Here is a 57671-nt window from a genome sequence, read left to right as displayed (position 1 = left end):
CCGCCATCTCCGGCAGCGCGTAGCGCTGGATCAAGGCACACCTCTTCCCGTAGCCCGGGGGCGCGCCGTGCCGTCGGCCGGCGACCCGTTTCCACCCTCCGTACGGTAATAGATGCTAGGCCATTTTGGCTATTACCGAATGGGGGCGGGAGGAGGTGACGCTCCAGGACCGCCGCCACGCCGTCCTCGTCGTTGCCGGCGGTGATCTCGTCGGCGACCGCCATGCTCGCCAAGGTGCGGCGCCTGGTGCTGATCGTCAGCGGCGCCGCCAAGGCGGAAGCCCTCGCCGGCATGCCCGAGCGCGAGATCTCGACCGACTTCCCGGCCGCGACCTTGCGCACGAACCCCAACCTCGTCGTCGTCGCCGACCAGGAGGCGGTTTCGAGGCTGGGCTGACCCGGCGAGGGGCGGATCCCGGGCTCCTTTAGAACCAGGTGAGGGTGAGGGGGAAGGTGGTGGTGGCCTTGGCTCCGGTGGTGTCGGTGGCGGTGGCGGTGATCTGGATGGTTCCGGTGGCCCAGGGTTTGCCGGTGATGCGGCCGGTGGCGGCATCGAGGGTGAGGCCCCAGGGGAGTCCGGTGGCGGTGTAGCGGACGGGGGGTTTGCCGCCGGTGGTGGTGAGCTGGATGGTGCAGTTCTGGTTGAACTTGCAGCTCTGCGGGCCGGGGTTGGCCAGCTTCAGCTCGGCCGAGGTCGGGGTCGGGGTGGGCGTGGGTGTCGGGGTGGGTGTGGGTGTCGGGGTCGGGGTGGGCGTCGGGGTGGGTGTCGGCGTCGGGGTGCCGCCGCAGCCCGGGGTGGCCTCCGGGGGGAGGGGGATGCGCCAGATCTGGGTGTCGTTCTCCGAGCCGACGAGCAGGCTGGTGCAGTCGGCGTAGGTCACCGTCTCGCCCTGCGACTGGGCGGGCAGGGCCACGTCCGCGAGCTTGGTGCCCGAGGTGTCGTACACCGAGGCCGTATTGGCCCCCAGCGGTCCGCCGCTGCGCAGGGTGTACGAGGCCCCCGACGGGGAGAACGCGCCGTCGGTGGCGAAGACCGGACCCGGCCGGACGGCGGTCAGGGTGTTCAGCTGACCCGGTACCGGCGCCGGCGGAGCCTGGTACAACTGGCCTGCCGCGCCGATGAGTTTGCTCGCGATGTGGATGCGGCCGGTGACGGGGTCGGCGAGCAGGGATTCGGCGTCGTGCTTCCCGTCGGCGTAGGCGAAGCGGTAACTCACCGGCGTCACCGAGGCGTTGGCGAGCTGGTCGGGCTCGGTGAAGGAGTGCACGGTGATCTCGGCGCGGCTGCCGAAGTTGTCGCCGATGTCGCCGACCAGGATCGCGGGGCGGCCCGCGGAGTCCTTGCCGATGGCCAGTCCCTCCCAGTCGGTGTTGCCGACCCCTGAGACCGTGTACGTGGCCTTGAGTAGGCCGGTGGCGCCACTGCAGTCGATGGCGAAGACCTGGTTGGTGTTCCCGCTGTCGTTGACGGCGTAGAAGACGCCGGGGTGTTTTCGGCTCATGGCGAGCCCGCTGATCTCGGCCATGCCTCCGGGGAGGGTGCACTGGCGCTCGGGAGCCGCGGCGGCGCCGACAGTGCCGGACAGGGGTGCGGACGCGGGCGTCAGCGTGGACGCGTCGGCGGGCCCGGCGGCGGGTCCGGTCAGCCAGGCCGCGGCCGGCAGGGCCGTGGCGAGGGCCGCGGTGGCGAGGGCGGCGGCCCGCGGGGGTGTGAGGAGTAGTCGTAACATGCCCACCATGTGAGGGGGTGTCAGGTAAGGGCGCCAGAGTCAATCGCCGTCCGTTTGAGCATCGTTCAATGCCGGGTGGGCATGTTCAGGCCGTCGGGAGGGGCTCCTCCGGTCGGCACGCCCGGGGCGCGCGGTGCCCGCGGCCCGTGCGGTCAGCGCGGTCAGCGCGAGGGCTCGCGTACGGGTGCCTTGTGCCGGGCGTGTGCGATGAAGGCGCGGGCGGCCCGGCTGAGCGGCCGGCGGGCGTGCGCGATGCCCACCGGGCGCAGCAGGGGCGGGGTGAAGGAACGTATCTCCGCCCTGCTGCCGAAGGCCCTGGCGACCACGTCGCGGTACCAGATGAGGGAGCCGCGGCCGTCGGTCACCCCGGTCACCCAGCCGAGACGTTCGTCGACCTCCAGACAGGGCACCGGACGCACGCCCAGGCAGCTGAACATGGCTTCCATCTCGGTGCGTCGGCCGGTCCCGGGAGTGGGCAGCACCATCGGCAGCCCGTCGAGTGCGCGGAACGGGAGCGGGTCGGGCAGTGCGGACCCGACGGGTGAGATGAGCACCACCTCGCGCTCCTGGATGTGGTGGGTGGAGAGCTCCCCGTCGAGGGGGAGGTCCACGAGTGCCAACTCGGCGCGCCCCTGGGTCAGTTCCTGGACCACGGCCTCGCGGCTGTCGTACTGGTGGAGTCTGACGTCGAGGCCGGGATGCCGCTCCGTGAAGGTATGTACCAGCTCAGAGGCCAGATCGAGGGCCAGGGTGGGGGTGGTGACCATGGACAGGGCGGCCCTGGCGCCCAGTCCGTGGGGGGTGCCGATGTCGTCTATGGCCTCCACCGCGTCGAGCACGGTGCGGGCCAGCCGGACGACCCGGGCCCCTTCCGGTGTGAGATCCACCCCCCTTCCCCGGCGGGCGAGGAGATCGACGCCGAGGTCGCGCTCCATGGCTTGGACGGCCCGCGACAGGGCGGACTGGGCGACGAACACGGAGGCTGCCGCGCCGGTGATGGAACGGCAGTCGGCGACGGCGACGAGGTAGCGGAGCTGGGCGAGGGTGGGGGTCATGACCGGACGGTAACCGGGCGGGGGTGTACCTGTAAGACCGCGTCAGGTGAACAACCGTCAAGCTTCGCAAAGGTGTTCATGCCGGACCGGTGACAACTCATACCGATGCGGCATGAGCCCGAGCGGCCGAGGTGCGTCGACCGGTGGGCCGGGGACGGGGCGTCCGGGTGCAACACCGCAGGCCATGGCATTGACGGGAGCGCGCCGGAGGCATGGGTAGGAGGCCGCCAGGGTGGCCGGAAGCCGCCCGGGGTGCGAAGTGAACGACTCCGGATGGCCGTTGACAGTGCAGGGCCGTCACCGCACGATGCATCCCGGCAACAGGGAATTTGACCACCGCTCAACCCTGCCCCGCCTCACCGCCCGGCCGTTTCGCGCGCCTCCCGCCCCGGATCCGCAGCGGGAGGGCGTCTCGTCCGCCGCCCTTCGCCCACGCCTTCCCCGGTCTTCCGTCCCACACTGCGCCATGTCACACAGCACTGGAAGAGGAGCGTCCGTGTCCCCCCAGCCCGAGCCGTCCCCCCAGCCCTCGCGTGCCCTTCCGCCCCAGCAGCCCCCGCCGACTCCGCGCCCTGCACGGCCGTCACCCACGCCGCGGCCTCCGCGATCCGGTCGGCCCGCACAGCCCGCGCAGCCCGCACGAACCGAGACGGCCGGGCGATCGGGGGAGAAGCCTGCACCGCTGGGGGAGCGGACCGCGCCGGCGGGCTCCGAGCCGGCGGGCTCCGGGCGGGCCGAGCCGTCGGGCTCCGAGTGGACCGGGCCCTCGGGCTCCGCCCAGGCCGGGCCGGCGGCCTCCGCCCAGGCCGGGCGTGCGGCGTCCGCCGGGCGGCTCCGCGCCGCTGACCGTGACCTGGTCGTCGCCGTCAGCCCGTTCGAGGAGCCCAACCCGCGGATCGTCATCGCCGCCGAGCGCTCCGGCGGCCTGGGCCTGCTCGACCTCGGCCGGGACGCCGGGGCCGCGCGGGGCGGCATGGCCGAGATCGCCCGCCGCCTCGGATCCGGCCGCTACGGGGTGCGGGTGCCCGCGGGCTGCCCGATCGGGCCCGGGGAGCTGCCGGCCGAGGTGGACACCGTGCTGCTCGCCGACCCCGCGGGCCACACCCCGGACGGGGTGGCCGGCTGGGCGGCCGCCGCCGGGCGGCCCCGGGTGTGGGCCGAGGTCACCGGTTCGGCAGAGGCCGCGGCGGCCGTGGCCGCAGGGGCGGAGGCGCTCGTGGCCAAGGGGCACGAGGCGGGCGGCCGGGTGGGCGGGACCACCACCTTCGTCCTCCTCCAACAGCTGCTCTCCGAAGCCGGGTTCGGGCTGCCGGTACGGGCCCACGGCGGGATCGGGCCGCACACCGCGGCCGCGGCCGTCGCGGGCGGAGCCGCCGGGGTGCTGGTCGACGTACAACTGGCCCTCACGCCCGAGGGGGAGGCCGGGCTGCCCGCCGAAGTGGCCGCGGCCGTACGGGCCATGGACGGCTCCGAAACCAGGCTGGTGCAGGGCCACCGGGTGTACGCGCGCCCCGACCTGACCCCGCCGCCGGGGCCGGTCGCCACCCTGCTGGGCGCCCGGGACCTGCGGACACAGCCGCTCCCCGTCGGGCAGGACGGGGCCTCGGCGGCCCGGCTGGCCGCCCGCTACCGGACGACCGGAGGCATCCTCCGAGGCATCCGGTCGGCCGTCGCGGGACATCTGGCGGCCGTCGTACGGGCCCGGCCGCTGGGGGGCGGCCACGGCCCGGGCCGACCGCTCCCGGTGGCGCAGGGGCCGATGACCCGGGTCAGCGACCAGGCGGCCTTCGCCGAAGCGGTCGCCGCCGGGGGCGGGGTCCCCTACCTGGCGCTCGCGGTCATGGAGGGCCCACAGGTGCGCAGGCTCCTCGCCGAGACCGCCGAACGGCTCGGGGAGCGGCCCTGGGGCGTGGGGATGCTCGGCTTCGCCCCGGCCGAGCTGCGGGCCGAGCAGCTCGCGGCCGTCGCCGAGGTGCGCCCGCCCTACGCGATCATCGCGGGCGGCACCCCGGGACAGGCGGCCCCGCTGGAGGCCGCCGGGACCCGGACGCACCTCCACGTGCCCTCGCCGGGCCTGCTGGAGCGCTATCTCGCCGACGGGGCACGGCGGTTCGTGTTCGAGGGGCTGGAATGCGGGGGCCACGTCGGGCCCCGCGCCTCGTTCCCGCTGTGGGAGGAGCAGATCGAGCTGCTGCTGTCCTGCCCCGAACCCACCTCGCTGGACGTGCTGTTCGCGGGCGGGATCCACGACGCACGCTCCGCCGCGATGGCCGCCGCCGCGGCGGCGCCGCTGGCCGAACGGGGTGCGCGCGTCGGGGTGCTCATGGGCACCGCGTACCTGTTCACCGAGGAGGCGGTGGCCGCGGGCGCGGTCCTGCCCCGCTTCCAGCGGGCGGCGCTGGAGTGCGCGGACACCGTACTGCTGCACACCGCGCCCGGACACGCCACCCGCTGCGCGGTCACCCCGTACGTGGACACCTTCGAGGCCACCCGGCAGCGGCTCGCGGAAGGCGGCGCCGAACCGCGGGAGGTGTGGGAGGAGCTGGAGCGGCTCAACCTGGGCCGGCTCCGGATCGCCAGCAAGGGCCTGCGCCGCGGGGCCGACGGCTCCGGACTGGAGCCCGTCGGCGAGGAACAGCAGGACTCCGAGGGCCTGTTCATGCTCGGCCAGGTCGCCGCTCTGCGCTCCGGGACCACCACGATCTCCGCCCTGCACGCCGAAGTCACCCAGGGTGCGACCGAGTTGCTCCGCCGACGGGCCCAGGAGCTGGCCGGTCCGGACCCCGAAGCCGGTACGGCGGCCGCTGCCGACGCCGCACGGCCCGAGCCGCTGGACGTCGCCGTCGTCGGGATGGCCTGCGCCTACCCCGGCGCACCGGACCTCGCCGCCTACTGGGCCCGGATCCTGGACGGGAGCGACGCCGTGACCGAGGTCCCGGCCGAACGCTGGGACCCGGCACTCCACTTCGACCCCGACCCGGCACGGGCCGGTGAGCGCACCCCGTCCCGCTGGGGCGGCTTCCTCGGCCCGATGCCCTTCGACGCCCTCGCGCACGGCATCCCGCCCGCCTCGCTCGCCGGGATCGAGCCGGTGCAGCTGCTCGCCCTGGAGATCTCCGCACGGGCCCTGGCGGACGCCGGGTACGGCAAGGACCGGGAGTTCGACCGGTCCCGGACCTCGGTCGTGTTCGGCGCGGAAGCCGGCACCGAGCTGGCGGGCGCGTACGGGCTGCGCGCGCTGTACCCCGGCTACCTGGGCGAGATCCCTCCCGAGCTGGAAGAACAGCTCCCGCGGCTCACCGAGGACTCCTTCCCCGGCGTGCTCGCCAACGTCATCGCGGGCCGGGTCGCCAACCGCCTGGACCTCGGCGGCGCGAACTGCACGGTCGACGCCGCGTGCGCCTCCTCGCTGGCCGCACTCGACCTCGCCTGCCGCCAACTGCGCGACAAAGACAGCGACATGGTGCTGTGCGGGGGCGCCGACGTCCACAACGGCATCAACGACTACCTGCTGTTCTCCTCCGTCCGCGCACTGTCCCCGGCCGGCCGCTGCCGGCCCTTCGACTCGGCCGCCGACGGGATCGCCCTCGGCGAGGGCGTCGGGGCGCTCGTGCTGAAGCGGCTCGCCGATGCGGAACGGGACGGCGACCGGGTGTACGCCGTGATCAAGGCGGTCGGAGCCGCCAGCGACGGACGCTCCCTCGGCCTGACCGCACCCCGGCCGGAGGGGCAGCGCAGGGCCCTGGACCGCGCCTACGCACGAGCCGGGATCAACCCCGGAGAGGTCGGCCTCATCGAGGCGCACGGCACCGGTACCGTGGTCGGCGACACCACCGAACTGGCCGTACTGACAGCCCTGTTCACCGAGGCGGGCGCCGCGCCCGGAGCCTGCGCGCTGGGCTCGGTGAAATCGCAGATCGGGCACACGAAGTGCGCGGCCGGGCTCGCCGGGCTGATCAAGGCGGTCCGGGCGGTCCACTCCGGCGTACGGCCGCCGACCCTGCACCTCGACGCACCGGTCCCGGCCTGGAAGGCGGAGGCCAGCCCGTTCTCCTTCGACACCGGGGCTCGGCCATGGGCGGTGCCCGCCGAACGGCGGATCGCCGGGGTGAGCGCCTTCGGGTTCGGCGGCACCAACTACCACGCGGTGCTGACCGGTTACGCGGGGGCCGAGGAGCCCCGGCACGGACTGGAGGAGTGGCCGGCCGAACTGTTCTGCTTCCGCGGCGAGGACCGGCGCGCGGCGGGCCGGGCGATGGCCCGGCTCGCGGCCAGGCTGGAAGAGAACGACGCGGCCGGGCGTCCTTGGGCGCTGCGGGACCTCGCCGCCGAGGCCGCGGCCGCTACGGGCGCGGTACGGATCGCGGTGGTGGCCGCCGACCTGGACGAGCTGGCGGCCCGGCTGGAACTGGCGCGGGCCTTCACCCCGGGTGCGGGGGTGCACGTACGGGAGGAATCGGCGGAGCCCGGACAGGTGGCCTTCCTCTTCCCCGGCCAGGGCAGCCAACGGCCGGGCATGCTCGGTGAGTTGTTCACCGCCTTCCCGTCGCTCCGGGAGCTGCTGGACACGGCGCCGAGCGCGGTGGTCTCCGCGATGTTCCCTCCGGCGGCCTTCACCGCGCAGGGTCGGACCGCCCAGCGGGCCGCGGTCACCGACACGAGGGTGGCCCAGCCGGCCCTCGGGCTGGCGGGCTCGGCGGCGCACCTGCTGCTGGGGGAGCTGGGCGTACGGCCGGACTGCGTGGCCGGGCACTCGTACGGCGAGCTCACCGCCCTGTGGGCGGCGGGGGTGTGGGACCAGGAGAGCCTGCTGCGGCTGAGCGCGCGCCGGGCCGAGGCCATCCTCGCGGCCGCCGGCGCGGACCCGGGGTCGATGGCGGCGGTGACGGCCGCACCGGAGGAGGTGCGGGAGATCGCCGCGCGGGCCGGGTGCGTGATCGCGAACCACAACGCACCCCGCCAGTGCGTGATTTCGGGGCCGGCCGCCTCCGTCACCGAGGCGGTGGCCGCCCTGCGGGAGGCGGGCCTCTCGGCCACCCCGCTCCCCGTGGCCTGCGCGTTCCACAGCGAGGTCGTGGCGGGGGCGGCCACGGCCCTGGCCGAGGAGCTCGCCGGGACGGAACTGGCCGACGCCGCCGTCCCGGTCTGGTCGAACACGACGGCCGGCCCGTACCCGGTCACCGCCGATGCCGTACGGGACCTGGTGGCCCGTCAGGTCGCCGAGCCGGTCCGGTTCGTGGAGCAGGTGGAGCACATGTACGCGGCCGGAGTACGGACCTTCGTGGAGGCCGGACCGGGCCGCGTCCTGTCCGGCCTGGTCGGCCGCATCCTGGGCGACCGGCCGCACACGGTGGTCCCGCTGGACGTGCCGGGTGAGCACGGGCTGCTCCGCCTGGTCACGGCGCTCGCGGAACTGGCGGCGGTGGGCGTCCCGGTGGCACCCGAGGCCCTGTTCCGCGGCCGCACCTCCCGGCTCCCCGAGCGCGCTCCGCGCCGCCCGGGCTGGCTGGTCGACGGCCACCTGGTCCGCACCCGGGACGGCAAGCCCGTCCCCGGCGGCCTCCGCCCGGCCCGCCGGGTCCACGTCACGGTATCCGAAGGAAAGGGAGCCCAGCAGATGGCGCAGCCGAAGAACGGCACCGGTCAGGTGGGGAGTTCCGCCGAGCCGGGGCCCCACGCGAACGGCACCCCGGTGATCCTGCCGGCCCCTGCCGGGGGCGGGCACTGGCTACCGGCCTCCGGCCCTGCCGGGGCCGGCTCGGCCCGGGGCTCCGCCCGGGAGGCGACCCCGGCGGACGGCCGCGAGAACGGCCGCTTCGCGAGCAACGGGCACGGCGCAGCCCCTGGCGGGGGTCCGGGTGCGGGCGGTCCGGGTGGGGGCTTCGACCCGGCGGGCGGTGCGATCGCGGGGCGCGTCGAGGGTCCCTTCGCGGGGCCGGGGGGTGGGGGGCCCGTCGAGGGCGGTCCCTGGTCGCAGGGCGCGGACGCGGGTTCCGGCGCGGCCGGTCCGGGCGGCGGCTTCGCGGAGCCGGGGAGCGGCGGTCCTGCCGGGGGCGGGCACTGGTTGCCTGGTGGGGGGCCGGGTGCGGGTGGCCCGGGTGGAGGTTTCGGTCCGGCGGGAGGCCCGATGGGCGGCTACGCGGACCCGCGCACCGGCCGGGCCTGGGTTCCGGCGGCCGATGGGGCGCCGTTCCTCGCCGGGGGCGGCGGGCCGGTGGCCGGTCCGGTCGTGGGGGGCGCGGACGGCCGGCTCCTCTGGGCCGCGAACGGCGGGCCCGGTGCGGGCCTTCAGCCGCCGGCGGGCCCGACCACCTGGCCCGGGGCCCGCACCGGCGACATGGCCGAGCACCCGGCGCCTGCCCCGGCGGACCGCCGGGAGGAGGCGGTGCTGGAGTACCTGCGCGGTTCGCGCGAACTGGTCCAGGCGCAGCGGGAGGTCATGATCGGCTACCTGGCTTCGACGGTGGCACCGCCGCTCTGGAGCGGCACGGACCCGGCTCTGCCCCGGTACGCCGCCGGTACCGGCCAGGCCCTCGCCATTTCACCCTCCGCCGGCGGTGCGAGCCATGGCCCCGCGGGCCCGCAGGATGTGTGGGCGGCCCAGGGCCGCGACGCGGGACAGGAGTTCGCGACCCCGCCGGGTGCGGGGGGCGTCCCGGGGATCCTGCAGGGCGCGGTTCCGGCCGCCTTCTGGTCCGACCCCCGGCCGGACGGCCGAAGCGTGCCCGGGGGTGCCGATGGCGCGTGGCCCGGGGCCCATGGCGCGGCCCCGGTGGGCACGGAGCCCGGGGTGGGGGACTCTGGCCCGTGGCGGACGGGCGCTGTCGGCGCGGCCCCGGGCGCCGGACTGCCCGGCAGCCCGGGAGCGACCCCGGGGATGTTCGGGGACGCAGCCCCTCACGCGGCGCGGGCCGAGTTCCGTGTCGACGGTGAGGGCCTGATGGGAGGTGCCGACGCCTCTTGGTCCCTGGCCCAGGCCGGGGGCTCGGGCTCCGGAGCAGCCGGACCGTGGCGGACGGCTCCGGGTGGGCCGGCGTTCGACGGTGCCGCCCCGGGTACCGGGACGGTCGACGGTGCGGCACCGGGCTTCGGGATGCCCGGCGGCTTCGCCGCAGGTTCCGGGTCGCCCGGCGGCGTCGCCTGGGGGGCCGGGGTGCCCGGCAATGCGGTCCCGGGCTCGGGGATGCCCGGCGGGGCGGGCGTGGGTGCGGGGACCCCCGGGGGTGCGGCCCACGGGGGCGGGATACCCGGGGGTGCGGCCCACGGGAGCGGGATGCCTGGCGGTGCGGCCCCCGGTTCGGGGGTGTCCGGAGGTGTCGCCTCGGGCGGCGGGATGACCGGAGGTGTCGCTTCGGGCGGCGGGATGACCGGAGGTGTCGCTTCGGGCAGCGGGACGGCCGCCGACGCGACCCCGGGCGCCGGGATGCCCGGCAACGGGGACTCTGGGCAGGGTCTGCCCGGGGGTGACGGTCGTGGGGGTGTCGGCGGAAGCGGGGGCGCGGCGGGTGGGGGGCCGCGGTCCGCCGAGGAGGTGATGGACGTGATCGTGGAGATCGTCCACACCCGGACCGGGTATCCCCGCGACATGCTCGCTCCCGAGCTGGACCTGGAGGCGGACCTGTCCATCGACTCCATCAAGCGGGTCGAGATCATCGGGGCCCTGGCCGACCGGATCGGCCTGCCCCAGGACGCGGGCGGCTCCGCCGAGTCCGCGATCGAGGAGCTGTCCCGGATCAAGACCCTGCGCGGCATCGTGGACTGGGTCTCCGGCCACACCGCCCGCCCCGAGCCGTCGGCCGTCGAAGCGGAGGCCACGGGACCATCGGCATCGTCGGCCCCGCCCGCGCTCGGCCGGCTCCGGGTGGAGCTGCACGCGCTGCCGCCCGCGCCCGGCGACCCGGAGGTCCTGCGGGGTCTGCGGATCGGGGTCGTAGGGGAGGCCGGGGAGCTCGGAGACGGTCAGGGCGTCGTGCCCGCGGTCACCGGAGCCCTGCGTGCACACGGTGCGGATGTCAGCGAACTGGCCGAAGGACAGGCTGGGTTCGACGCCCTCCTTGACCTGTCCGCCCTGCGCCCGGGAACGGCGCCCGTCCTGCCCGAGGGCTTTCCCGGGCTGCAACGGGCCCTGACCGGCGGTGTGCACCGGCTCCTGCTGGTCACCGTCCGCGGCGAGTCCGCCGGAGCGGGAATGCACGGCTTCGCCCGCAGTGCCTCCCTCGAATACCCGGGCAGGCTGATCCGCGCCGTGGAAGTCCACTCCAAGGAGGCCCCGGAGCGGATCGCGGCGCAGCTCCTCGCCGAGCTGAGCTGCTCACCGGCTGCTCCGGCCGCTCCAGCCGAGCCGGCCGACGCCACCACGTCCGTGGACGCCCCCGCCTCCGTCGCCTACACCGCCGACGGCCTACGGGTCACCCCCCGGCCGGTACCCGCACCGCTCGCCCCCGGCGACGGGACGCCGCCCCTCGACGCCGGCTCGGTGGTCCTGCTCACCGGCGGGGCCCGCGGGATCACCGCCCGGACCGCCCTTGCGCTGGCCCGCGCCACCGGATGCCACGTAGAACTGATGGGGCGCACGCCTCAACCAGCAGCAGAGGCGGACGAGTTCGGGCACGCCACCGACCGTGTCGCCCTGCGCGCCGCACTGATCGCCACCGGCCTGCGCACCCCCGCGGAGATCGAGGCCGCGGCCTCGCGGATCCTTGCCGAGCGCGAGGTGCGGGCCACCCTGGCGGCCCTCGCCGGCGTGGCCGCGTCCGTCGGCTACCACTGCGCGGACGTCACGGACGAGCAGGCGGTACGGGGCGTCGTGGCCGCCGTACGGGCCCGTCACGGCCGGCTGGACGGGATCGTGCACGGAGCCGGGACCCTGAACGACGGACTGCTCCGGGACAAGCAACCAGCCGCCTTCGCCGAGGTGTTCACGACGAAGGTGACCGGCGCACGGCACCTCGCCGCCGCTGCGGCCGAGCACGGCGCGACGCCGGCCCCCCGTTTCCTCGCCCTGTTCGGCAGCGTCGCGGGCGTGTACGGAAACCGGGGGCAGACCGACTACGCCGCCGCCAACGACGCCCTCGACGGCCTCGCGCACCTCTGGGCGGAGGACTTCCCGGGCCGAGTGCTGTCCCTCGACTGGGGCCCCTGGGCCGCCGCGGCGGGCGGCATGGTCAGCCCCGAACTGGCGCGCGCGTACTCCCGTCGGGGTATTCCGCTCATCGACCCGGAGGCGGGCGGCGCCGCGTTCCTCGCCGAACTCGCGCACGGGACCGACGTACAGGTGGTCCTGATGGCGGCAGACGGGCACGAGGGGAGTGAGCGGCGTGACTGACCGCCGTCGACAGGGCCGGGGGCAGAGCCAAGGCCAAGTTCAGGGCCAGGGGCAGGGCTCCGGTCAGCGGAGGCATCACCGCGGGCCGCGGCCCACCGATGCGGCCATCGTCGGGATGGGCGCCGTGTTCCCGGGCGCCGCGGACCTCGCCGCGTACCGCCGCAACCTCCTGGCCGGTACGGACTGCATAGGCGACGTCCCGCCCGGGAGGTGGGACCCCGAGGTGTACTACGACCCGGGCGGCGCCACCGGACCGGTCTCCGGAGACCGGTTCTACTGCCGGCGCGGAGGCTTCGTGGACGGGCTCGCCGCCTTCGACCCGACGAGGTTCGGCATCATGCCGGCCACCGTGGAAGGGGCCGAACCGGACCAGATGCTGGCCCTGCACGCCACGGCCGAGGCCATCGCCGACGCGGGCGGCGAGAGCCGCCTGCCGGCCGACCGCTCGCGGATCGGGGTCGTGCTGGGGCGCGGCGGCTTCATGGGCGTGGCCACCGCCCGGCTCGACCAACGGGTCCGCACCGCACACCAGTTGGCTCAGACCCTGCGGGAGCTGGCGCCCGAGCTCGGCGAGCGGCGGATCGCCGCGGTGCGCTCCGCCTTCCAGGAGGCGCTGGGTCCCGAACGGCCCGACGCCTCGATCGGACTCGTACCGAGCTTCACGGCCGCCCGGACCGCCAACCGGCTCGACTTCCACGGACCGGCCTACACCCTGGACGCGGCCTGCGCCTCCTCCCTGCTGGCGGTCGACCAGGCCGTGGGGCTGCTGGCCGGCGGGCGCTGCGACGCGGTGATCGCCGGAGCCGTGCACCACTGCCACATCGCCACGCTGTGGAGCGTGTTCACGCAGCTGCGCGCCCTGAGCCCCAGCGAGCGGATCCGGCCCTTCGACCGGCGCGCCGACGGGACCCTGCTGTCCGAGGGCACCGGGGTGGTGCTGCTGAAGCGGCTGGCCGACGCGGAGCGGGACGGCGACCGCATCTACGCGGTGATCCGCGGGACCGGCGTGGCCGGGGACGGCAGGGCGGCGAGCCTGATGAGCCCGCTGGTCGCGGGCCAGGTCAGGGCGTTGGAACGGGCCTGGCGGGAGGCGGGTCTCGATCCACGGGCGCCGGGTGCCCTGGGGCTGCTGGAGGCGCACGGCACCGGGACACCGGTGGGCGACACAGCCGAACTGGACACGCTGGCCCAGGTGTTCGGAGAACGCGTCGGCGGTGGGAAGGGGGCCGACGCCGGGCTCGACGCCGGCCTGGACGCCGGCCTGGACGCCGGCCTCGACACCGGAAGCGCGATCGGCTTCGGCTCGGTGAAGTCCATGCTCGGCCACACGATGCAGGCCTCCGGCATGGCCGGGTTGATCAAGGCCGCACTCGCGGTGCACGAGGGGGTGCTGCCGCCGACCCTGCACCTGGAAGAGCCGCACCCCGGCCTGGCCCGGACCAGGATGCGGCCGGTGACGGCGGCCCGGCCGTGGGAACGCGGGCCGGCGCCGCGCCGCGCCGGGGTGAACGCCTTCGGCTTCGGCGGCATCAACGCGCACGTGGTGCTGGAGGAGGCACCCGGCGCAGCGCGCCGCACCGCGCCCTCGGGACGGGCGGCGCCTGCGCGACCGGCAGCGCCCGTACGCCGGTTCCTGCCCCTGGGCGGCCCGGCCGCGCCGGTGGGGGCGCCCGAGCGGGAGGAGGTGCTGCTGCTGGCGGCCTCCGACGCGGCGGAGCTGTCGGCCCGGCTGGCCTCCGGCTCCCCGGTGTCCGGCGGCGACGGCCCCTGCCGGCTCGCCGTCGTGGGTCTCACGCCCCAACGGCTCGCGCTCGCCGCGAAGGTGGTGGCGCGCGGCCGGGCGTGGCGGGGGCGCGGGGAGGTGTGGTTCACGCCCGAGCCGCTGGGCGGCCGGCTGGCGTTCCTGTTCCCGGGCCTGGAGCCCGAGTTCGCCCCGGCGCTGGACGACGTGGCGGACCGGCTGGGGCTGGAGCGGCCCAGGCTGACCCGGGGCGAGGAACTGACGGAGAGGGCCCTGGACGCCATCGCGACGGGCCGCTTCCTCGCCCGGGTACTGCCCGAACTCGGCATCCAGGCCGATGTCCTGGCGGGCCACAGCCTGGGGGAGTGGGCGGCCATGGTGTCCGCCGGGATGTACCGGCAGGACGCGGCCGACACCTTCCTGGACTCGCTGCGGCCCGGTTCGGTGAAGGTGCCGGACCTGGTCTACGCGGCGCTGGGATGCGGGACCCGGCGGGCGGAGGCCGCGCTGCACGGACTGGACGGGGTGGTGGTCAGCCACGACAACTGCCCCCACCAGTCGGTCGTCTGCGGGGCCCCCGCCGAAGTGGCCACCGCCCTCGAACGGTTGAAGGCCGAGGGGGTCCTCGGCCAGGAACTCCCCTTCCGGTCGGGCTTCCACACGCCCATGTGGGAGCCCTACCTCGGCCAGGTCCGCGCCGCCTTCGCCCGACTGCCGCTCCAGTCCGGGACCTTGCCCCTCTGGTCGGCGACCACCTGCGCGCCGTTCCCCCCGGATCCCGGAGCGGTGCGCGAGCTGGTGGTCCGCCATCTGCTGGAACCGGTCCGGTTCCGCGAGCTGACGCTGCGGCTGTACGAGGACGCGGGCGTCCGGGGCTTCGTCACACTGGGCCCGGGAAGCCTGCCGGGCTTCGTCGAGGACACCCTGCGCGACCGCCCCCACTTCTCGGTGGCGGCCTCCTCGCCCAGGCTCACCGGCCTCGCCGCCCTGCGGCGCGCCTGCGCGGCCCTGTGGACCGAGGGGCACGCCCCGCGCTGGGACCGCCTGGTCCCCGACGGGACGGGAGGCCCGGACCGGGCCGCCGCCGGGCCTGCCGGACCATCGGCAGCACCGTCGGAGGCACGACCGGCAGCACCGTCGGAGGCACGACCGGCAGCACCGTCGGAGGCGCGACCGGCAGCACCGGCCGCCGGGCGCGCCGTGCTCCTGGACCTCGGCTCGCCCCTGGTCCGCCTCGGCGAGGCCGCCCGCGCCACCCTGACCGGACTCCTGCCGCAGGCCCCCACCCCGGCGGCCACTCCCGCCACCTCGAACACTCCCGTCACCCCGACCCTCCCCACCCCACTACCCCCGCCCACCCCACCGACCGCGCCGGCCGCGGACCCCCGGCCGGTCCTGCTCTCCGCCCTGGACGCGGCCCCCGCCTCGGGACAGGCCGAGCCCCAGCCCCCGACCCACACCCTGCGCCTCTCCCTCGCCACGCTGCCCTACGTACGGGACCACTGCGTGTACCTGCAGCCCGACGGATGGACGGAGGACTCCGACCGCTTCCCCGTCGTCCCCATGACGACGATGCTGGAGCTGGCGGCCGAGGCCGCGCTGCGCGACGCACCACCGGGTCTGGCCGTCATCGGCTACGAGCGCGTACGGGCCCTGCGCTGGCTCCCCGTGGAGCCCGCCCTCGACCTGGAGGTCACCGTACGGCCCGCCGGCCCGGGCCGGGTGCGCGTCACGCTCGGGGAGTACGCCGACGTGTTCGTCCTGCTCGGAGAGCGCTACGAGGCCCTGCCCGGCCCCGACACCACCCCGCTGCGCGAGCCCGGGCCGGCCCCGGTCAGCGCCGAGGCCCTCTACCGGGACCGGTGGATGTTCCACGGCCCCCGCTTCGCCGGGGTGCACGAGGTGCGGGCCGTCGGCTCGGACGGCATCCGGGGCGTCCTGCGGGCCCTGCCCGATCCGGGGGCGCTGCTCGACGCCGCCGGGCAGCTCTTCGGGCACTGGATGCAGTTGCGGCTCCCCGTGGACCGGCTGGTGTTCCCGGCCACCGTGGACGGCATCCGCTTCTCGGGGCCGCCGCCCGCCCCGTACGAGCTCGTCGGGGCCACGGCCCGGATCCGCGAGGTGCGCGACGTCACCGTGCGCGGCGACATCGAGCTGCTCCGGGCCGACGGCCGGGTATGGGCCCGGATCGACGGCTGGACGTACCGCCGGTTCGGCGCCGACGAGCGGGTCTGGCCGATGAAGTTCACCCCGGAGGTCTGCGGCATCGGCGAACCCCGCCCCGAGGGCTGGTGCCTGGCCCGCCGCCGCTGGACCGACCCCGCCTCACAGGAACTGGTCATGCGCCGCTACCTCGGCGCCGCCGAGCGCGCGGCCTACGAGCGGCTGGGGCCGCGCGCCCGGGCGCCCTGGCTGCTGGGCCGGATCGCCGCCAAGGACGCGCTGCGCCACCTGCTCTGGGACGGCGGGGCCGGGCCGGTCTTCCCGGCCGAGGTCCCGATCGGCAACGACCCGGCCGGGCGGCCCCTCGCCGGGGGAGCCCTGGCCGGGGGAGTCCACCTGACGATCGCCCACAAGGACCGGATCGCGGTCGCCCTGGCCCACCCCGGGCTGCCGGTCGGCATCGACGTGGAACAGGTGACCACCGACCCGGACGCGCTCATCCGCATCGCTCTGGCGCCGGGCGAACTCGCCCTCGCCGAGCGGATGGCGGCCCAGGACGGCACCGGACTCCCGGCCGCGCTCACCGCCCTGTGGTGCGCCAAGGAGGCGGCCGCCAAGGCCGCCGGAACCGGACTCGGAGGCCGCCCGCGCGACTGGCGGACCACCGGCGACCCGGGCTCCGGCGAACTGCGGGTGCTCGCCCCGGACGGGCACCCGTACCCCGTCCGCACCACCCTGCTCGTGCTCGCGGACGCGCCACTCGCCCACCCCGACCACGCGGTCGCCTGGACCGACCGGCCCGCGACCCCGTCCACCGTCCCCTTCCACCTCACGGAGACCAGTCATGGCAGCTGACATCCTCGCCGAGATCACCGGCATGCTCGTGGAGATCGTCGGTGACGAACACCTCCTCGCGGACGAGGTCACGATGAAGACGACGTTCAACGAGGACCTCGCCCTGGAGAGCATCGAGTTCGTCGCCCTCGCCGAACTCCTCCATCACCGCTACGGCTCTCAAGTCGACCTGATGGGCTTCCTGTCCGAGAAGGACATGGACGGCATCCTCGCCATGTCCGTGGGCGAACTCGTCACGCACATCGGCCGGATCACTCACGCGTCCCTGGCGCGCGCCTCGGCGGGATCCGCCGCCGCCCCCGGATCGGACGGCTGATCCCGCCATGGCCTTCGTTCCCGCGGGCACCGTCCGCTTCCACGTCCAACAGCTCCCGGCCACCGCCCCGCACACGGCCGGCCCCGACGCCGCCGACCGCCCCGTGGTGGTGTTCCTGCACGGGCTGGTCGTCGACAACCTCTCCTCCTTCTACTGCCCCCTGGCCGTCCCGGTGGCCCGGGCCGGGCACGAGGTGGTCCTCTACGATCTGCGCGGCCACGGCCGTACCGAGCGCCCGGCCACCGGCTACGACAGCCGCACCGCCGTACGGGACCTCTTCGCCCTCCTCGGCGCGCTCGGCCTCGGTCACCGACCGGTGCACCTCGTGGGCAACAGCTACGGCGGCACCCTGGCACTGCACGCCGCCCTCGCCCGGCCCGACCTGGTCGCCGGGCTCACCCTGCTGGAACCCCCGCTCAGCGGGGCCTGGGTGGACAACATGGTGGACACCCTGTCGGCAGCCGCGCTCAGCCTGGAGGACAGCGCGGTACCCGCCGAGCTGCTCACCCTGAGGCTGCGCAAGGCGGCCAACCTCACGGCCATCGCCGACGACCTGCTCAACCGCACCACCCTCATCGACGACATCGCCGCGAGCCGCACCTTCACCCCGGGCGACTACGCCGCACTGCGCTGCCCCGTCCTGATCGTCTGCGGCGAGCACTCGGAACTGGTACCGGGAGCAATGGAGTTGGCCGGTCACGCTCCGCACGTCACCGCGGTCGAGATCCTGCCCGGCCTCGGGCACGACGTGCTGAAGGAGAACAGCGGAGCACTGCGAGCCGCCGTACTCGCCCACCTCGAAGCGACGGCCACGGCCGCGGCGGGGGTACTCACGGCGCCGTCGACACCGACACCAGCGCCGACACCGACGGTGCGACCGCGGGCAGGAGCGCTGGTCCGATGAGGGTGCTCTTCGCGGTGCCGCCGCTCGCGGGGCACGTCAATCCGACCGTGGCGGTCGGCATCGAACTGGCCTCCCGCGGGCACGAAGTCGCCTGGACCGGCCCGCCCGGAGCGCTGGCCCGGCTGCTGCCCGAGCACGCCCGGATCCTCTCCGCGGGCGCGGAGGCGGGCGGCGACTACGCGATGCTGCACGCCCGCTGGCGCGATCTGCGCGGGGTCGGGGCGCTGCGGTTCCTCTGGGAGGAGGCGCTGGTCCCTCTGGCCCGGGCGATGCTCCCCGGCGTGGTCCGGGCGGTCGGCGCCTTCCAGCCGGACGTGCTCGTCGCCGATCAGCAGGCCCTGGCCGGCCCGGTGGCCGCGCGGCGGCTCGGGGTGCCCTGGGTGACCTCCGCCAGCACCTCGGCCGAACTCACCCTCCCCTTCGCGGACTTCCCGAAGGTCGGCGAGTGGGTGGCCGGGCAGATCTCCGGACTGCTGGCGGAGTGCGGGGCCGATCCCGAGTCCGCCGGAGCACCGTGGGATCCGCGGTTCTCGGAGCGGCTGGTTCTGGTGTTCTCCAGCCGCGAACTGGTGGGAGGCGAGAGGAAATTCCCGCCGCACTACGCCTTCGTCGGCCCGGCCTTCGGGGCCCGGCCGGCCGCGCCCGGATTCCCCTGGGAACGACTGGATCCGGAACGGAAACGGGTCCTCGTCTCCCTGGGAACCCTCAACCAGGAGGCCGGGGGCCGGTTCTACGGAGCGGTGCTCGGCGCCGCCGAACGGCTCGAAAAGGAAGTCCAGTTCGTCCTGGCGGCCCCCGCCCAGCTGGTCGGGGCGGTCCCCGGGAACGTACTGCTGCGCGACAGCGTCCCGCAGCTGGAGCTGCTCCGCCACCTGGACGCGGTCGTCTGCCACGGCGGCCACAACACCGTCTGCGAGACCCTCGCGCACGGGCTGCCGCTGGTCGTCGCCCCGATCCGCGACGACCAGCCGATCGTCGCCCGGCAGGTGGTCGAGGCCGGGGCCGGGGTGCGGGTGCGGTTCGGCAGGACCAGGGCCGAGGAACTGCGCGACGCGCTGACGGCCGTACTGGACGAACCAGGCCACCGCCGGGGTGCCCGGCGGATCCAGGCCTCATTCGCCGCGGCCGGCGGGGCCGCCGCCGCGGCCGACCGGTTGGAGGAACTCGTATGACGCGCTCCCCGCTCCCTTCCCCCGCCCGGATCCCCCTTTCCGTGGCCCTCCTCCTGCCGGGCGTCCGGTGGACCTCAGCCCTCCTGCTCGCCGCCCTCGGCGCGGGCACGGTGCGCGCGGCCCGCCGACTGCGGGCGGTCCCGGTGCTGCCCATGTCCGCGTACGCGGACACCGGGGTACCGCGCGCCGCCGGGTGGCGGCTGCTCACCGCCGGCGGGGTCGAGGCCGACGCGGCCACCTTCCTGGCCGCCTGCGCGCACGCCGACCGGGAGGGGCTGCGGGTACTGGACCTGCTGCCCGGGGACCTGCCCGCCGAGCGGGTGCTCAGCCTGCTGCGCCTGGTCGACCCGGCCGGATACCGGCAGGACCGGCTCGGCGAGGGACGCGGGGCAGGGTTCGCCGTGCTCGTCGCCGAGGAGGTGCTCGCCCGCGCCGGGGTGGACCCGGCGGGCCCGGACGCCACTCCCGCGGAGCTGATGGCGGTGATCCGGCGCGTGAAGGAGTACGCCGCCGACGCCACGGGACTGGCCATCGCACCCGCCCTGAGCTGCGGACCGCGCGCCGACGCCCGCGGACCGGCGCGGGCGGCCGAACTGCGGGCCCAAGGGCTGCCGCCCGGGGCGCTCGCCGCCGCGCAGCTCGCCGGGCTCGCCCTGCTGGCCGGCGTCGCCGTGCGCCAGGGCCGGTGGGGGGCCGCCGCGGCGGGGCTGTACTGGATCCAGCCCTACCTCGCCCTCGGCCGCCCCGGCGCACCCCTGCGCCCCGGAGACCTGGCCCGGGCCACGGCCGCCCGGCCCGTACTCTCCCTCGTCGCGGCCCTGCGCACGGCCGCCGCGTCGACCCGTACGCCCCGACCCGAGGCCGCCGTACGGGCGAAGGGCCCGGCCGTCGCGCGGGACGCCGCCGGAGGGGAGACAGCCCCGGTCGAGACGGCCCGGCCGGAGGCCGTCCGCGCCGAGGCGGTCCAGGCGTACCGGGCCGATCTGGCAGCCGGGACCGACCGGTTCTTCGAACCGCGCCGGCCGGACTGCCCCTGGTGCGGTTCCGGGCAGCTGTCCGTCCGGGTCCGGGTGCCGGACCTGCTCCAGGGCAAGCCGGGCCGGTTCACCCTGGACCAGTGCGCGGCCTGCGGGCACGTCTTCCAGAACCCCCGACTCTCCCCGGAGGGGCTGGAGTTCTACTACCGGGACTTCTACGACGGCCGCGGCGGCGAGGGCGCGGCCACCGTCTTCGGCCGGCTCGGCGCCGCCTACCGCGGCCGGGCCGAAATGCTCCGCCCGCACACCGATCCCGTGTCCTGGCTCGATGTCGGCACCGGACACGGCCACTTCTGCAACGCGGCCCGCGCAGTCTGGCCCGACACCCGCTTCGACGGGCTGGACATGGGCGACGGTGTCCGCGAGGCCGAGCGGCGCGGCTGGGTGGAGACGGGATACCAGGGCCAGTTCCCGGAGTTCGCGGTCAAGCTGGCGGGCCAGTACGAGGTGGTCAGCATGTACCACTACCTGGAGCACACCCGGGACCCGCTCACGGAACTGGACACGGCCGCGGCCGTCCTCGCCCCCGGCGGCTACCTCACCATCGAACTCCCCGACCCCGAGTCCCGGATGGCACGGCTGCTCGGCCCGGCCTGGCTGCCCTGGTTCCAGCCGCAGCACCAGCACCTGATCCCCTCCTCGAACCTGCGCGAGGCCCTGGCAGACCGGGGCTTCACCGTCCTCGCCGAGGAACACGGCCCGGCCCACCAGGGCAACGACTTCTTCGGCGCGGTGGCCCTGACCGCGACCCGGCTGGCCCCCGACCCGGACCGTCCCTGGGGGCCCCCGGCCACCACGGGCCGGCGCGTCCTGACCGGCGCCGTACGCCTGGCCTCGCTGCCCTGCTTCGCCGCCGCGGCGGTGCTCGACGGGCTGCGCACCGTCGCTGCCCGCCGCACGGACGGCGGCAACGCCTACCGGATGCTGGCCCGCAAGGACGAGCAGTGACGGGCCCCGGCCCCGGCGCGCAGACCGGCCCGGTCCCGGCCGCCACCGGCCCCCTCGCCACCGACCCCGCCACCCCCCCGAGCCCCGAGGCACTCACCGGAGGCGACCTCGCCCGCCGGGCCACCGCCGACCCCCTCTTCCGCCTGGTCGCCTACGCTTTGGAGTCCGCGCACGGCCGCCCCCCGGCCGCCGTCTGGAGCGCCCCCTACACCTTCCACCTCGGCTCCCCGGGCCTCGTCGCGGCGGCCGGCTGGCCCGTGGCCGCCGCAGCGGCCCCGCGCACCGACGGCCTGGTACGGCTCAGCTCCCTGGCCCACCCGGCGGACAGCTGCGACCTCCCGCTGACCCTGTCCGGACCGCCGCCCGCCACCCCGGCCTGGGCCGCCCGCCCGTACGCCCTGCTGCGCGCACTGGGCCGGGCCGGGTACGGCCGGGGCGGCACCGACCTGCACGTGCAGGGCTCCCTCACCGCGGCCGCCGGGCTGGCCACGGAGGAGGCCGCCGACTGCGCGGTCGCGCTCGCGGTGGCCGACGTCCACACACCGCCCGGCGAGGACCCGGACCGGGTGCGGCTGGCCCGGCTGATGGCGGAGGCGCTGCCGGACGGCGACGACGCCCTGCGCCGGGGCGGCCTCTTCGCCCGGCCGGGCAGGGCCCTCCTGCTCGGCCAGGGCACGCCCCGGCCGGAGCCCCGGCGCCAACGACAGCGGTACGTGGTCTTCGACCCGGTCGCCTCGGGGGCCCGCCTGGTGCTGCTGGCCCTGCGGCCGGACCCCGACGGCACGCAGGACCGTACGGCCGACCTGGCCCGGGCCGTCGGGTGCGCCCGCCGGGCCGGGGCCCTGAGCGCTTGGCCGCCCGGGCAGCGGCCGGGGCGGAGCGTACTGGTCCTGCTGCCCGAAGCCCGGGTGGCGGCGGTGCGGGCCGCGGTCGCGGAGGACTTCCGCGACCGGGGGCTGCCCGTGCCCCGCTTCCTGAACATCACCGTGGCCGGCGCGGCCCGCCGCGAGGCGTGACACGGAGGCCCGACGCCGGGGGCCCGACACAGACACCCACACCGACCCCTCACGCCGAGCACCACACCACTCACCTCTCATCACTCATCACGAGGAGGAACCACTCATGCCGCTACCCCTCCCGACCACACCGACCGCGAGCGCGACCGCTCGCGCGAAGGCTCGCCCGAGACACCGGGTCCACCGGTCCGCCCTGATCGCCGGCGTCGGCGCCATCGGCGCCCTCGGCCTGCTGGGCGCCTTCACCATCGCCAACTCCCAGGCCGCCGAAAGCGGTTCAGCGACTCCCGCGGCCGCGGCCGCACTGCCCGCGTACGACCACGTGGTCGTCGTCGTGTACGAGAACAAGCAGTACGGCGAGATCATGGGCAGCGCCAACGCCCCGTACATCAACCAGCTCGCGAGCGGCGGCGCCAGCCTCACCGCCATGAAGGCGCTGACCCACCCCAGCCAGCCGAACTACTTCAACCTCTTCTCCGGCGCCACCCAGGGCATCACCGGGGACGGCTGCTACACCCCGCAGTCGATGACCGCCCCCAACCTCGGCCAGGAGCTGATCGCGGCCGGCAAGACCTTCGCGACGTACAACGAGGACCTCCCGAGCGAGGGCTCCACGGCCTGCACCAACGGCCAGTACGCCCAGAAGCACAACCCGTGGTTCGCCTTCAAGAACGTGCCGCTGAACACCGGCAAGACCTGGGCGCAGTTCCCGCAGAACAACTTCGCGGCACTGCCGAACCTCTCGTTCATCGTCCCCAACCAGTGCAACGACATGCACTCCTGCTCCGTCGGCACGGGCGACACCTGGACGAAGAACAACATCGACGCCTACGCGCAGTGGGCGAAGGCCAACAACAGCCTGCTGGTGCTGACCTGGGACGAGGACAACTTCCTGGGCTCCAACCAGATCGCCACCGTCTTCTACGGGGCGAACGTCAAGACGGGCACGTACGCCACCCCCTTCAACCACCACCATCTGCTGCGCACCTTCGAGGACCTGTTCGGCACGGCGCACGCCGGCAACGCCGCCAACGTCCAGCCGATCAGCGAGGTGTTCGCCTCCACGAACCCGACCCCGACCCCGACACCGACGCCCACCTCGACCTCGACCCCGACCCCGACTCCCACGCCGACGCCCACCCCGACCCCGACCTGGGCCGAGCTGAAGCTGGCCAACCCCGGCCCGCAGAGCTGCAAGTTCAACCAGAACTGCACCATCCAACTCACCACCACCGGCGGCAAACCCCCCGTCCGCTACACCGCCACCGGACTCCCCTGGGGCCTCACCCTCGACGCCGCCACCGGCCGCATCACCGGCAAACCCTGGGCCACCGGAACCATCCAGATCACCGCCACCGCCACCGACACCACCGGAGCCAAGGCCACCACCACCTTCCCCCTCACCCTCACCTGGTTCTGACTCACCCGGTCTTGAAACGCGAAGGAGGCACCCGTGTACCTGTCGACCAGCCGTGCGGCGGACATCGCCGCAGACCCTCCGGCTCCGAAGGGCCCCCTGCGGGCCGTCCCCGGCACGGTGCTCGCGCTCGGCATGGTCAGCCTGGTCACGGATGTCTCCGCGGAGATGGTCACCGCCGTCCTGCCGCTGTACCTGGTGGCCGGACTCGGGATGTCCCCGCTCGCCTTCGGCGCCCTGGACGGGCTGAACCAGGGCGCCACCGCGTTGCTGCGCCTCGTGGGCGGACGGGTCTCGGACCGCACGCAGCGCCGCAAGCTCGTCGCCGGCACCGGCTACGCGATCTCCGCTGCCTGTAAGGCCGCCCTGCTCGCCGTCACCACCCCCTGGTCGGTGGCGGCGGTCCTGGCCGCCGACCGGACCGGCAAGGGGCTGCGCACCGCCCCGCGCGATGCGCTGATCTCACTGTCCTGCCCGCCGGGGGAGCAGGGCCGCGCCTTCGGCGTGCACCGTGCGCTGGACACGGCCGGGGCCCTGCTGGGACCGCTGGCCGCGTTCGGCGTGCTGTGGGTGGCGGTGGACGGGTACGAGGCCGTCTTCACCGTGAGCTGCTGCCTCGCGCTGCTGGGCGTCCTGATCCTGGTCCTGTTCGTACGGGAGAGTCCCGCGCCCGCACCGGGGGCCGCCCCGCCCGCGGCCCGCACCCTCCTGCGGATCCCGGGCCTGCGGCGGCTCTGTCTGACCGCCGCCGCACTCGGCGTGTTCACCGTCGGGGACGCCTTCCTCTACCTGCTGCTCCAGCGGCGCCTGGACCTGCCGGCCGCCTGGTTCCCGCTGCTGGCGGTCGGCACCGCGGCCGTGTTCCTGTTGGCCGCCGTGCCCGTGGGCCGGCTCGCCGACCGGCTGGGCCGCCACCGGGTCTTCCTCGGCGGCCACCTGCTGCTGCTCGGCGCCTGCCTCCTGCTCCTGGCCCCGGTGCCGCCGGGGCCCGCGCTCGTGTGCGGGGTCCTCGGCCTGCTCGGTCTGTTCTACGCGGCCACCGACGGGGTACTGATGGCCGCCGCCGGGCCGCTGCTGCCCCCCGGGCTGCGCACCACCGGGCTGGCGGTGCTCCAGACGGCGCAGGCCCTGGCACGCTTCGCCGGCTCCCTGCTCTTCGGGGCCGCCTGGACCTTGTGGGGACCGGGCCCGGCGCTGGCCGCGGCGGCCGGCGGACTGCTGCTGGCCCTGATCGCGACGGCCCTGGCCACCTCCGCCTTCGCGGGCCGCGGCCACGCCTCGGGGGAGGAATCCCCCGAGGCGTGAGAGTGCCGGCTCAGGCCGGTGCTCCGCTAGGCTGCGCCTGCGCCTCCTCCTTCGCGGCCCGCTGCCGCAGGGAGTCCTCGTCGGTGTCCGCGTCGTAGGAGATCAGCTTCGGCAGCAGTGCGGCCAGCACCGCCACCGAGGCCACGCAGGCGAGCCCGCCGCTCCAGAAGGCCGAGCGGGTGCCGGTCCAGCCGGCCATCGCGCCCGCGCGGACCTGGCCGAGCTGCGGGCCGACCGTGTACGAGAGCACCTCGATGCCCGCCAGTCGGCCCCGGAGCTCCTCGGGGATGGTCTGGTTCCAGATGGTGGCGCGCCCCAGCCCGCTGAGCATGTCGCCCGCGCCGGCCACCGCGAGGCACAGCAGCACGAGCCAGATGTTCCCGGACCAGCCCGCGGCCGCGATGGCCAGTCCCCACACCCCCGCCCCGCACACCACCAGCAGCCCGTGCCGGCGTACCCGGGAGGCCCAGCCGCTGGTCAGCCCCAGCGCCAGCGAGCCCACCGCGCCCGCCGCGTACATCAGACCGAGCGCCCACACGGCGTCGAGCTCGTCTGCGAGGAAGGGGAAGATGGCGTTCGGGAAGGCGAAGAGCATCGCCGCCATGTCCACGGCGTACGTGCCGAGCAGCACGGGCCGGCTCCACGCGTACCGGGCCCCCTCGGCGATCCCCCGCAGCGAGGGCCGCTCGGCGTCCCGCGCGGGCGGAGCCGGACGCAGCCGCAGGCACAGCAGCACCGATACGAAGAATCCCGCGACGGTGATCGCGTACGCGGAAACGTGCCCGGCGTACGCGACGACCAGACCGGCCGCCGCGGGACCCGCGATGGCGCCGAACTGGTAGCGCAGCCCGTTCAGCGCGGCGGCGGCGGTGAGCTGGTCGTGCGGCACGATCCGCGCCATCAGCGAGTCCATGGCCGGCCGCTGCAGGCCGGTCAGCGCAGATACGCACGCCGCGACCACGTACAGCGGCCACAGCATGGGACTCGGCAGGGCGGCGTTCACCAGGAGGACCAGGGCGAGCACCCCGAGCCCGGCCTCGGTCAGCAGGATCATCCGCCGCCGGTCCACGGCATCGGCGAGGGCGCCCCCGTAGAGACCGAAGACCACCAGCGGGAGCAGCTCCACCGCGCCCATCGCACCGACCGCGAGCGGCGAGTCCGTCATGTGCTTGATCTGCAGCGGCAGCGCGATCATCGCCATGAACGAGCCGAAGTAGGTGACCGTGCCCTGGTAGAACAGCAGCCGGAAATCGGGGCTGGACCGCAGCGGGCTGAGGTCGGGCAGTACGGAGGCGAAACGGGATCTGCTCACGACGGGCCATCGTCCGCGCCCGCGCCGCCCCGGGCAACCGGTTTTCGGGCGTGGACTGGGCCGGTCCGGACGATTCGCGGCGGCCCTCCGATCCTGCACAATCGGCGGATGAGCGATGAAGACCCCTACCTCTGGCTGGAAGACGTCACCGGCGAGTCCGCCCTGTCCTGGGTGCGCGAACGCAACGAAGAAACGGTGTCCGCGCTGGCCTCGGCCCCCGGGTTCAAGGTGCTGGAGTCGGAGGTCCGCGAGGCCCTCGACGACGACGGCAGGATCCCGTACACGACCCGGCGGGGACGCCACCTCTACAACTTCCGGCAGGACGCCGACCACGTACGCGGTCTGTGGCGGCGCACCACCCTGGAGGAGTACCGCAAGGAGCGGCCCGACTGGGAGCCGGTCCTGGACCTCGACGCGCTCGCCGAGGCCGAGGGGGAGAAGTGGGCCTGGGCGGGCAGCGCCGTCCTGGGTCCCGATCACCGCCACGCCCTGGTCATGCTGTCGCGCGACGGCGCGGACGCATGTGTGGTGCGCGAGTTCGACCTGGAGGAGCTGGAGTTCGTCGAGGGCGGGTTCGAAGTCACCGAGGCCAGGACCCAGATCGGCTGGATCGACCGGGACCGGGTCTGGATCGGCACGGACTTCGGCCCCGGTTCGATGTCCGTGTCCGGCTACCCCCTCCAGGTGCGCCGGTGGCGGCGCGGCACGCCCCTCGCGGAGGCGGAAACGGTCTACGAGGGCCGGCCGACGGACATGACCGCCACCGGATGGCACGATGACACGCCCGGCTTCGAACGGGACTTCGTCCACCGGCAGATCGACTTCTGGAACGGGGAAATGCTCCTCCTCCCCGGGGACGGAACCCCGGAGACGGCCGGCCCCGAGAAGATCGAGGTCCCGGACGACGCCGGTGCCTCCGTCCACCGCGAATGGCTGCTCGTCGCGCCGAAGTCCCCGTGGCTCGGCCACGTCGCGGGCAGCCTGCTCGCCTTCGACTTCGAGGCCTTCCGGGCGGGGGAGCGGGAAGCCGCCGTGCTCTTCACCCCGGACGAGCACACCGCCCTCGCGGGCTGGAGCTGGACCCGCCACCACCTGATCCTCACCACCAGCGCCGACGTCTCCTCCCGACTGGAGATCCTGACCCCCGGGCCGGGCCCCGACGGCTGGAGCCGCACCCCCCTGTCCGGCGTACCGCCGCTGTCCACGGCCTCCGTGGTCGGCACCGACCCGGACGTGAGCGACGAGTTCTTCCTGAACGTCTCGGGCCACCTCCAGCCGTCCACCCTCTACCGGGGCACCGCCCCGGCCGGCGCCGACGAGACCGTCAAGCAGGGCCCGGCCCTCTTCGACACCGCCGGCCTCACGGTCCGCCAGCACTTCGCCCGCTCCGCCGACGGCACGAGGGTCCCGTACTTCGTCGTCGGCCCCGAGGACCGCACCGGCCCCGGCCCCACCCTGCTCTACGGCTACGGCGGCTTCGAGGTCTCCATGGTCCCGGGCTACAGCGCCGTCACCGGCCGCGCCTGGCTCGCGCGTGGCGGCACCTACGTGGTGGCGGGCATCCGGGGCGGGCACGAGTACGGGCCCCAGTGGCACAAGGCCGCGCTCGGCGCCAACCGGGTCCGGGCCTACGAGGACTTCGCGGCCGTGGCCCGGGACCTCATCGCCCGGGACGTCACCACCCCCGCCCAGCTCGGCATCGAAGGAGGCAGCAACGGCGGGCTGCTCATGGGCGCGATGCTCACCCGCGACCCCGAACTGTTCGGCGCGGTCGTGGCCCACGTGCCGCTGCTGGACATGCTCCGCTTCCACAAACTGCTCGCCGGAGCGAGCTGGATCGCCGAGTACGGGGACCCCGACAGCCCGGCCGACCGGCCCCACCTGGAGCGGATCTCCCCGTACCACCAGGTCCGGACGGAGGGGCCCCCGTACCCGCCGCTGCTCCTGCTGACCTCGACCCGCGACGACCGCGTCCACCCCGGGCACGCCCGCAAGATGGCCGCCCGGCTGCGGGAATCGGGACACCCGGTCCTCTTCCACGAGCACCTCGGCGGCGGCCACGCGGGCGCCACCGATCACGGGCAGACCGCCTTCAACGAGGCGCTGGTCCACACCTTCCTGTGGGAGCGGCTGACCCCGCAGCGGTGACCCCACCGAGGTGACCGAGCGGGGCTCCGGCGCGGTGCGCGCGGGCCGGGATCAGATCTGTCAGCTGATCTCGGCCGCGACGCGTTCGCCGGAGGCGACGGCCGCGTTGAGCGTGGAGTTCTCCACGTCGGTGTGCTCGCCCGCGAAGTGGATCCGGCCCTCCTGGAGCCCCTCGCACCCGGCGATCGAGGTGTACTGGCCGACCTTGTAGAAGTGGTACGCGCCCCGCTGCCAGGGGGCGCGCGACCAGTGGTCCTCGTACGCCCTGCCGGCACGCCTCCGGCAGCCCTCTTCCCGGAATCCTGCGGAGACGGCAAGGAGTCGGGCTGAGGGGGAGTAGAGCGGTGGCGCAACATCGTTGTCAACGGTGTTGCGCAATTTTTGGCAGTCGTATGTGCACATACGTCTGCGCACATACGACTGTGTGCAGACGAATGCCCGCGGACGGGTGTCCGCGGGCGGGGGTGGCACCGGGGGCGGGCGGCAGGGGTGGGTGGGGGCGGCAGCCTCCGGATCAGGCTCCGCGCAGTGCCCGGACCCGGTTCTCGATCGCGGTGATCAGCGCCTCGACCCTGGCCTCGAAGATCTGCTCGTCCGTGACCTCCGCCAGCTGGGCGCCGAGCCGGGTGATGTTGGGGAAGCCCGCGGGGTCCACGAGGCGGTACTCGCGGTTCCAGGAGGACTCGTCGGCAGCGCGCACGTCCGGGTCGAACAGCAGGTAGGCGGCGCGCTGGCCCACGTAGGCGAGGAGGGAGTCGCCGACCATCCGGTAGTGGACGGCCGCCTCCGCCCCTTCGAGGCCGGCCTCCGTCACCGCGCCGAGGATCAGCTCCACGACACGGAACTCGTTGGGCCTGCGCGTGGTCCGGCTGGCCATGGTCGAGCCGACCACCGGGTACCTGAGGGCGACTTCGAGGGATCCGTCGGCGAGTGCCCGCAGCCGGTCCTTCCAGTCGAGCCCCTCGGGGATGCGGTCGAGCACCTCGCCGAGCGTGCGGTCGGCGACCGACAGCAGCAGCTCGTCCTTGTCGCGGAAGTGCCGGTAGATCGCGGTCGGGTCGGCGCCGAGTTCCTCGCCGAGCCTTCGGACGGTGAAGGCGTCCTCGCTGCCGCGAGCCGCGATGCGCAGGCTCGCTTCGATGATCGCGTCGGGTGTGAGCTGGCTGCCCGCGCGCTTGGACCGGGCGGGTGTGTCGGATGACTTCGGCATGGTGGGGCCAGTGTAACGATGTGGAACAGAGCGAGCGCAACACCGTTGACAACATTGTTGCGCTCCCGTTCACTCCTCCTCAACGAACCAGCCGTGCGGGGCTCACCCGCCGAGCCGAAGGATGCGTCGATGGGCAAGACCAGGCAGCGTGCCGACATCGTCTTCGTAGGGGGGCGGGTCTTCACCGGGACCTCCCCGACCCCGATCGACGCCGCCGTCGCCGTCGGAGGCGGCCGGATCATCGCCGTGGCCGACGCGGCCGCCGTACGGCTCCTCGCGGACGCCGACACCGAGATCGTCGACCTCGCCGGAGGACTGCTCGTCCCCGGATTCCAGGACGCCCACGTGCACCCCGCGGTGGCCGGCGTGCAGATGCTCGGCTGCGACCTCAGCGAGGAGCGCACCATCGAGGGCTACCTCGCGGTGGTCGCGGAATTCGCCCGGACCCACCCCGACGCCGCCTGGATCCGCGGCGGCGGCTGGTCGATGGACATCTTCCCCGGGGGCACCCCGACCCGCGCCATGCTCGACGCGGTGGTCCCGGACCGGCCCGTCCTCCTCACCAACCGGGACGGCCACGGCGCCTGGGTCAACACCCGGGCGCTCGAGATCGCCGGCGTCGACCGCACCACCCCCGACCCGGCCGACGGCCGGATCGAGCGGGAGGAGGACGGAAGCCCGGCCGGCACCCTCCAGGAGGGCGCCGTGGAGCTGGTCGCGCACCACGTGCCCCTCGCGACGCCCGACGAGGCGCACGCGGGACTGCTCGCCGCACAGGAGCACCTCTTCTCCCTCGGCGTCACCAGCTGGCAGGACGCCATGATCGGCTCCTTCCCCGGCAACCCCGACAACTACGGCGTCTACCTGCGCGCCGCCCGTGAGGGTTCCCTGCGCGCCCGCGTCGTCGGCGCCCTGTGGTGGGACCGCGAACGCGGCCTGGAGCAGATACCCGACCTGGAGGAGCGCCGCGCCCAGGGACAGGTCGGCCGGTTCAACGCCACCAGCGTCAAGATCATGCAGGACGGCATCGCCGAGAACTTCACGGCCGGCATGCTGGAGCCCTACCTCGACGGCTGCGGCTGCGCCACCGGCAACTCCGGCCTCAGCTTCATCGAGCCCGAGGTGCTCACCGAGGCCGTGGCCCGCCTCGACCGCTCCGGATTCCAGATCCACTTCCACGCCCTGGGCGACCGGGCCGTGCGCGAGGTGCTCGACGCCCTCGCCGGGGCCCGCGAGGCCAACGGGACCAACGACAACCGCCACCACCTCGCCCACCTCCAGCTCGTCCACCCCGAGGACATCGAGCGCTTCGCGAGCCTGGACGCGGCCGCCAACATCCAGGCCCTGTGGGCCGCCCACGAACCGCAGATGGACGAGCTCACGATCCCCTTCCTGGGACCGGAACGGGCCCGCCTCCAGTACCCGTTCGGCGACCTCCAGCGCGCCGGAGCCCGCCTGGTCGCCGGCAGCGACTGGTCGGTCAGCAGCCCCAACCCGCTCTGGGGCATCCACGTCGCGGTCAACCGCTCCGTACCCGACGAGGCCCCCAATGCGACCGGGACCTTCGAACCGGCGCCGCCGTTCTTCCCGGAACAGGCGCTCACCCTCTCCCAGGCGCTCACCGCCTACACCGCCGGCAGCGCGTGGGTGAACCACCTCGACGAGGTGACCGGCACGGTCGAGGAGGGCAAGTACGCCGACCTCGTGGTCCTCGACCGGGACCCCTTCGCGCACCCCCCGATGGAGATCGCCGACACCCGCGTGCTGCGCACGTACATCGACGGCGAACTGGTCTTCGCCGCGACCGACTGAGCCGTTCCCACCGGAATCCCACCGCCGGATTCCCTGCCGCCGGATTCCCCACCGCCGGATTCCCTGCCGCGGGATTCCCCACCGCCCGAATCCCCACCGCCGGAATCCCCACCGGCCGGGTCGCGGCCGACCGAGCAGTCACCGGCCGGGCCGCCACCGGCCGAACGTCACCCACCCCACCGAGCTCATCCCTCAGGGAGTCAGACGATGTCATCAACCCGATCGGGATCCCCGCTGTACGGCGGCCGCCGCGTCCGCCGTGTCCGCAACAGCGCCGCCGTCCTCGCCGCGGCCGCCGTGCTCGTCACGAGCGCCTGCAGCGGCGCCGCGCCCGACAAGGACGCGGACCGGGCCGCCGCGTACAAGATCACGGACAAGACGCCCGCCGCCGCCGGAAACGTGGACTCCTTCACCTGGTCCGTCTACGCGGAGCCGACCACGATCGACTACGCGTACTCCTTCGACTTCCCGCCCAACCAGATCCTCGCCAACGTCTGCGAGAGCCTGCTGCGCTGGAACCCGGACCTGACGACCTCCCCGGGCCTCGCGTCCTCGTACGCCAACCCCACACCCACCACCTGGGTGTACCAGATCCGCCCCGGCGTGCACTTCCACGACGGGACGGTGCTCACCGCCGACGACGTCGTGGCCTCCCTGGGCCGCAACCTCGACCCCGGGACCGGCAGCGTCTGGGCGAACCAGTACAAGAACGTCAAGTCCATCGCCAGGACCGGCCCGATGGAAGTCACCGTCACCCTGACCAAGCCGGACTCCACCTTCAACAAGTACCTGGCGGCCGGCCCCGGCACCGTGGAGTCCGCCGCCACCCTGGCCAAGTCCGGCAAGGACTACGGCAATCCGCAGACCGGCGTGAACTGCACCGGCCCCTTCTCCTTCGGTTCGTGGACCTCCGGCCAGTCCCTCACCCTCAAGCGGTTCGACGGGTACTGGAACCAGGAGCTGAAGGCCAAGTCCGGCGAGGTGAAGTTCGTCTTCCTCGCCGATGCCACCACCCGCGTGAACGCCTTCCAGAGCGGCGAGGTCGACGGCGGCTGGATGGTCCCGCCGAACGCCTACAGCCAGCTGGGCTCCACCGAGGCCGGAAAGCTCTACTTCGGGCGCAACACCACCGTCGCCGACGAAGTGGTCGCCAACCTCAAGGGCCCCCTCGGCAACCCCAAGGTCCGCCAGGCCCTCCTCATGGCCACCGACCGCAAGGGCATCGTCAAGGCCGGCGCGGGCGGGGTCGGCGAGGTCTCCGACTCCCTCGTCACCGACAACCTGTGGGCCGACGCGCCCCCGGCGACCCGCGAGGCCCTCGCCAAGGACCTGCCGAAGTACCCGTACGACCCGGCCAAGGCCAAGGCGCTCGCCGCCGAGGCCGGAGTGAACGGCCAGGAGATCGTGATCGCGACCAGCCCGCTGGACTCGCAGACCACGATCATCACCCAGGCCATCGCCCAGGCCGCCACCGCCATCGGACTGAAGCCGCGGATCGACTCCCTCTCCGCGGAGAAGTACACGACCCTCTTCACCGACCCCGCGGCCCGCGAGGGAATCGACCTCTTCCTCACCTTCTGGTACACGTCCATCACCGACCCGCTGGACATGTTCGCCTCGCTGGAGACCGGCGCCTTCAGCAACTACGGCAACTGGTCCGACCCGGCCTTCGACGCCGCCGTGCAGAAGGCCGTCGGGGCCTACGACCCGGCCGAGCACGCGGCCGCCAACGCCGAGGCGCAGAAGATCGCCTCGCGCGAACTGCCCTGGCTGCCCCTCTACACCCTGCCCGTCAGCGTCTTCATGGGCAAGAAGATCACCGGCGTCCAGCCCTCCATCGCCTACCTCTACTACCCGTGGGCGGCCGAGATCGGAGCCAACGGATGACGGCCGCGGCGACGGCCGCGAAGAACCGCGCCGTACGGGTGCTGCGCAAGCTGGCCGGCATGGCGGCGACCCTGCTCGTCACCTCCTTCCTCGTCTTCTCCTCCCTGTTCCTGGCCCCCGGGGACCCGGCGAGCTTCCTCGTCAAGGGACGCAGTCCCAGCCCGGAGGACCTCGCCGCGCTCCGCAGCCAGTACGGCTTCGACGAACCCTTCCTGGTCCGGTACTGGAACTGGCTCGAAGGGGTGCTGCAGGGCGACTTCGGCCGCTCCTACCTCTTCCACCAGGACGTCTCCGCGGTCATCTGGTCGCGACTGCCCTCCTCGATGCTGCTGATCGCCGTATCCGGCCTGATGATCGCCGTGTTCGGGGTCGGGTCCGGCATCATCGGCGCGCTGCGCCGGGGTTCGCGCACCGACCGCTCCCTGATGCTCCTCGTCACGGTGGGCGCCGCCGCACCCGCCTTCGTCGCCGCCCTGCTGCTCAGGTCGGTGTTCGGGGTGCAACTGGGCTGGTTCCCCACCATCGGCAACGGCGAAGGCCTCATGGACCGGCTGCACCACGTGATCCTCCCGGCGGCGGCCCTATCCGTCACCTTCACCGCCCTGGTGACCCGCGTGACCCGCTCGGCCATGCTCGACGAGCTGAGCCGCGACCACGTGGAGGTCGCCCTGAGCCGCGGAGCGCCACGGCGCACCGTCATCCGGCGGCACGTCCTGCGCAACGCGCTCGGACCGATCGTCACCGTCTCCGCGCTCCTGGTCTCCGGCATGCTGGTCAGCACCGCGATCGTCGAGACCGCCTTCGGAATGTCCGGCGTCGGCTCCCTGCTCGTGCAGTCCGTCGACCAGCTCGACTTCCAGGTCGTCCAGGCCATCGTGCTGCTGGTGGTGGCCGCCTTCGTCATCGTCAACGCCCTCGTGGACCTGGTCCACCCGCTGATCGATCCGCGCACGGCCGCGGCCGGGAGCGCCAGATGAGCACCCTTCCCGAAACGGGCACCACGACCCGTACGCCCCCCGTCCCCCGAACGCCCCGAGCCCCCCGTGCCCGGCGCGACCCGCTCGCACGGCTGCGCCGCCTCGGCGGCAGCCGGCTCCAGCGGACCTGCCTGGCGCTCCTCGTCCTGTTCGTGCTCGTCGCGATCCTGGGCCCCTGGATCGCCCCGTACGACCCCACCTTCGGACAGCTCGGCGACACCCTCCTGGGGCCGAGCGCCCAGCACTGGCTGGGCACCGACCAGGGCGGCCACGACACCCTCTCGGCGCTCGTCGTCGGCACCCGGACCAGCCTGGCCGGACCGCTCGCCGTCGTCCTGTTCTCCACGATCCTCGGCGTCGCCGTCGGCCTGTTCACCGCCTGGCGCGGAGGCTGGATCGACACCGCCGTCGGCCGGGTCCTCGACGTGCTGTTCGCCTTCCCCGCGCTGCTCCTCGCGATCCTCGCGGTGGCCCTGTTCGGCAAGGGGATGACGGCTCCGGTGATCGCCATGGCCATCGCCTACATGCCGTACACCGCACGCCTCGTACGGGGCCTGGCCGTCCGGGAGAAGTCCCGGCCCTACATCGCCGCCTACCAGGTACAGGGCCACTCGCCCCTGTACGTCACCGTCCGCAGACTGCTGCCCAACATCTCCCCGACGCTGCTCGCCCAGTCGACGGTGAACTTCGGCTACGCACTGCTCGACCTCGCCGCCCTCTCCTTCCTCGGACTCGGCGTACAGCCGCCCACCCCCGACTGGGGAGCCATGATCAACCAGGGGCAGGCGGCCGTCCTGCAGGGCCGGCCGCTCTCCGCGATCGCGCCGGCCGTGGCGGTCGTCCTGGTCGTGGTCGCCTTCAACGTCGTCGGGGAAGACCTCGGCGACCGGCTCGCGGGGAGGGACCCCCGATGACACTGCTCGCCTACAAAGACCTGCGCGTCACCCTCCCCGCGATGGCCCGCCCCCTCCTCGACGGGGTCGACCTCACCGTCGCGGCCGGCGAGGTCGTCGCCCTGGTCGGGGAGTCCGGCTCCGGCAAGTCCGTCACCGCCCGCGCCGCCCTCGGCCTGTTCCCGCAGGGCGCCGAGATCGGCGGCCGGGTCCGCGTGGACGGCACCGACCTGGTCGGCGCCACCCCCGCGAACCTGCGCGAGGTCCGCACGAACAAAGCGGCGATGATCTACCAGGACCCCAGGGCCGCCATCAACCCGGTACGCCGGGTAGGGGACTTCCTCACCGAACCGCTGCGCCTGGTGCACGGCTGGTCCAAGGCCCGGGCCAACACCAGGGCCGCCGAGCTGCTCGACGCGGTCGGCCTGCCCGACCCCGTCCGCCACCTGAACCAGTTCCCGCACGAGCTCTCCGGCGGCATGCTCCAGCGCGTCGTGATCGCCGCGGCCCTCACCGCCGAACCCCGGCTCCTGCTCTGCGACGAGCCGACCACCGCGCTCGACGTCAGCACCCAGGCCGAGATCCTGGCCGTCCTGGGCAGGCTCCAGCGCGAACGCGGGCTCGGACTCCTCCTCATCACCCACGACATCGAGCTCGCCGCCTCCGTCAGCGACCGGATCTACGTCATGTACGCGGGCCGGATCGTCGAAACGGCCCCCGTGGCGGAACTCTTCGCCTCCCCCCGGCACCCCTACACCGCGGGCCTGCTCGGATCCTCCCCGCCCCTCGAGGGCCCCCTCGCCCGCCTCACCCCCATCCCCGGCGCCCCGATGGGCCTGCTGGAGTCGGCCCCCGGCTGCGCCTTCGCACCGCGCTGCCGGTTCGCCGAACCGGGCCGCTGCGACCATTCCAAGCCGGAGCTCCTGCGGCACGGACCGGCCGAGGTCGCCTGCCACCGCGCCGCCGAAATCGGCCCGAAGGAGGACAGTTGAGCAACCGTCCGAGCAAGGACACCGCCCCGGGGCTTCCCCCGGAACTTCCTCCGGAGCTCCTCAGGGTGAGCGGACTGCGCAAGACCTACCGGACCGGCGGGACGGAGGTCGTCGCCGTCGACGACCTGTCGTTCTCCGTCCGGGCCGGCGGGGCGCTCGGCATCGTCGGGGAATCCGGTTCGGGCAAGACCACCACCGCCCGGATGCTGATCGGCCTGGAACGCCCCGACGCGGGCGAGATCCTGGTCCAGGGCCGGCCGCCGGCGGCCTCCGTACGGGGGAGGCCGGCCCGGCTGGCCCGCGCCAAGGCGGTGCAGATCGTCTTCCAGGACCCCTACCTCTCCCTGGACGCGCGGATCAGCATCGGCGCGACCGTCGACGGCGTGCTCAGACTGCACGGCATGTCCGACCGGACGGCCCGTGCCGCACGGGTGCGCGAACTGCTGGCCCAGGTCGGTCTCGGTGACCGCGAGGCCGCCGCCCTGCCCCGCCGGCTCTCCGGCGGACAGCGCCAGCGCGCCGCGATCGCCCGGGCGCTGGCCGTCGAACCGGCCGTCCTGGTGCTCGACGAAGCGGTGTCCGCCCTGGACGTCTCCGTGCAGGCGCAGGTGCTCAACCTGCTCTCCGACATCCGGCGCGACACCGGGATCGGCCTGGTCTTCGTCAGCCACGACCTGGCCGTCGTCCGCTACGTCTGCGACGAGGCGCTCGTCATGTACCGCGGCCGCACGATGGAACACCGCCCGGTGGGCGAGCTCCTCACCGACCCCGAGCACCCCTACACCCGGTTGCTGCTGGCCTCCGTACCCCGTCCGGGCTGGGACCCCGATTCCATCAGCCGCCGCCGTCGCGAGCTCGCCCCCTGACGGCGCCGCCGGCCGCAGCGGTGCCGGCGACGGGGGCGTGACGCCGGGGCGGGTTCGTGCGGGCCCGCCCCGGCCGGGAGGCGGACGGACCGGCGCCGCCTCCCGGCATCCGGGCGATCTTGGCCGGATCCACCCTGGCGCCCCCGGAACGCATGGCGGAAGATCCCTCAGCGGGGACGGCCCGTGGCTTACGATCGCCGCGGACGGTCCCGCCCGTGATCGCCGATCGACCCGCACTCGTGGAGGTCCACCGTGTTCCGGACGGCCAGAGGAAACCGCAAGCGCCCCGCAGGCCCCCGAATCCGCGTCGCCGCCGCGGCCGCGGCGGGCGCGCTCCTCGTCGCGGGATGCTCCTCGGGCGGTGACGGCCCGGGCGATGCGGCAGGCGGAGTGCCCGTCGTGGAGAAGGGCAAACTGACGACCTGCACCCACCTGCCCTATCCGCCGTTCCAGTTCGAGCAGGACGGCAAGGTCGTCGGTTTCGACGTGGCCCTGGTCGACCTGGTGGCGACCCGGCTCAAGGTGGAGCAGAAGATCCTCGACACCCCCTTCGAGAACTTCAAGACCGGCGCCTTCCTGAACTCCGGCGAATGCGACCTCGCGGCCGCCGGCATGACGATCACCGAAGAGCGCAAGAAGAACGTCGACTTCTCCGTTCCCTACTTCGACGCCACGCAGGCGCTGCTCGCCACCAAGAAGAGCGGCGTGACCTCGCTCGCCGACCTCAAGGCGAAGTCGAAGAAGCTGGGCGCGCAGGCCGGGACCACCGGCGAGAGCTACGCCAAGGCCCAGGGCTTCGACCCCGTGGCCTTCGAGAGCTCGGACGCGGTGCTCAACGGACTGCGCACCGGCCAGGTCGACGCGGTCGTCATCGACTACCCCGTGGTCCAGGGCTGGCTCAAGGACCCCAAGAACGCAGCCGAGTTCACCGTCGGACAGAACATCGAGACCGGTGAGCAGTACGGCTTCTCGGTGAAGAAGGGCAACACCGCCCTCGTGGCCGCGATCGACAAGGCGATCACCGACGCCAAGGCCGACGGCACCTACAAGAAGCTCTACGAGCAGTGGATCGGCCCGCTGCCCCAGACCACCACCCCGTGACCTCCCGGCTGACCCGGCGCCAGCGCCGCCGGGTTTCGCAGGGACTGCAGTACGCGCTCTTCGCCGCGGTGCTGGTGCTGATCGCCGTCTCCGCGGACTGGGGGAGGCTGCAGAACCAGTTCGCGCAGAAGGACCTGGCGCTACGGCTCTTCCCGGACATCATCACCACGGCCCTGCGCAACACCGTGATCTACACGACGTCCGGGTTCCTCCTGGGCCTGGTCCTCGGCCTGGTCATCGCCATGATGAGGTTGTCCTCCGTCGCCCCCTACCGGTGGGTCGCGAGCGTCTACATCGAGCTGTTCCGGGGGCTCCCGGCCCTGCTGATCTTCATCTTCGTGGGCGTGGCGGTGCCCCTGGCGTTCCCCGGTACGGAAATCCCGGGCGGCACGTACGGCAAGGTCGCGATCGGCCTGGGACTGGTGGCCGCCGCCTACATGGCGGAAACGATTCGGGCCGGCATCCAGGCGGTACCCAAGGGGCAGATGGAAGCCGCCCGCTCGCTGGGTTTCTCGCACGCCCGCGCCATGGTCTCGGTCGTCATCCCGCAGGCCTTCCGCATCGTCATCCCGCCCCTCACCAACGAGCTCGTCCTGCTGTTCAAGGACTCCTCGCTGGTGCTGTTCCTCGGTGTGACGCTGTCGGAGCGGGAACTGACGAAGTTCGGCCGCGACCTCGCCAGCCAGACCGCCAACTCCACCCCGATCCTGGTCGCGGGCCTGTGCTACCTCCTGGTGACCGTGCCGCTGAGCTTCGTGGTGCGCCGCCTGGAGGCCCGCGCCGACAAGGCCGTGTGAGGAAGACATGCCACAGGAGGCCCCAGCGGTGGACACGACGGCCACGGACGGCCCGGAGATCGAGATCCGGGGACTGCACAAGTCCTTCGGCGCCAACCACGTCCTGCGCGGCATCGACCTGGAGATCGCCCGCGGCGAGGTGGTGTGCGTCATCGGGCCCTCCGGCTCGGGCAAATCGACGCTGCTGCGCTGTGTGAACCTGCTCGAAGAGCCCAGCGAGGGCCAGGTCTTCGTCGGCGGCACCGAGGTCACCGACCTCGACGTGGACATCGACGCCGTACGCCGCCGCATCGGGATGGTCTTCCAGCAGTTCAACCTCTTCCCGCACGTCAGCGTGCGCGAGAACCTCACCCTGCCCCAGCGCCGCGTCCTGGGCAGGGGCAAGGCCGAGGCCGAGGCCGTGGCCCGCAAGAACCTCGCCCGCGTGGGCCTGTCCGACAAGTCCGAGGCCTACCCGGCCCAGTTGTCCGGCGGCCAGCAGCAGCGGGTGGCGATCGCCAGGGCCCTGTCGATGGGCCCGGAGGTGATGCTCTTCGACGAGCCGACCTCGGCACTGGACCCCGAACTCGTCGGCGAGGTACTGGCGGTGATGCGGGTCCTGGCGGGCGAGGGGATGACGATGATGGTCGTCACCCACGAGATGAGCTTCGCCCGCGAGGTCGCGGACCGGGTCGTGTTCATGGACGGCGGAGTCATCGTCGAACAGGGACCTGCGGCCCAGGTGGTCGGGGATCCCCGGCAAGAGCGGACCCGGAGCTTCCTCAACCGGATCCTTGACCCGGCGGCGGCAGAGCCGCCCGAGGCGCGGGACGCGGAACCGGGTCCGGACGGGCAACCGGGCCGGGGCGGGGACGCCTGATCAGGTCGAGCCCCTGAGCGAGTCGTGCACCGGCCGGGCCCAGCCTCGGCGCCGCGCTGCCCATGGGGCAGGATGGCAGTCCGTTCGATATGCGCACGCATGCGCGAACGAGGCCCGACGTACGACGAACTGACAGGTGACAAGGTGACCACACCCCTCATCAGGCGGCCCGCACGGCCCGCCTCCGCCTTCCCGGTCCGGCGAGGGGCGGAGGGCGTCCGTTGAGCCGGGACCTCGTCCTGCACGACTGGCTGATCGCCGGCATCGCACTGGCCGCGGGCGCCCTCGCCGGGCTGCTCCTGCGCGCCCTCGTACGGTGGCTGTCCAAGCACGCCCTCAGGACCCGGTGGAGCGGCGACGACATCATGGTCGACGCGCTGCGCACCCTCGCGCCCGCGGCGGCCGTCATCGCGGGCGCCGCCGTCGCCGCCTCGACGCTGCCGCTCAGTACACGGGTCTCCGGCTGGGTGAATCACACGCTGACCGCGCTGCTGATCCTCGTGGCCACGGTCGGCGTGGCCCGCGTCGTCGCCGGCCTCGTCCAGTCCTTGGCCCAGGCGCGGACGGGAGTGGCCGGATCGGCCACCATATTCGTCAACATCACGCGCGTCCTGGTGCTCGCGATGGGTCTGCTCGTCGCCCTCGAGTCCGTGGGCGTGTCCATCGCACCCCTGCTCACCGCACTCGGCGTGGGTGGTCTGGCGGTCGCCCTGGCCCTGCAGGACACCCTTGCCAATCTCTTCGCGGGCGTGCACATCCTCGCCTCGAAGACGGTGCAGCCCGGTGACTACATCCGCCTCACGAGCGGTGAGGAGGGGTACGTCGTCGACATCAACTGGCGCAACACCGTGGTCCGCAACCTGTCGAACAACCTGGTGATCATCCCCAACGGGCGGCTCGCGCGCACCAACATGACCAACTTCACCCAGCCCGAACAGCAGTTGTCGATCATGGTCCAGGTGGGAGTGGGCTACGAGAGCGACCTGGAGCACGTCGAGCGGGTGACCCTCGAGGTGGTCGACGGGGTGATGGCGGACGTCAACGGCGCGCTCCCCGAACACGAAGCAGCCGTACGCTTCCACACCTTCGCGGACTCCAGGATCAACTTCACGGTGATCCTCGGCGTCGGAGAGTTCAGCGACCAGTACCGGATCAAGCACGAGTTCATCAAGCGGCTGCACAGCCGGTTCCGGGCGGAGGGCATTTCGATCCCGGCCCCCACACGCACGGTGGCGCTCCACCAGGAGGACTCCCGGTCCGTGCCGATCGCCGTGGTCTCGCCGGTCCCGCACCAGCGCGAGGCACCGGCCGCGGCCCTGGCGGACGGCGTGCGGTAGCGGAGCAGGACGAAACGCCCGCCCCGTCCCCTCGATCGAAAGGACCACATCATGAGCGAGAAGGCCCGCAAGCTCTTCGACGCGCTCGACCTGAACAGCGACGGCGTACTGACCCGCGTCGAGGTGATCACGGCCCTGCGCAGCAAGGGCCCCACGCTCGCCGCCCACGGCGATCTGCCCTTCTGGGCCGTGGGCGACGTGGACACCTCCTCGGCCCTCTTCGACCGGGCGAACGCGGACGGCGACGACGTACTGACCTTCGAGGAGTTCGAGCGCGAGGTCGACCGCCGCTTCGGCTGGTAGCCGCGAGCGGGCCCCGGTCCGGGTCCCGCTCAGGTCCCGCTCAGGTCCTGCTCAGTCGCGGATCCCGTCGCAGGCGATCCGCAGGTGCCGGGGCCCGCGCAGGACCGCGTTCTGCCGGTAGGGCGGCGGATCCTCCAGCAGCCGCGGATTCTCCAGCCGCCGGGCCAGCTCGGTCAGCGCGAGCTGGGCCTCCAGCCGCGCCAGCGGGGCGCCGAAGCAGCTGTGGATGCCGCTGCCCAGGCCCAGGTGCTGGATGTCCTTGCGGTACGGGTCGAAGCGGTCCGGGTTCTCGAAGCGGTTCGGGTCCCGGTTGCCGGAGGCCAGGATCAGCCACATCGAGGAGCCCTTGGGGATGGTGATCCCACCGACCTCGATGTCCACGAGCGGGGTGCGCTGCGGCAGCAGCTGCACCGGCGGCTCGAACCGCAGCAGCTCCTCCACCAGCGGCACGGCCAGGCCCGGCTCCTGCCGCAGCTGCGCGAGCACGTCCGGGTTGCGCAGCAGGGTCAGCATCCCGTTGGTGATCAGGTTGACCGTGGTCTCGTGGCCGGCGATCAGCAGCAGCGCCGAGGTGCTCAGCAGCTCCATCGTGGACATGGACTCGTCCGGGCCGTGTCCCACGGCCAGTTGGGAGAGCATGTCCTCGCCGGGATCCTTGCGGCGCTGTTCGATCAGCCCGGCCAGGTACATGCCCAGCTCCATGCGGGAGTCGTGGGTCTTGCGCTGCCGCTCGGCGGGATCGGCGTCCGGATCGGGGTCCAGGCTCGCGGCGAGGGTGTCGGCCCAGACGTGGAACTTCGGCTCGTCCTCGCGCGGTACGCCGAGCAGCTGACAGATCATCGTCACCGGGAACGGGTAGGCGAACTGGTCGACCAGGTCGATGTCCTCCGTGTCCCCGAGGTTGTCGATGAGGCCGGTGACGATGTCCTTCAGCCCGCCGCGCATCCCGTCGACGCGGTGCGGGGAGTGCGGCGGCCCGAAGGGCCGGTTGGTCATCCGGCGCAGCCGGTCGTGCTCCGGCGGGTCCAGCTTCAGGAAGCTCGGCGGCAGCGCCGTCTCCTCCGCCTCCCCGCCCTCGGCCAGCGGATCCCCGGCCGTGGCGGCCAGGTTGCGGGCGTCGGAGCTGAGCCGCGGATCGTGCAGCAGGCTCTGGATGTCGTAGTAGGTGCTGATGACGTACGGTCCGGTCCCGTCGTGGAAGACGGGCGTCTTGCGCAGCTCCTCGTACAGCGGGTACGGGTTCGCGCGGCTGGAATAGTCCAGGATCTGGCTCAGGATGCCGTGTGCCATGGGGGTCCTCCGGGAACGTGCGGGTCAGTGCCCGGCGGGGGTGAAGGTGGCGATCCGGCGGTCGGCCGGCGAGTACCCGCTGAGGGTGATGGTCGGGCCGTGCGTGGGCACCGAGGGGTCGGGGAAGTCGGCCGGGATCGGCCGCTGCCCTTCGGGGCGCCGGTCCACCGTGGTGAACGGGGGCGGGAAGGGCGCGCTGGCCTCGATCTGCTTCTCGTAGAACTGCAGCCAGCGCCCGTTGTCGAAGGTGACCGCGCCGATCACCCGGCCCTGGTAGCCGTAGACCGCGGTGAACCGGCGCTCGGCCCGCGACCCCTGGGTGATCATGATCTCGCTGCCCATGGAGGGCACGCCCACGGACTTGATGTTCACCCCGAACTGCGAGGACCAGAACGCCGGCACCCACAGGTGCGGCCGGCGGTCGGTGCTCTCGCTCATCATGTTGTGGGCGGCGGTCTCGGCCTGCGCCACGGCGTTGCCCCAGTGCTCCAGGGAGAGGAACTGGTAGCCGAACAGCGCGTGCGGGGAACGGGCCACGTCGCCCGCCACGTAGATGTCGTCGGTGACGATCCCGCGGAGGTCGAAGGCCCGGCAGCCCGCGTCGCAGGCGATGCCGCGCGGCCCGGCGCCGAGTCCGGAGCCGGTCAGCCACTCGGTGTTGCGCTGGGCGCCGAGCGAGACGACCACCACGTCGCATTCCAGCGTGGTGCCGTCGGAGAGGTGTGCGGCCCGCACCCGGCCGGTGGAGTCGCCCTCCAGCGCGGTCACCATGATCCCGGTCCGCAGGTCCACGCCGTTCTCCCGGTGGAGCTCGGCGGCGACCGCCCCGATCACTCCGCCCAGGGCGCCGACCAGGGGGCCGTCGCCGCGTTCGGCGACGGTCACGTCCAGCCCGCGCTCCCGGCACGCCGAGGCGATCTCGGAGCCGGTGAACCCGGCGCCGATGACCAGGACCCGGCGCGGTCCGGCCGCCAGGGCGCGGGCCAGGCCGGCCCCGTCCTCGCGGGTGCGCAGGGTGAAGACCCCGCCGAGCTCGCCCTCGGCCTCGTTCGGCCAGGGCCGGGCCCGGACCCCGGTGGCGATCAGGAGACGGTCGTACGGGACCTCCGCGCCGTCGGCGAGCTTGACCGTGCGGGCCGCCATGTCGAGCCCGGTGGCCGCGACGCCGAGGCGCCATTCGGCGTCGATGTCGAGCCGTCGGGGGAGCAGGGTGTGGTCGGCGTCGGCCTTGCCCAGCAGCACCTGCTTGGACAGCGGCGGGCGGTCGTACGGTTCGTGGAGCTCGTCGCCGATCAGGGTCAGCGAGCCGGCGAACCCCTTCTCCCGCATGACCTCGGCGGCGCGCAGGCCGGCCAGTGAGGCGCCGACGACCACGATGCGGCCGGAGTGCTTGAGCTGCTCCAGAGCGGTGTCAGCCATCGGAGGCCTTCCCTCCGGCACCGGAGGCCGCGGTCGCGGGGGTGCGCGCGGCGGCGCCGCCCGGCCGGTCCAGATCGTCCACGAGGATGGCCTGCACGGGGCAGGCGGCGGCGGCCTGGGCCACGCGCTCGCGCTGGGCCTCCTCGGCCTCGGGATCGTAGAGCAGTCCCTCGTCCCCGTGCATCGCGAAGACGTCGGGGGCGAGGAAGGCGCACTGCGCGTATCCCTGGCACCGGTTGAGATCGACGACGAGCCTCAGCAAGGTGTGGTCCTTTCGGTGCCCCCCTGGGCTTTCCGGACCAGCGTGCGCGCGGTGGCGCGGGGAGGCCCGTCCGAGGCGGCCATTGGAGTGAGGTTCAGGCGCCCGTCGGGGTGCCCGGGCCCGGGCCGGGGCCGGGGCGGCCCCGGCCCGACCGCAGGATGTACAGGCTCACGAGCAGGGCCCAGGCCGGGAAGACCAGCTCGGACCAGGGCAGGGAGGAGCCCGCCACCAGCAGCACCAGGCCGGCGAGGTATCCGGCCAGGGCCAGCGGGCGGGGGAAGGCCCCGATCCGGCGGCCGATCGTGGAGGTCGCGAACACGAACACGGCGGCCATCCGCATCCCGTACGTGGTCAGCAGGTTGTAGGCGAAGTGGCGGCCGAACTCCTGGGGCTGATCGGCGTCCAGCACCGTCCCGGCGGCCGCGGCGGCGCCGAAGAGGCTGGCGACGAAGACCAGCCCGCTGCCCAGGAAGACGGTGGCGACGAACCGGTCCTCGGCCTCGCCGGAGTGCTCCCGCAGCGCGCCCATGAACCACAGGAAGGCGATGCCCGCGAAGGGGACGAGCTCCAGCGCGGTGGTCACCGCGTCCCGCTGCCCCGAGGTGACCTCGACCTCGGACGCGCCGCCTCCCTCGGGCAGGCCGATCCGGGCCAGCACGATCGCCGCCGCCATGAGGACGGCGAAGAGGATCCCCGCGAGCCCCGCCGCCCTGGGGGTGCTCAGGCTCTGTCTCGGGGCCGTCTGCGGCGCTTCAGGTCTCATGCGTCCAGCAAGCCCCGGGTGTGGCCGTGGTGCCAGCGGGGCCGCGCGCCCGGGTGACAGGGGGCCGGGCCCCGCCCCAGCGAGGGCGATGTAAGAAATCATTGACATCAGGTATGGATTCTTTTACCTTCGTGATGTCAAAGTTCTTTTACACGGGAGCGGGTGCGGTCGTGGCCTTCGAAGAGAAGCGCGCATGGATCATGGGGGTGGTCGCCATCGTCGGATACGCGGTCTACCTGGCCCTCGTGCTGGGCCGGTCCGGCGACGGCGTCCCCCTGGTGGAGGTCCCGTACATCACGCCGCTGCTCTGGACGGTCGGGGGCGCCATCGCCGCCGCGATCCTCCTCAACATCGCCGTGGCGGTCGCCAAGCCCGACGAGGCCGACGTCAAGGACCAGCGGGACAAGGAGATCGGCCGCCTCGGCGAGCACGCCGGGCAGTCCTTCCTCGCCATCGGCGCCGTGGCCGCGCTGATCCTCTCGATGGCCGGTGCGGACCGCTTCTGGATCTCGAACGCCCTCTACCTGGGCTTCGTCCTCTCGGCGGTGCTCGGCTCGCTCGTCAAGCTCGCCGCCTACCGCTCGGGGTTCCAGTCGTGGTGAAGCCGACCGGCATCACGAACCGGATCAGGATCCTGCGCTTCGAGCGTACGGAGATGACCCAGGCGGAGCTGGCGGAGCGCATCGGCGTGACCCGCCAGACCGTCATCGCCATCGAGAAGGGCCGCTACTCGCCCTCGCTCGAGACGGCGTTCAGGATCGCCCGCGTCTTCGCGGTACCGCTCGAAGAGGTATTCCAGTACGCGGACGGCGCAGGCGATGCAAACGATGCAGACGAGGAAGGGACGGCGCCGTGAAGGCGATCGTGCAGGACGCGTACGGCTCCAGCGAAGTACTGGAGCTCAGGGACATCGAAACGCCGAGACCGGGCACCGGCGAGGTGCTCATAGCCGTCCGGGCCGCCGCGCTGGACGCGGGGGTCTGGCACCTCATGAGCGGCAAGCCCTACCTGCTGCGGCTCCTCGGCTACGGACTGCGCGCACCCAGCGTGCCCGTGCGCGGCCGGGAGGTCTCCGGGCGGGTCGAGGCGGTCGGCGAGGGGGTGAGCGCCTTCCGGGTGGGCGACGAGGTCTTCGGCATCTGCGAGGGTTCCTTCGCGCAGTACGCGACCGCCCGGCAGGACAAGCTGGCGCTGGGGCCCGCCGGGATGCCCCTGGAGGAAGCGGCCGCCCTGCCGATCTCCGGACTGACCGCCCTCCAGGCGCTCCGCGACGCGGGGCGCGTACGGCCCGGGCAGAGTGTCCTCGTCATCGGCGCCGCGGGCGGGGTCGGCACCTTCGCGGTGCAGCTGGCCAAGGCGTACGGGGCGCACGTCACCGGGGTGTGCAGCACCACGAAGACGGAGCTGGTGCGGGGGCTCGGCGCGGACGAGGTCATCGACTACACCCGCGAGGAGTTCGCGGACGGCGTCCGCCGCTACGACCTCATCCTGGACACCGCGGGAAACCGGTCCCTGTCGCACCTGCGGCGCGCCCTGACCCCGCGCGGGACGCTCGTGATCGTCGGCGGCGAGGGCGGCGGGCCCTGGCTGGGCGGCATGGGCCGGGTCCTGTGGGCCGCGCTGCTGAACCCCTTCGTGCGCCACGGCCTCAAGGGGTTCATCTCCGCCGAGCGTCAGGCCGACCTGGAGGTGCTGCGGAGGCACGTCGAGGACGGCACCCTGTCCGTCGCCGTCCATCGCACCTGTGGGCTGGCCGAGGCACCGGACGCCATCGACCGGCTCCACCGGGGCGAGGCGCGCGGAAAGATGCTGATCCTGCCCTAAGGAGTGGGCGTGGGCGTGGGCGTGGGAGTGGGAGTGGGCGCAGGAGCCGTGCCGGCGCTGTCACCTGACGCGGTGGGTGCGGCGGACGTGCTCGGCGCGGGGGCGGTGCCGGTCGCGGCGGGCGCGGCCGGGGTCCCGGGGGAGCCCGACGGGGTCCCGGGGGAGTCCGAGGGGGTAGTGCCGGGCGTGGCCGTGGGGGACTCGGGGGCGCAGACGATCTCGTCGCGCGGGGTGTAGTGCGTACGGAACGTCTCGCGGCCGAGCTCGTGGCCGCCCCGGACGAAGACGCGGTCGACGGAGACGTCGAACCCTTCCAGCGGGGTCTGAGGCTCGCACGTGGGGCCGGTGACGGTGCGCTTGACCGGCGGGGTGACCTGGGTCCGCGGGCCCTTGGTGGCGCGTACCTCGTCGTACTGCTTCGTGCCGAGCAGGGTCACGGTCACCGAGGTGGACGTGGAGGAGGCGCGGACGGTCACGGGGTGCCCCGAGTCGTTCTGCCAGCGCAGGTCGAGGGTGCCCCAGGCGACGGTGGCCTCGCGGCCTTCCGGGTACCGCTCGATGTAGAAGGAGTGGGCCCCGTGCTCCACGGGCTTCAGGCCCGCGAAGAACATGGCGTTGTACATGGTCGTCGCGACCGCGGAGACCCCGCCGCCGGGGGATTTCACGTAACGGCCGTCGTTGATCATGATGCCGTCGACGAAGCCGTTCTCCACGGTCCGCTCGCCCACCGCCTGGTTGAAGCTCCAGATGTCGCCCTGCTGGACGACGGCCCCGTTGATCAGCTCCACGGCGCGCGCGATGTTGTGCGTCCGGTAGGGAGCCGCGGGATAGGCGACGGTGAAGGTGGAGAGGACCTGCTGCCCGACGGCTGCCGGGGCGGGGGCCGTGGTGGGGGCCGTTGCCCGGGCCGAGGCCGTCGCCGTGGGCCCGGCGGTCCGGTCCGGGGCGGGCGTGCCCAGGGCGGCCGCGGAGCCGGCGAAGAGCCCGCCGAGGCCGAGCACGGCGGCCGTCCCGGCCGATATCAGGGCGATCCGCGTGGTGACCGTACGGCCGTGGGCGCGTCGCATGTCTCTCCCTGTCGCTTCGGAATCCGAACCACACAAGCTTGGTCCAAATCGGACCAAAAGGGTGAGAAATGTGCCGGGTCTCACGATATGGAGGCCTACGGGACCGAGCGGATCCGCCTGACCAGCAGCGATCCCGCCAGGGCCAGGGCTCCGGCCAGCGCGTACAGGGCCGTGTACCCGCCGAGGTGGGTGACGACCGGGGCCGCGATCACCGGGGCCAGCACCTGCGGCAGCGCGTTGGCGATGTTGATGACGCCCAGGTCCTTGCCCCGGTCCTCGGCGGTCGGCAGCACGTCCGTGAGCAGGGCGAAGTCCACCGCCGTGTACACGCCGTAACCGAGGCCCAGGACGAGCGAGGCCACGATCGCGCCGGTCCAGGTCTGCCAGACGGCGAGCAGCAGCGTGGCCGCGGCGATGACCAGCCCCGACCAGATGACGTAGGACTTGCGACGACCGCTGCGGTCGGACCGGACGCCGCTGATGACCACCGTGGACAGCAGGGTGAGGGCGTTGAGCGCCGTGAGGACCAGGACCCCGGTGTCCGCGTCGCCCCGGTAGCGCACGGCGTCGGTCAGGTAGTAGAGCAGGTACATCGTGCTGATGGAGTACGAGAGGTTCATCAGGAAGCGGGTCAGCCAGGCCCAGCCGAAGTCGGGATGACGGCGCGGGTCGATCCAGAAGCCGGTCAGGAAGCCGCGCCACTGGAAGGGCGGCCGGGCGGCGGGGGCGAGCACCGAGTCCCGCCGCATCAGCACGTACGGCACGGCCGCGAGCACCGAGAAGGCCGCGCAGGCCAGATAGCCGGCGGTGATCCCGCCCGCGACGGTGGCCAGCGCCGTGCCGACCAGGATCCCGATGACCTGGGAGACGCCGAGCCAGCCGCCGACCAGGCCGCGCCGGCGGACCGGTACCTGGTCGGGGACGGCCGCGGTGAGCGCGGCGAAGGCGGCGTTGAGGGCGAGCTGCACCAGGCACCAACCCGCGATCACCACCGCGAGGCTCTGTGCGAAACCGAGGATCACCAGGCCCGCCGCCCCGCCCGTCACCCCGGCGACCACCCAGGGGATACGGCGGCCCGTGCGCGCCGTCGTACGGTCGGACAGGGCTCCGAAGACGGGATTGGCCACCATCGACACGGCCGCCCCCAGCCCCGTGATCAGGGCGAGGGTGGACGCCTTGTTCTCCGGGGTGAGGAACTCGGCCTGGCGTGCCAGCAGTAGCTGGAGCGGGCCGAACCAGCCGACCCACACCCCGAGGTTGGCGAGGGACAGTGCGCTCACCCACCGGCCGCCCGGCGACGTGGTGGTCACCTCCGCCGCGGCGGCCTTCGGCGCGGCGGTCACCTGCCGCTCTGGATCAGGTCGCGGTACCAGGCGTACGACTCCTTGGGGGTCCGGGCGAGGGTCTCGTAATCGACGTGGACCAGGCCGAACCGCTGCCGGTAGCCCTCCGCCCATTCGAAGTTGTCGAGGATCGACCAGATGAAGTAGCCGCGGACGTCGGCCCCTTCGGCCATCGCCTCGTGCAGGGCGCGGACATGGCCCTCGTGGTACGCGATCCGGCGCGCGTCCTCGATCCGGCCCGTGCCCGGATCCGGACCGTCCCCGTACGAGCAGCCGTTCTCGGTGATGTACAGCGGCGGCAGTCGGTCGCCGTAGCGCTCGCGCAGGGTGGCGAGCAGTTCGCGCAGCCCGTCCGGGACCACTGGCCAGTCGAAGTCGGTGCGCTCGTACCCCTCGATCTCCCGGATGCCGAAGGGAAGGCCGGAGGGGATCTCGATCCCGCCGAAGGCGGAGGCGCCGGCCGGGGTGGGGGCGCCGACGAGCATCGGGTTGTAATAGTTGACCCCGTACCAGTCCAGCGGTGCCGAGATCGCCTTGAGGTCCTCGGCCACCGGGCCGGGCAGCAGGGATTCCAGGCCGTCCGGGTAGGCGCCGGTCAGGATCGGGTCGGCGAAGAGGCGGTTGGTGAGCGTGTCGTACAACGCGGCGGCGGCCCGGTCCTCCTCGCCCTCGCCGGCGGCCCACACGGGGCTGTGCGAGGCGGCTATGCCGATGTGGCGGGCGCCCGCCGCGCGCAGGGCCTGTACGCCCAGACCGTGGGCCAGCAGCTGGTGGTGGGCGGCGGGCAGTGCATCGAAGACGAGCTGCTTGCCCGGGGCGTGCTCGCCGAGGCCGTAGCCGAGGAGGGTCACCTCGGCGGGCTCGTTGATGGTGATCCACATGGGCACGCGGTCGGCCAGCCGCTCCGCGACCACCGAGGCGTACGCGGCGAAGTGCTCGGCGGTGTCGCGCTCCAGCCAGCCGCCCCGCTCCTCCAGGGCCAGCGGGGTGTCCCAGTGGAAGAGGGTGGGCACCGGATCGATCCCCGCGGCGCACAGCTCGTCGACGAGCCGGTCGTAGAAGTCCAGCCCCGCCCGGTTGACGGTCCCGTGCCCCTCGGGCAGGACCCGGGACCAGGAGACGGAGAACCGGTAGGCGTCCACGCCCAGTCCGCCCATCAGGGCCACGTCCTCGCGGTAGCGGCGGTAGTGGTCGGTGGCCACCTCCGCGTGCGAGCCGTCCTTGACGCGCCCCCGCTCCCGGGTGAAGGCGTCCCAGGAGGAGGGCCCCCGGCCGTCGGCGGTGGGGGAGCCCTCGATCTGGAAGGCGGAGGCGGAGACGCCCCAGCGGAAACCGGCCGGGAAACGGGGCGCGGGGGATGCGGGCGGTACGGACGCGGTCATGCGGGCTCGCTTCGGTCGGGGACGTTCACGGCACTTTCGGGTCCCCGGACCCGCCCTGTCAATGGAAAGTGAACAATTCTCAACTTTTGCCGGAGCGGGCCGCGTCGAGCAGGGCGAGCTGCTCCGCGCCGGCCTTCTCCAGCTCTCCGGCGAGCTCCCGCGCCTCCCCGGACCCGCCCGAGGCGCGTTCGCCCGCGCAGAGCAGCACCGACTGCGTGAGGTGGGCGCGCAGGGCGGTGGCGAAGACCCGGTCGAATTCCTCCCCCGACAGCGCCCCGGCCCTGCGCACGGTGTCGGAGCTGACCATGCCCGGCATGTCGTGCCCCTCGCGCGGGCGGGTGTCGGGTGCCCCGGACCGGACCAGGAGCCCGCGCAGCAAGGCCAGTTCGGTCCCCTGCCGCTCCGCAGCCCGCTGCGCGAACCGGGCCAGCGCCGGATCCCCGGCCCGCGTCGCCCAGCTCTGCCAGCCGCCGGTGGAGGTGATGTCGAACTGCGCGAGCAGCGGGCCCGTCACGGACCCGGTGCGCAGCACGACGGCGCCGCCGGCCCCGACCGCGGAGGCCACCCGGGCCGAAACGGTCAGGGGGCCCGGAGCGCCCAGGTCGACGTTGTCGAAGCGCATTCAGTCGCCGCCCGCGAGGTACGCGGCGTTCTGGCCTCCGCCCGTGTCGCCGGTCGCTTCGAGCTGTACGCCGGACTGCGCCGCGTAGGACTCCGCCTGGACGAGCACGGTGTCGGCGGCCCGGGCGGGGGTACTGGTCACCGTGGCTCCGAGGCTCGCGGCCAAGGCGGTGGCCAGGGCGCCCGCGAGGAGGGCGTGGAGCGTGAACCGGGGTTTTCGCATGGCGATTCCTTGCCTGCCGGTGGGGGGGAGAGAGGGGGGCGGAACGGAGGAAGGGGGCCGCCCGGCGGCGGTGGCGCGGGGCAGTCCCCTGCCGGTCACTGGGTCACTGGTAGACGCGCACGTAGTCGACGAGCATCCGCGCCGGGAACGGCGTGGTGGCGTCCGTCGGACCGGGCCAGTCACCGCCCACCGCGAGGTTGAGGATCATGTAGTGGGGGTGGTCGAAGATCCACGGTCCGCGGGTGCGTTCCACCGTCTCCTTGTCGAGCGTGAAGACGGTCCGCCCGTCGAGGCTGTAGACGATGCCCTTGCTGTTCCAGTCGGCGGCCCAGACGTGGTAGTCGTCGGAGAAGTCGGCGTCACCGGGCAGCTTGTACGGGCCGCCGATCCCGCCGCCGCCGTTGTAGGCGGGCGCGTGGACGGTGGAGTACGAGGTCTTCACGTCCTTGCCGAGGACCTCCAAGATGTCGATCTCGCCGTTGTACGGCCACGGCCGCCCGGTCAGGAAGTCGCCGCCCATCATCCAGAACGCCGGCCACAGCCCGTTGCCCTTGGGCACCTTGATGCGGGCCTCGACGCGCCCGTACGTGAACTGGAACGTGGCCCCGGTGTTCATCCGCGCCGAGGTGTACTGGCAGGTGGTGCTGCCGGTCAGCGGGTCGGGCGGGCAGCCCTGGCCGGGCGTGGCCTCCTTGCGGGCCTCCATGACGAGGTGGCCCGCGCCGTCCGTCGCGGCATTCTGGTGGTCGGTGTAGTACTCCAGCTCGCCGTTCTGCCCGGTGCCCGGGTCCGCCCGCCACTTGGCCGGGTCCGGCTTGCCGGCCGCGGGGCCGTCGAACTCGTCGCTCCACACCAGCCTCGGCGGGTTCGCCGGGTCCGGGGGGAGCGGCGGGGGAGTCACCGGGGCACCGCCGGTGCCGTACACCTGGAACTCCCAGAGGGAGTATCCGTACGGGGTCGCGCGCTCGGTGCCGTACATCCGCACGTACCGCCCGGAGCCCGAGACGGTCAGCGTCTGCTTGAAGCCCGTGCCCGCCGTCGTGGAATAGACCGGGGTCCAGGCGTTCCCGTCCGGGGAGACCTGGATCTGGAAGGACTTCGCGTAGGCCGGGTCCCACTGGAGGACCACCTTGTGGATCTGCGCGGGCGCGCCGAGGTCCACGGAGATCCAGCCGGGATCGGTCCAGCCCGTGGTGGGGCTGGTCGCCCAGCGGGACGCGGGGTCACGGTCGAAGGCCCTGGCCGGGGTGCACTCCCAGCAGTTCCCGTCGGCCTGCGAGGAGGAGGCGGCGCCCGTCCTGCCGTACGAGAGGAGCGCGTCGCCGCCGTCGCCGGTGCCGGGGGTGCCGTAGACCTGGAACTCCCAGAGGGAGTAGCCGTATCCGGTGGCGCGCTGGGTCCCGTACATCCGCACGTAGCGGCCGGTTCCGGTGACGGCCAGGTTCTGGGTGCCGCCGGCGCCGGCGGCCGTCCCGTAGAGCGTGGTCCAGTTCGCGGCGTCGTCCGAGACCTGGATCTGGAAGGCCTTGGCGTACGCGGCCTCCCAGTTGAGGGAGACCCTGCTGATCGTGGCGGCGGACCCCAGGTCCACCTGGATCCACTGCGGGTCGGAGAAGGCGCTGGACCAGCGGGTGCCGGCGTTCCCGTCGACGGCGCTCGCGGGGCTGTAGCCGGGCTCGCTTCCGGAGACGGTGACGGATCTGCCCTGCGACAGCAGGGTTTCGGCGGCGCGGGCGGGGGAGGCGGGGAGGCTGCTGAAGGCGAGGAGGGTGAACGCGACGGCGAGGAATAAGCCGAGGCGGCGCAGCGACGGAGGCACGGCGGCTCCTGGAAGCGAGGGGGGGAGGGGAAGAACGGAGGGAGGCGGAGAGGGGGCTGGGGAGCGCTCCCTGAGGGGTGAGGATGGGGCGGCCCCCCAGGGCTGTCAAGGTGTCCCGTCACCAGGCGGACATACAGGCGACGCCGGTTCGTCCACCGATGGAGCGTTCTCTCGGCGCCCGCACACCCCACGGTGAACCATGCTGACCAGGGAGAATCCCGCGCGGGCCGCGACCCGGTCCGGACGGGCGGCCAACGCCTCGCGGAACACGGACTGTTGACAGTCGATCAGGGTCCGGTCCACCATCGCGGGAGAACGCTCCCCCGCGAGCCGTCCGTCCGACCCGGCGGCGCCGCCGAACGGAACGGGCCGGAATGAGAAGACCCACGCTGGAAGTGGTCGCCGCCCGCGCGGGCGTGTCCCGATCGAGCGTCTCCCGTGTCGTCAACGGGGAGACCACGGTCGCACCGGAGATCCGCGAAGTCGTCCTGCGGGCCGTGCGCGAACTGGGCTACGTGCCCAACGCCGCCGCCCGCAACCTGGTCACACGCCGGACCCACGCGGTCGCCGTGGTCGTCTCCGACCCACCCCAGGGCGTGGTCTCCGACGATCCCCTCTTCTCCACCGTGGTCCGCGCCGTCAGCAGGGAACTGGAGGCCGCCGGCAAGCAGGTCGTGCTCATGCTCGCCGAATCCGACCGCAGCCGCGCCCGGGTCGAGGAGTACGTGGCCGGCGGACACGTGGACGGCGTCATGCTCGTCGCCCTGCACGGCACGGACCCGCTGCCCGCGGCCCTGGCCAGGACGGGCCTGCCGGTCGCCTCGTTCAACCGCACCTGCGCCCCGGACGTGCCGTACGTGGAACTGGACAACGCGGCCGGCGCCGCGCTCGCCGTGCGCCACCTCCTGGAACGGGGCCGGCGCCGGATCGCCACCATCACCGGACCGCTGGACCTCTTCGAGTCCCGCGAGCGACTCGACGGCTACCGCGCCGCCCTGCGCGACACCGGCCGCCGGTCCATCGTGGCGCTGGGCGATTTCACCCGGGCCTCCGGAGCCGAGGCCATGCGGCAGCTGCTGGAGGACGACCCGGAGCTGGACGCGGTGTTCGCGGCCAACGACCTGATGGCGATCGGCGCCCTGCGGACCCTGCGGCAGGTGGGCCTGCGGGTCCCCGAGGACGTGGCCGTCGTCGGCTTCGACGACATCGAGGCCGCCGCCTACACCGTCCCGGCCCTCACCTCCGTACGCAGCCCCATGGCCGATCAGGCCACGGCCACCGTGCGGCTGCTCCTGGGCCTGATCGAGGGCGGCCCCAGGGACCGGGTGCTCATGCCGAACGACCTCGTGGTCCGCGAATCGTCCTGAGGGAGCGCTCCCTCAGGCGCCGCTTCCCCCGGAGGAGCCCGTCACGTCCTGTACGTGCCGCAGGCCCGGCCCCGCCAGAACCTCGTGCAGCTGCTGGAAGACCTGCCGGGCGCCCACGGCGTTCCAGTCCGCGGGGAGCAGCTCGGCGGGCAGGCCCGGATCGAGGTAGGGCAGCCGGCGCCACTCGGTGAGCATCGGCACGTAGTGGCGGAAGGCCTCGGCGGCGTCGATGCCCTCCTGCAGGGCGAGCTTCGCGGCGACCGGCGCGTACGCGCCGGTGAACGTGGCGTACTGGGCCTGGATCGCGGGGAAGTCCCACCAGGAGCTGACCGCCTCCGGCAGGTCGCTGAACGCGGCGTAGTCGGCGGCGGCGAACAGGTGGACGTACTCGCTCAGGCCGAGCCGGACGAGCATGTCGCGCGCGTCCTCCAGGAGCCGGCCCGGCGCCAGCCACACGCCGGGGGCGATGTTGCCGAAGCCGAGCCAGGTCAGCCTGGTGCGCAGCTGGTAGCGGTGGGAGCGCTCGGACTCCGGGACGGAGAAGACCGCCATGGCCCAGCCGTCACCGAGGTCCGCCGGTTCGAGGCTGGCGAAGATGCGCCGGTCACCGGCGTCGAAGACGGGGTGGACGGCCGGGCTGAGCCGGTACCCGGTGGCCCCGCGGCGCTCCGGTTCGAGCACGCCCTTCTTCTTGAGCCGGGAGATGGCCGAGCGCACGGCCTGGCTCTCCACGCCGAGTTCCGACATGAGCGTGATCAGGTCGGCGACGGAGATCCAGCCGCCGCTCCCGCGCACGAAGGCCCCGTAGACCGTACTGATCAACGAGCTGGGCCTGAGGGGGCTGTCCGACATGATCACCTTCCCGTGGTGTGGGGTGGTGATCCTATCGAGGGGCGGCGGCTGGGCCGCCTCCGGTCACCCCGAAGCCCCCGTCCCCGGGTGCAGCGGAGCCTGCGCGTACGCGCCGGAGAGCAGATGGCCGGCGCCGGGCGCGACGGCCGGCAGGTCGAGGGCGCGCAGCATCTGGTGGGCGGTGCAGACGGCCGCGGAGACGACCGGCTTGCCGAGCAGCTGCTCGGCCTCCTCGATGGCGCCGAGCGAGGGCATCTGCACGCAGGCCGACAGGACGACCGCGTCCGCGTCGGCGTAGTCCAGGGCGCGGGCCAGGCCGGGAAGCCTGGCCGGGTCGTGGGCGGCCACGTCGAGGTTGTTCGGGATCTCCAGGGCCTGGTAGTCGAGGACCTCGATGCCCTCGTGGGTGAGGTAGTCGACGACGGTCCGGGTGAGCGGGCGCATGTACGGGGCCAGCAGGGCCACCTTCTTGGCGCCCATCGTGTGCAGCCCGTGGACCAGGGCGCCCGCGCTGGTGACCACGGGGGCGGGGGCCCCGTTCTCCACGGTGCGCGTGTGCAGGCGCTCCTCGGAGGTGCGGTGGTAGCCGAGGCCCATGCTCATGATGGCGACCAGACAGGCGTAGCCGAGCACGTCGACCCGCGCGTCGGAGAGCTCCACGGCGCAGCGGTCGGAATCGGCGTCCATGGCCTTGAGCTGCTCCGGCGTCACATGGGTCATGCGCATGCGGCTGGAGTGGAAGGTGAAGCGGTCGTCGGGCGCGATCTCCATGCGGGCGCGCAGGATCGCGGGCACCTCGGTTTCCATGGTGACGTTGGAACTCGGGACGATCTGGCCGATGCGGTAGGTACGGGGCGGCACGGGTGCTCCTCGGTTCTGTATCGGGGTGTCGGGGGTGTTCAGAGCCGGGTTCAGCGGGCGTCGACGACCGGGTTGGCGAGGGTGCCGATGATCTCGACGGTGGCCTCCACGGTGTCGCCGGGCACGAGGAACTCGGGCGGGACCATGCCGGCCCCGACGCCGGAGGGCGAGCCGGTCGCGATGACGTCGCCGGGCTCCAGGGTCACGCCCGAGCTGATGTCGGCGATGAGCCGGGCGATCGGGAACAGCATGTGGCGGGTGTTGGACTTCTGCTTCGTGACCCCGTTCACCCGCAGTTCGAGGTCGAGGGCCATCGGGTCCGGGACCTCGTCGGCGGTGACCACGGCCGGGCCGAAGGGGGCGTAGGAGTCCTGCCCCTTGGAGAAGAACCACTGGCCCGAACGGCGCTGGTCGCGGGCGCTGATGTCGTTGACGACGCTGTAGCCGAAGATGTGGCCGTACGCCTCCTCCTCGGTCACCCTGAAGGCGGCCCGGCCGATGACCACGGCCAGCTCGCACTCCCAGTCGAGCTGCGTCGTGAGGTCGGCGTTGTGCAGGATCGGCGCCCCGGGGCCGGTGACGGCGGTGGCGGGCTTGCTGAACAGCACCGGACGCGGGGGCAGGTCCTTGTCGGTGTCCAGGCTCCGGCTGGACTCCTCCACATGCTCGACGTAGTTCAGCCCGACCCCGATGATCTTTCCGGGGCGCAGCGGGGCGCGCAGGGTGACGTTCTCCAGCCGGTGAACGGCCCCGGCGGGCAGGTCCGCGGGATCGCCGGCCAGCAGGCGGGCGGCCGTCTCCCGGGCGGGGTCGCCGGCCCGGACGAAGGAGAGCAGATCGGCGGGCAGGTCGACGCCCGCGTGCCGGGCGAGGGCCGCGAGGTCGTACACCAGGCCGTCGACCTGGGCGCCCAGCCGGTCGGCGGTGGTGGTCATCGGTGCGGTCGTGTAGGTCACCAGTCGCATCAGTGGCTCCTAGAAGTGAGGTGAAGGGACGGCAGGAAGGCGGCGCGGGGTGCGCCGGCGCAACCAGGACAAGGTCCGGGGAAGAGGGGCAGCTCGGGTCAGCAGGCCCACAGGGGGGTTCGCTCTCACCATTGTT

At 73.6% G+C, this 57671-nt stretch carries 44 protein-coding genes and 1 pseudogene (1 of these 45 only partly in view); 26 read left to right on the top strand and 19 right to left on the bottom strand.

Annotated features, from left to right (window positions below):
• A protein-coding gene (purB, locus tag ACFWBW_RS25070; protein ID WP_385376306.1) for an adenylosuccinate lyase crosses the window boundary here: on the bottom strand, positions 1 to 34 show its 5' end (the start). The gene continues 1322 nt to the left of window position 1, outside the view; the window shows 34 of its 1356 coding nt (coding positions 1-34); the start codon lies at positions 32 to 34; the stop codon falls past the left edge of the window.
• Between the two features lie 167 nt (positions 35 to 201).
• On the opposite strand from purB, the gene ACFWBW_RS25065 reads away from it, so the two are divergent.
• Positions 202 to 396, top strand: coding sequence for a hypothetical protein (locus ACFWBW_RS25065; RefSeq protein ID WP_385376303.1), 195 nt, complete (start codon positions 202 to 204; stop codon positions 394 to 396).
• 28 nt (positions 397 to 424) lie between these two features.
• Here the strand turns inward: ACFWBW_RS25065 and ACFWBW_RS25060 are convergent, their stop codons facing one another.
• Both ACFWBW_RS25060 and ACFWBW_RS25055 read right to left on the bottom strand, forming a co-directional pair.
• Positions 425 to 1729, bottom strand: a complete 1305-nt coding sequence (locus ACFWBW_RS25060; RefSeq protein ID WP_385376300.1) for a putative Ig domain-containing protein — start codon at positions 1727 to 1729, stop codon at positions 425 to 427.
• 161 nt (positions 1730 to 1890) lie between these two features.
• Positions 1891 to 2784 carry a LysR family transcriptional regulator gene (locus ACFWBW_RS25055; RefSeq protein ID WP_385376297.1) on the bottom strand — a complete coding sequence of 298 codons (894 nt, stop codon included), beginning with the start codon at positions 2782 to 2784 and terminating at the stop codon, positions 1891 to 1893.
• Positions 2785 to 3280: 496 nt separating this feature from the next.
• Here ACFWBW_RS25055 and ACFWBW_RS25050 point away from each other — a divergent pair, with 496 nt between their 5' ends.
• The 9 genes from ACFWBW_RS25050 to ACFWBW_RS25010 all read left to right on the top strand — a co-directional run bounded on the left by ACFWBW_RS25050 (position 3281) and on the right by ACFWBW_RS25010 (position 24983).
• Positions 3281 to 12109, top strand: a complete 8829-nt coding sequence (locus ACFWBW_RS25050; protein ID WP_385376294.1) for an SDR family NAD(P)-dependent oxidoreductase — start codon at positions 3281 to 3283, stop codon at positions 12107 to 12109.
• A gap of 115 nt (positions 12110 to 12224) precedes the next feature.
• Positions 12225 to 16868, top strand: coding sequence for a beta-ketoacyl synthase N-terminal-like domain-containing protein (locus tag ACFWBW_RS25045; RefSeq protein ID WP_385376291.1), 4644 nt, complete (start codon positions 12225 to 12227; stop codon positions 16866 to 16868).
• The gene (locus tag ACFWBW_RS25040) at positions 16858 to 17184 is read left to right on the top strand and encodes an acyl carrier protein (protein WP_385376288.1); all 327 of its coding nucleotides are present in this window, start codon (positions 16858 to 16860) and stop codon (positions 17182 to 17184) included. The genes ACFWBW_RS25045 and ACFWBW_RS25040 overlap by 11 nt, the downstream gene beginning before the upstream one ends.
• 7 nt (positions 17185 to 17191) lie before the next feature.
• Positions 17192 to 18088 carry an alpha/beta fold hydrolase gene (locus ACFWBW_RS25035; protein WP_385376285.1) on the top strand — a complete coding sequence of 299 codons (897 nt, stop codon included), beginning with the start codon at positions 17192 to 17194 and terminating at the stop codon, positions 18086 to 18088.
• Positions 18085 to 19260, top strand: a complete 1176-nt coding sequence (locus tag ACFWBW_RS25030; RefSeq protein WP_385376283.1) for a glycosyltransferase — start codon at positions 18085 to 18087, stop codon at positions 19258 to 19260. The genes ACFWBW_RS25035 and ACFWBW_RS25030 overlap by 4 nt, the downstream gene beginning before the upstream one ends.
• Positions 19257 to 21245 (top strand): methyltransferase domain-containing protein, encoded by a 1989-nt coding sequence (locus ACFWBW_RS25025; protein ID WP_385376281.1) that lies wholly within the window; start codon positions 19257 to 19259, stop codon positions 21243 to 21245. The genes ACFWBW_RS25030 and ACFWBW_RS25025 overlap by 4 nt, the downstream gene beginning before the upstream one ends.
• Positions 21242 to 22261 (top strand): galactokinase, encoded by a 1020-nt coding sequence (locus tag ACFWBW_RS25020; protein WP_385376278.1) that lies wholly within the window; start codon positions 21242 to 21244, stop codon positions 22259 to 22261. The genes ACFWBW_RS25025 and ACFWBW_RS25020 overlap by 4 nt, the downstream gene beginning before the upstream one ends.
• Before the next feature lie 106 nt (positions 22262 to 22367).
• Positions 22368 to 23681 carry an alkaline phosphatase family protein gene (locus ACFWBW_RS25015; RefSeq protein WP_385376275.1) on the top strand — a complete coding sequence of 438 codons (1314 nt, stop codon included), beginning with the start codon at positions 22368 to 22370 and terminating at the stop codon, positions 23679 to 23681.
• 33 nt (positions 23682 to 23714) lie between these two features.
• Positions 23715 to 24983: an MFS transporter gene (locus tag ACFWBW_RS25010; RefSeq protein WP_385376272.1), complete on the top strand. Its 1269-nt coding sequence runs from the start codon at positions 23715 to 23717 to the stop codon at positions 24981 to 24983.
• 10 nt (positions 24984 to 24993) lie between these two features.
• Here ACFWBW_RS25010 and ACFWBW_RS25005 read toward each other — a convergent pair whose 3' ends face one another.
• Positions 24994 to 26295, bottom strand: coding sequence for an MFS transporter (locus ACFWBW_RS25005; RefSeq protein ID WP_385376269.1), 1302 nt, complete (start codon positions 26293 to 26295; stop codon positions 24994 to 24996).
• A 108-nt stretch (positions 26296 to 26403) separates the two neighbouring features.
• On the opposite strand from ACFWBW_RS25005, the gene ACFWBW_RS25000 reads away from it, so the two are divergent.
• Positions 26404 to 28443 carry a prolyl oligopeptidase family protein gene (locus tag ACFWBW_RS25000; RefSeq protein ID WP_385376266.1) on the top strand — a complete coding sequence of 680 codons (2040 nt, stop codon included), beginning with the start codon at positions 26404 to 26406 and terminating at the stop codon, positions 28441 to 28443.
• A 60-nt stretch (positions 28444 to 28503) separates the two neighbouring features.
• On the opposite strand, the gene ACFWBW_RS24995 is transcribed toward ACFWBW_RS25000, so the two are convergent.
• Positions 28504 to 28821, bottom strand: coding sequence for an FAD-dependent oxidoreductase (locus ACFWBW_RS24995; RefSeq protein ID WP_385376263.1), 318 nt, complete (start codon positions 28819 to 28821; stop codon positions 28504 to 28506).
• A gap of 136 nt (positions 28822 to 28957) precedes the next feature.
• A complete protein-coding gene (locus ACFWBW_RS24990) occupies positions 28958 to 29653 on the bottom strand; it encodes a TetR/AcrR family transcriptional regulator (RefSeq protein ID WP_385376260.1) in 696 nt (231 codons plus the stop codon).
• Between the two features lie 129 nt (positions 29654 to 29782).
• Between ACFWBW_RS24990 and ACFWBW_RS24985 the strand changes: the two genes are divergently transcribed.
• The 11 genes from ACFWBW_RS24985 to ACFWBW_RS24935 all read left to right on the top strand — a co-directional run bounded on the left by ACFWBW_RS24985 (position 29783) and on the right by ACFWBW_RS24935 (position 41477).
• Positions 29783 to 31465 carry an amidohydrolase gene (locus ACFWBW_RS24985; RefSeq protein ID WP_385376257.1) on the top strand — a complete coding sequence of 561 codons (1683 nt, stop codon included), beginning with the start codon at positions 29783 to 29785 and terminating at the stop codon, positions 31463 to 31465.
• Positions 31466 to 31672: 207 nt separating this feature from the next.
• Positions 31673 to 33352, top strand: a complete 1680-nt coding sequence (locus tag ACFWBW_RS24980; protein WP_385376254.1) for an ABC transporter substrate-binding protein — start codon at positions 31673 to 31675, stop codon at positions 33350 to 33352.
• Positions 33349 to 34329 (top strand): ABC transporter permease, encoded by a 981-nt coding sequence (locus tag ACFWBW_RS24975; RefSeq protein WP_385376251.1) that lies wholly within the window; start codon positions 33349 to 33351, stop codon positions 34327 to 34329. Before ACFWBW_RS24980 ends, ACFWBW_RS24975 begins: the two co-directional genes overlap by 4 nt.
• Positions 34326 to 35243 (top strand): ABC transporter permease, encoded by a 918-nt coding sequence (locus ACFWBW_RS24970; protein WP_385376248.1) that lies wholly within the window; start codon positions 34326 to 34328, stop codon positions 35241 to 35243. The genes ACFWBW_RS24975 and ACFWBW_RS24970 overlap by 4 nt, the downstream gene beginning before the upstream one ends.
• Positions 35240 to 36214 carry an ABC transporter ATP-binding protein gene (locus tag ACFWBW_RS24965; protein ID WP_385376245.1) on the top strand — a complete coding sequence of 325 codons (975 nt, stop codon included), beginning with the start codon at positions 35240 to 35242 and terminating at the stop codon, positions 36212 to 36214. The genes ACFWBW_RS24970 and ACFWBW_RS24965 overlap by 4 nt, the downstream gene beginning before the upstream one ends.
• Positions 36211 to 37080 (top strand): ABC transporter ATP-binding protein, encoded by an 870-nt coding sequence (locus ACFWBW_RS24960; RefSeq protein WP_385376242.1) that lies wholly within the window; start codon positions 36211 to 36213, stop codon positions 37078 to 37080. The genes ACFWBW_RS24965 and ACFWBW_RS24960 overlap by 4 nt, the downstream gene beginning before the upstream one ends.
• A gap of 252 nt (positions 37081 to 37332) precedes the next feature.
• On the top strand, positions 37333 to 38181 hold the full coding sequence (locus ACFWBW_RS24955) for an ABC transporter substrate-binding protein (RefSeq protein ID WP_385376239.1): 849 nt from the start codon (positions 37333 to 37335) through the stop codon (positions 38179 to 38181).
• Entirely contained in the window at positions 38145 to 38978 is an 834-nt protein-coding gene (locus ACFWBW_RS24950; RefSeq protein WP_385376236.1) for an amino acid ABC transporter permease, read from the top strand. The genes ACFWBW_RS24955 and ACFWBW_RS24950 overlap by 37 nt, the downstream gene beginning before the upstream one ends.
• Positions 38979 to 38985: 7 nt before the next feature.
• Positions 38986 to 39837: an amino acid ABC transporter ATP-binding protein gene (locus tag ACFWBW_RS24945; RefSeq protein WP_385376233.1), complete on the top strand. Its 852-nt coding sequence runs from the start codon at positions 38986 to 38988 to the stop codon at positions 39835 to 39837.
• 221 nt (positions 39838 to 40058) lie between these two features.
• Positions 40059 to 41174, top strand: coding sequence for a mechanosensitive ion channel family protein (locus ACFWBW_RS24940; protein ID WP_385376230.1), 1116 nt, complete (start codon positions 40059 to 40061; stop codon positions 41172 to 41174).
• 51 nt (positions 41175 to 41225) lie between these two features.
• Entirely contained in the window at positions 41226 to 41477 is a 252-nt protein-coding gene (locus ACFWBW_RS24935; protein WP_250740005.1) for an EF-hand domain-containing protein, read from the top strand.
• Between the two features lie 51 nt (positions 41478 to 41528).
• On the opposite strand, the gene ACFWBW_RS24930 is transcribed toward ACFWBW_RS24935, so the two are convergent.
• The 4 genes from ACFWBW_RS24930 to ACFWBW_RS24915 all read right to left on the bottom strand — a co-directional run bounded on the left by ACFWBW_RS24930 (position 41529) and on the right by ACFWBW_RS24915 (position 45211).
• Positions 41529 to 42767, bottom strand: coding sequence for a cytochrome P450 (locus tag ACFWBW_RS24930; protein WP_385376227.1), 1239 nt, complete (start codon positions 42765 to 42767; stop codon positions 41529 to 41531).
• 24 nt (positions 42768 to 42791) lie between these two features.
• Positions 42792 to 44186 carry an NAD(P)/FAD-dependent oxidoreductase gene (locus tag ACFWBW_RS24925; RefSeq protein ID WP_385376224.1) on the bottom strand — a complete coding sequence of 465 codons (1395 nt, stop codon included), beginning with the start codon at positions 44184 to 44186 and terminating at the stop codon, positions 42792 to 42794.
• A complete protein-coding gene (locus tag ACFWBW_RS24920) occupies positions 44179 to 44445 on the bottom strand; it encodes a ferredoxin (RefSeq protein WP_385376323.1) in 267 nt (88 codons plus the stop codon). The genes ACFWBW_RS24925 and ACFWBW_RS24920 overlap by 8 nt, the downstream gene beginning before the upstream one ends.
• 97 nt (positions 44446 to 44542) lie before the next feature.
• A complete protein-coding gene (locus tag ACFWBW_RS24915; protein ID WP_385376222.1) occupies positions 44543 to 45211 on the bottom strand; it encodes a hypothetical protein in 669 nt (222 codons plus the stop codon).
• 134 nt (positions 45212 to 45345) lie between these two features.
• Here ACFWBW_RS24915 and ACFWBW_RS24910 point away from each other — a divergent pair, with 134 nt between their 5' ends.
• From ACFWBW_RS24910 to ACFWBW_RS24900, 3 genes are read left to right on the top strand one after another with little or no spacing between them, the layout of a single operon-like run.
• Entirely contained in the window at positions 45346 to 45813 is a 468-nt protein-coding gene (locus tag ACFWBW_RS24910) for a hypothetical protein (protein WP_385376219.1), read from the top strand.
• Entirely contained in the window at positions 45810 to 46067 is a 258-nt protein-coding gene (locus ACFWBW_RS24905; protein ID WP_385376320.1) for a helix-turn-helix transcriptional regulator, read from the top strand. Before ACFWBW_RS24910 ends, ACFWBW_RS24905 begins: the two co-directional genes overlap by 4 nt.
• Positions 46064 to 47035, top strand: coding sequence for an NAD(P)-dependent alcohol dehydrogenase (locus ACFWBW_RS24900; RefSeq protein ID WP_385376216.1), 972 nt, complete (start codon positions 46064 to 46066; stop codon positions 47033 to 47035). Before ACFWBW_RS24905 ends, ACFWBW_RS24900 begins: the two co-directional genes overlap by 4 nt.
• A gap of 209 nt (positions 47036 to 47244) precedes the next feature.
• Here ACFWBW_RS24900 and ACFWBW_RS24895 read toward each other — a convergent pair.
• The 6 genes and pseudogenes from ACFWBW_RS24895 to ACFWBW_RS24870 all read right to left on the bottom strand — a co-directional run.
• Positions 47245 to 47967 (bottom strand): annotated as a pseudogene (locus ACFWBW_RS24895) (VanW family protein); the annotation flags it as partial.
• Positions 47968 to 48197: 230 nt separating this feature from the next.
• A complete protein-coding gene (locus ACFWBW_RS24890) occupies positions 48198 to 49445 on the bottom strand; it encodes an MFS transporter (RefSeq protein WP_385376213.1) in 1248 nt (415 codons plus the stop codon).
• Positions 49442 to 50827 (bottom strand): GH1 family beta-glucosidase, encoded by a 1386-nt coding sequence (locus ACFWBW_RS24885; protein ID WP_385376210.1) that lies wholly within the window; start codon positions 50825 to 50827, stop codon positions 49442 to 49444. Before ACFWBW_RS24885 ends, ACFWBW_RS24890 begins: the two co-directional genes overlap by 4 nt.
• 79 nt (positions 50828 to 50906) lie before the next feature.
• On the bottom strand, positions 50907 to 51449 hold the full coding sequence (locus ACFWBW_RS24880; RefSeq protein WP_385376207.1) for a carbohydrate-binding protein: 543 nt from the start codon (positions 51447 to 51449) through the stop codon (positions 50907 to 50909).
• Positions 51450 to 51671: a hypothetical protein gene (locus tag ACFWBW_RS24875; RefSeq protein ID WP_385376204.1), complete on the bottom strand. Its 222-nt coding sequence runs from the start codon at positions 51669 to 51671 to the stop codon at positions 51450 to 51452.
• A gap of 103 nt (positions 51672 to 51774) precedes the next feature.
• Positions 51775 to 53490 carry a discoidin domain-containing protein gene (locus tag ACFWBW_RS24870; protein WP_385376201.1) on the bottom strand — a complete coding sequence of 572 codons (1716 nt, stop codon included), beginning with the start codon at positions 53488 to 53490 and terminating at the stop codon, positions 51775 to 51777.
• Positions 53491 to 53864: 374 nt separating this feature from the next.
• On the opposite strand from ACFWBW_RS24870, the gene ACFWBW_RS24865 reads away from it, so the two are divergent.
• A complete protein-coding gene (locus ACFWBW_RS24865; protein WP_385376198.1) occupies positions 53865 to 54857 on the top strand; it encodes a LacI family DNA-binding transcriptional regulator in 993 nt (330 codons plus the stop codon).
• 12 nt (positions 54858 to 54869) lie between these two features.
• Here ACFWBW_RS24865 and ACFWBW_RS24860 read toward each other — a convergent pair whose 3' ends face one another.
• The 3 genes from ACFWBW_RS24860 to ACFWBW_RS24850 all read right to left on the bottom strand — a co-directional run bounded on the left by ACFWBW_RS24860 (position 54870) and on the right by ACFWBW_RS24850 (position 57535).
• Positions 54870 to 55709 (bottom strand): PaaX family transcriptional regulator C-terminal domain-containing protein, encoded by an 840-nt coding sequence (locus ACFWBW_RS24860; protein WP_385376195.1) that lies wholly within the window; start codon positions 55707 to 55709, stop codon positions 54870 to 54872.
• Positions 55710 to 55772: 63 nt separating this feature from the next.
• Positions 55773 to 56516: an Asp/Glu racemase gene (locus ACFWBW_RS24855; protein ID WP_385376318.1), complete on the bottom strand. Its 744-nt coding sequence runs from the start codon at positions 56514 to 56516 to the stop codon at positions 55773 to 55775.
• Positions 56517 to 56620: 104 nt separating this feature from the next.
• Positions 56621 to 57535, bottom strand: a complete 915-nt coding sequence (locus tag ACFWBW_RS24850; RefSeq protein WP_385376192.1) for a fumarylacetoacetate hydrolase family protein — start codon at positions 57533 to 57535, stop codon at positions 56621 to 56623.
• Positions 57536 to 57671: the final 136 nt, after the last annotated feature.

The organism is Streptomyces sp. NPDC059957, from assembly GCF_042730015.1.
GTDB lineage: Bacteria > Actinomycetota > Actinomycetes > Streptomycetales > Streptomycetaceae > Streptomyces.
Note: the sequence above shows the minus strand (reverse complement) of the source record. Positions and strands in the feature narration are given on the sequence as shown.

Excerpts from the sequence above, each read along its gene's own strand:
- ACFWBW_RS24875 (WP_385376204.1), bottom strand. The coding sequence starts at position 51,671 with ATGCGAAAACCCCGGTTCACGCTCCACGCCCTCCTCGCGGGCGCCCTG.
- ACFWBW_RS24885 (WP_385376210.1), bottom strand. The coding sequence starts at position 50,827 with ATGACCGCGTCCGTACCGCCCGCATCCCCCGCGCCCCGTTTCCCGGCC.
- ACFWBW_RS24860 (WP_385376195.1), bottom strand. The coding sequence starts at position 55,709 with ATGTCGGACAGCCCCCTCAGGCCCAGCTCGTTGATCAGTACGGTCTAC.
- ACFWBW_RS25030 (WP_385376283.1), top strand. The coding sequence starts at position 18,085 with ATGAGGGTGCTCTTCGCGGTGCCGCCGCTCGCGGGGCACGTCAATCCG.
- ACFWBW_RS25060 (WP_385376300.1), bottom strand. The coding sequence starts at position 1,729 with ATGTTACGACTACTCCTCACACCCCCGCGGGCCGCCGCCCTCGCCACC.
- ACFWBW_RS24850 (WP_385376192.1), bottom strand. The coding sequence starts at position 57,535 with ATGCGACTGGTGACCTACACGACCGCACCGATGACCACCACCGCCGAC.
- ACFWBW_RS24985 (WP_385376257.1), top strand. The coding sequence starts at position 29,783 with ATGGGCAAGACCAGGCAGCGTGCCGACATCGTCTTCGTAGGGGGGCGG.
- ACFWBW_RS25015 (WP_385376275.1), top strand. The coding sequence starts at position 22,368 with ATGCCGCTACCCCTCCCGACCACACCGACCGCGAGCGCGACCGCTCGC.
- ACFWBW_RS25000 (WP_385376266.1), top strand. The coding sequence starts at position 26,404 with ATGAGCGATGAAGACCCCTACCTCTGGCTGGAAGACGTCACCGGCGAG.
- ACFWBW_RS25045 (WP_385376291.1), top strand. The coding sequence starts at position 12,225 with ATGGGCGCCGTGTTCCCGGGCGCCGCGGACCTCGCCGCGTACCGCCGC.
- ACFWBW_RS24990 (WP_385376260.1), bottom strand. The coding sequence starts at position 29,653 with ATGCCGAAGTCATCCGACACACCCGCCCGGTCCAAGCGCGCGGGCAGC.
- ACFWBW_RS24865 (WP_385376198.1), top strand. The coding sequence starts at position 53,865 with ATGAGAAGACCCACGCTGGAAGTGGTCGCCGCCCGCGCGGGCGTGTCC.
- ACFWBW_RS24980 (WP_385376254.1), top strand. The coding sequence starts at position 31,673 with ATGTCATCAACCCGATCGGGATCCCCGCTGTACGGCGGCCGCCGCGTC.
- ACFWBW_RS24945 (WP_385376233.1), top strand. The coding sequence starts at position 38,986 with ATGCCACAGGAGGCCCCAGCGGTGGACACGACGGCCACGGACGGCCCG.
- ACFWBW_RS24930 (WP_385376227.1), bottom strand. The coding sequence starts at position 42,767 with ATGGCACACGGCATCCTGAGCCAGATCCTGGACTATTCCAGCCGCGCG.
- ACFWBW_RS24975 (WP_385376251.1), top strand. The coding sequence starts at position 33,349 with ATGACGGCCGCGGCGACGGCCGCGAAGAACCGCGCCGTACGGGTGCTG.
- ACFWBW_RS24915 (WP_385376222.1), bottom strand. The coding sequence starts at position 45,211 with ATGAGACCTGAAGCGCCGCAGACGGCCCCGAGACAGAGCCTGAGCACC.
- ACFWBW_RS25055 (WP_385376297.1), bottom strand. The coding sequence starts at position 2,784 with ATGACCCCCACCCTCGCCCAGCTCCGCTACCTCGTCGCCGTCGCCGAC.
- ACFWBW_RS24970 (WP_385376248.1), top strand. The coding sequence starts at position 34,326 with ATGAGCACCCTTCCCGAAACGGGCACCACGACCCGTACGCCCCCCGTC.
- ACFWBW_RS24925 (WP_385376224.1), bottom strand. The coding sequence starts at position 44,186 with ATGGCTGACACCGCTCTGGAGCAGCTCAAGCACTCCGGCCGCATCGTG.
- ACFWBW_RS24855 (WP_385376318.1), bottom strand. The coding sequence starts at position 56,516 with ATGGAAACCGAGGTGCCCGCGATCCTGCGCGCCCGCATGGAGATCGCG.
- ACFWBW_RS25025 (WP_385376281.1), top strand. The coding sequence starts at position 19,257 with ATGACGCGCTCCCCGCTCCCTTCCCCCGCCCGGATCCCCCTTTCCGTG.
- ACFWBW_RS25040 (WP_385376288.1), top strand. The coding sequence starts at position 16,858 with ATGGCAGCTGACATCCTCGCCGAGATCACCGGCATGCTCGTGGAGATC.
- ACFWBW_RS24880 (WP_385376207.1), bottom strand. The coding sequence starts at position 51,449 with ATGCGCTTCGACAACGTCGACCTGGGCGCTCCGGGCCCCCTGACCGTT.
- ACFWBW_RS24935 (WP_250740005.1), top strand. The coding sequence starts at position 41,226 with ATGAGCGAGAAGGCCCGCAAGCTCTTCGACGCGCTCGACCTGAACAGC.
- ACFWBW_RS25035 (WP_385376285.1), top strand. The coding sequence starts at position 17,192 with ATGGCCTTCGTTCCCGCGGGCACCGTCCGCTTCCACGTCCAACAGCTC.
- ACFWBW_RS24910 (WP_385376219.1), top strand. The coding sequence starts at position 45,346 with ATGTCAAAGTTCTTTTACACGGGAGCGGGTGCGGTCGTGGCCTTCGAA.
- ACFWBW_RS24965 (WP_385376245.1), top strand. The coding sequence starts at position 35,240 with ATGACACTGCTCGCCTACAAAGACCTGCGCGTCACCCTCCCCGCGATG.